This window comes from Paraburkholderia nodosa DSM 21604, from assembly GCF_000519185.1.
Classification (GTDB): domain Bacteria; phylum Pseudomonadota; class Gammaproteobacteria; order Burkholderiales; family Burkholderiaceae; genus Paraburkholderia; species Paraburkholderia nodosa.
This window is the reverse complement of the sequence record NZ_JAFA01000001.1, coordinates 453,379-511,049: the sequence shown is the minus strand read 5'-3', so window position 1 is coordinate 511,049 and position 57,671 is coordinate 453,379. Positions and strand designations below refer to the sequence as shown.

41 protein-coding genes (2 of these 41 only partly in view) are annotated in these 57,671 nt (G+C 60.9%); 23 read left to right on the top strand and 18 right to left on the bottom strand.

What is annotated here, in order from left to right; translation table 11 throughout:
• The 4 genes from A3CW_RS0102275 to A3CW_RS0102260 form a co-directional block, all read left to right on the top strand.
• A protein-coding gene (locus tag A3CW_RS0102275; RefSeq protein ID WP_028202119.1) for an FAD-binding oxidoreductase crosses the window boundary here: on the top strand, positions 1-782 show its 3' portion. 538 nt of this gene lie to the left of the window's left edge; 782 of the gene's 1,320 nt are visible here — the last part of the coding sequence; the start codon falls outside the window, past its left edge; its stop codon occupies positions 780-782.
• On the top strand, positions 782-1,525 hold the full coding sequence (locus A3CW_RS0102270; RefSeq protein ID WP_035512147.1) for an SDR family oxidoreductase: 744 nt from the start codon (positions 782-784) through the stop codon (positions 1,523-1,525). Before A3CW_RS0102275 ends, A3CW_RS0102270 begins: the two co-directional genes overlap by 1 nt.
• On the top strand, positions 1,522-1,947 hold the full coding sequence (locus A3CW_RS0102265; RefSeq protein ID WP_211254025.1) for a GtrA family protein: 426 nt from the start codon (positions 1,522-1,524) through the stop codon (positions 1,945-1,947). The genes A3CW_RS0102270 and A3CW_RS0102265 overlap by 4 nt, the downstream gene beginning before the upstream one ends.
• 150 nt (positions 1,948-2,097) lie before the next feature.
• Positions 2,098-3,528, top strand: a complete 1,431-nt coding sequence (locus A3CW_RS0102260) for a UbiA family prenyltransferase (RefSeq protein ID WP_028202116.1) — start codon at positions 2,098-2,100, stop codon at positions 3,526-3,528.
• 683 nt (positions 3,529-4,211) lie between these two features.
• Here A3CW_RS0102260 and A3CW_RS44930 read toward each other — a convergent pair.
• A complete protein-coding gene (locus tag A3CW_RS44930; RefSeq protein WP_035512146.1) occupies positions 4,212-5,897 on the bottom strand; it encodes a hypothetical protein in 1,686 nt (561 codons plus the stop codon).
• A 482-nt stretch (positions 5,898-6,379) separates the two neighbouring features.
• On the opposite strand from A3CW_RS44930, the gene A3CW_RS52180 reads away from it, so the two are divergent.
• Positions 6,380-7,633 carry a hypothetical protein gene (locus A3CW_RS52180; RefSeq protein ID WP_154677830.1) on the top strand — a complete coding sequence of 418 codons (1,254 nt, stop codon included), beginning with the start codon at positions 6,380-6,382 and terminating at the stop codon, positions 7,631-7,633.
• 551 nt (positions 7,634-8,184) lie between these two features.
• Here A3CW_RS52180 and A3CW_RS44925 read toward each other — a convergent pair.
• A complete protein-coding gene (locus A3CW_RS44925) occupies positions 8,185-10,056 on the bottom strand; it encodes an HAD-IIIC family phosphatase (protein WP_051481142.1) in 1,872 nt (623 codons plus the stop codon).
• A gap of 305 nt (positions 10,057-10,361) precedes the next feature.
• On the bottom strand, positions 10,362-11,300 hold the full coding sequence (locus A3CW_RS0102230) for a glycosyltransferase family 2 protein (protein WP_028202111.1): 939 nt from the start codon (positions 11,298-11,300) through the stop codon (positions 10,362-10,364).
• Between the two features lie 668 nt (positions 11,301-11,968).
• Between A3CW_RS0102230 and A3CW_RS0102225 the strand changes: the two genes are divergently transcribed.
• The 9 genes from A3CW_RS0102225 (at position 11,969) to A3CW_RS0102185 (ending at position 32,410) form a co-directional block, all read left to right on the top strand.
• Positions 11,969-12,649: a 4'-phosphopantetheinyl transferase family protein gene (locus A3CW_RS0102225; protein WP_245623514.1), complete on the top strand. Its 681-nt coding sequence runs from the start codon at positions 11,969-11,971 to the stop codon at positions 12,647-12,649.
• Positions 12,650-13,071: 422 nt separating this feature from the next.
• The gene (locus tag A3CW_RS44920) at positions 13,072-23,004 is read left to right on the top strand and encodes a hybrid non-ribosomal peptide synthetase/type I polyketide synthase (RefSeq protein WP_028202109.1); all 9,933 of its coding nucleotides are present in this window, start codon (positions 13,072-13,074) and stop codon (positions 23,002-23,004) included.
• Between the two features lie 3 nt (positions 23,005-23,007).
• Positions 23,008-25,311, top strand: a complete 2,304-nt coding sequence (locus tag A3CW_RS44915) for a condensation domain-containing protein (RefSeq protein WP_051481140.1) — start codon at positions 23,008-23,010, stop codon at positions 25,309-25,311.
• A gap of 31 nt (positions 25,312-25,342) precedes the next feature.
• Positions 25,343-26,488, top strand: a complete 1,146-nt coding sequence (locus tag A3CW_RS0102210; RefSeq protein ID WP_028202108.1) for an SGNH/GDSL hydrolase family protein — start codon at positions 25,343-25,345, stop codon at positions 26,486-26,488.
• Between the two features lie 114 nt (positions 26,489-26,602).
• Positions 26,603-27,589, top strand: a complete 987-nt coding sequence (locus tag A3CW_RS0102205) for a cupin-like domain-containing protein (RefSeq protein WP_028202107.1) — start codon at positions 26,603-26,605, stop codon at positions 27,587-27,589.
• A gap of 59 nt (positions 27,590-27,648) precedes the next feature.
• On the top strand, positions 27,649-28,731 hold the full coding sequence (locus A3CW_RS0102200; protein ID WP_028202106.1) for a glycosyltransferase family 2 protein: 1,083 nt from the start codon (positions 27,649-27,651) through the stop codon (positions 28,729-28,731).
• Complete coding sequence (locus A3CW_RS44910; RefSeq protein WP_051481138.1) at positions 28,724-29,182, top strand: GtrA family protein; 459 nt, start codon at positions 28,724-28,726, stop codon at positions 29,180-29,182. The genes A3CW_RS0102200 and A3CW_RS44910 overlap by 8 nt, the downstream gene beginning before the upstream one ends.
• Positions 29,183-29,607: 425 nt before the next feature.
• Positions 29,608-31,374, top strand: a complete 1,767-nt coding sequence (locus A3CW_RS0102190; RefSeq protein WP_028202105.1) for a hypothetical protein — start codon at positions 29,608-29,610, stop codon at positions 31,372-31,374.
• A gap of 121 nt (positions 31,375-31,495) precedes the next feature.
• The gene (locus A3CW_RS0102185; protein ID WP_028202104.1) at positions 31,496-32,410 is read left to right on the top strand and encodes a transcriptional regulator; all 915 of its coding nucleotides are present in this window, start codon (positions 31,496-31,498) and stop codon (positions 32,408-32,410) included.
• A gap of 124 nt (positions 32,411-32,534) precedes the next feature.
• Here the strand turns inward: A3CW_RS0102185 and A3CW_RS50545 are convergent, their stop codons facing one another.
• The 11 genes from A3CW_RS50545 to A3CW_RS0102130 all read right to left on the bottom strand — a co-directional run bounded on the left by A3CW_RS50545 (position 32,535) and on the right by A3CW_RS0102130 (position 47,499).
• Positions 32,535-33,611 (bottom strand): glycosyltransferase, encoded by a 1,077-nt coding sequence (locus tag A3CW_RS50545; RefSeq protein ID WP_035512145.1) that lies wholly within the window; start codon positions 33,609-33,611, stop codon positions 32,535-32,537.
• Between the two features lie 34 nt (positions 33,612-33,645).
• Positions 33,646-34,752, bottom strand: coding sequence for a glycosyltransferase family 4 protein (locus A3CW_RS0102175; RefSeq protein WP_028202103.1), 1,107 nt, complete (start codon positions 34,750-34,752; stop codon positions 33,646-33,648).
• Between the two features lie 255 nt (positions 34,753-35,007).
• Complete coding sequence (locus tag A3CW_RS44900; protein ID WP_063750789.1) at positions 35,008-36,102, bottom strand: acyltransferase family protein; 1,095 nt, start codon at positions 36,100-36,102, stop codon at positions 35,008-35,010.
• Between the two features lie 171 nt (positions 36,103-36,273).
• A complete protein-coding gene (locus A3CW_RS0102165; RefSeq protein WP_211254024.1) occupies positions 36,274-37,215 on the bottom strand; it encodes a glycosyltransferase family 2 protein in 942 nt (313 codons plus the stop codon).
• 110 nt (positions 37,216-37,325) lie between these two features.
• Positions 37,326-38,624 (bottom strand): oligosaccharide flippase family protein, encoded by a 1,299-nt coding sequence (locus A3CW_RS44895; protein WP_035512142.1) that lies wholly within the window; start codon positions 38,622-38,624, stop codon positions 37,326-37,328.
• A complete protein-coding gene (locus tag A3CW_RS44890; protein ID WP_035512141.1) occupies positions 38,617-40,017 on the bottom strand; it encodes a hypothetical protein in 1,401 nt (466 codons plus the stop codon). The genes A3CW_RS44895 and A3CW_RS44890 overlap by 8 nt, the downstream gene beginning before the upstream one ends.
• Positions 40,018-40,080: 63 nt before the next feature.
• Entirely contained in the window at positions 40,081-41,298 is a 1,218-nt protein-coding gene (locus A3CW_RS0102150; protein WP_028202101.1) for a glycosyltransferase family 4 protein, read from the bottom strand.
• Positions 41,286-42,413: a glycosyltransferase family 4 protein gene (locus tag A3CW_RS0102145; RefSeq protein WP_245623513.1), complete on the bottom strand. Its 1,128-nt coding sequence runs from the start codon at positions 42,411-42,413 to the stop codon at positions 41,286-41,288. The genes A3CW_RS0102150 and A3CW_RS0102145 overlap by 13 nt, the downstream gene beginning before the upstream one ends.
• A 330-nt stretch (positions 42,414-42,743) precedes the next feature.
• Complete coding sequence (locus A3CW_RS0102140) at positions 42,744-44,987, bottom strand: GNVR domain-containing protein (RefSeq protein WP_028202099.1); 2,244 nt, start codon at positions 44,985-44,987, stop codon at positions 42,744-42,746.
• A 67-nt stretch (positions 44,988-45,054) separates the two neighbouring features.
• Positions 45,055-46,296, bottom strand: coding sequence for a polysaccharide biosynthesis/export family protein (locus A3CW_RS0102135; protein ID WP_081771485.1), 1,242 nt, complete (start codon positions 46,294-46,296; stop codon positions 45,055-45,057).
• 96 nt (positions 46,297-46,392) lie between these two features.
• Positions 46,393-47,499 carry a sugar transferase gene (locus A3CW_RS0102130; RefSeq protein ID WP_051481129.1) on the bottom strand — a complete coding sequence of 369 codons (1,107 nt, stop codon included), beginning with the start codon at positions 47,497-47,499 and terminating at the stop codon, positions 46,393-46,395.
• Positions 47,500-48,081: 582 nt separating this feature from the next.
• Here A3CW_RS0102130 and A3CW_RS0102125 point away from each other — a divergent pair.
• From A3CW_RS0102125 to A3CW_RS0102115, 3 genes are all read left to right on the top strand, one after another.
• Positions 48,082-49,461 carry a glycoside hydrolase 5 family protein gene (locus A3CW_RS0102125; RefSeq protein ID WP_245623512.1) on the top strand — a complete coding sequence of 460 codons (1,380 nt, stop codon included), beginning with the start codon at positions 48,082-48,084 and terminating at the stop codon, positions 49,459-49,461.
• Between the two features lie 89 nt (positions 49,462-49,550).
• On the top strand, positions 49,551-50,654 hold the full coding sequence (locus tag A3CW_RS0102120) for an MraY family glycosyltransferase (RefSeq protein ID WP_028202095.1): 1,104 nt from the start codon (positions 49,551-49,553) through the stop codon (positions 50,652-50,654).
• Positions 50,655-50,813: 159 nt separating this feature from the next.
• A complete protein-coding gene (locus A3CW_RS0102115) occupies positions 50,814-50,948 on the top strand; it encodes an entericidin A/B family lipoprotein (RefSeq protein WP_028202094.1) in 135 nt (44 codons plus the stop codon).
• Positions 50,949-50,983: 35 nt separating this feature from the next.
• On the opposite strand, the gene A3CW_RS44885 is transcribed toward A3CW_RS0102115, so the two are convergent.
• Positions 50,984-51,676, bottom strand: coding sequence for a pyridoxamine 5'-phosphate oxidase family protein (locus A3CW_RS44885; RefSeq protein WP_051481127.1), 693 nt, complete (start codon positions 51,674-51,676; stop codon positions 50,984-50,986).
• Positions 51,677-51,982: 306 nt separating this feature from the next.
• Between A3CW_RS44885 and A3CW_RS0102105 the strand changes: the two genes are divergently transcribed.
• Entirely contained in the window at positions 51,983-52,438 is a 456-nt protein-coding gene (locus tag A3CW_RS0102105) for a host attachment protein (protein ID WP_028202093.1), read from the top strand.
• A gap of 67 nt (positions 52,439-52,505) precedes the next feature.
• On the opposite strand, the gene A3CW_RS44880 is transcribed toward A3CW_RS0102105, so the two are convergent.
• Positions 52,506-52,682 carry a DUF1427 family protein gene (locus A3CW_RS44880; protein ID WP_035512139.1) on the bottom strand — a complete coding sequence of 59 codons (177 nt, stop codon included), beginning with the start codon at positions 52,680-52,682 and terminating at the stop codon, positions 52,506-52,508.
• A gap of 28 nt (positions 52,683-52,710) precedes the next feature.
• Positions 52,711-53,685, bottom strand: coding sequence for a quinone oxidoreductase family protein (locus tag A3CW_RS0102095; RefSeq protein ID WP_028202092.1), 975 nt, complete (start codon positions 53,683-53,685; stop codon positions 52,711-52,713).
• 271 nt (positions 53,686-53,956) lie between these two features.
• On the opposite strand from A3CW_RS0102095, the gene A3CW_RS0102090 reads away from it, so the two are divergent.
• Positions 53,957-55,060: an acyltransferase family protein gene (locus A3CW_RS0102090; protein WP_028202091.1), complete on the top strand. Its 1,104-nt coding sequence runs from the start codon at positions 53,957-53,959 to the stop codon at positions 55,058-55,060.
• Between the two features lie 84 nt (positions 55,061-55,144).
• On the opposite strand, the gene A3CW_RS0102085 is transcribed toward A3CW_RS0102090, so the two are convergent.
• Entirely contained in the window at positions 55,145-56,044 is a 900-nt protein-coding gene (locus tag A3CW_RS0102085) for an MBL fold metallo-hydrolase (RefSeq protein WP_051481124.1), read from the bottom strand.
• 116 nt (positions 56,045-56,160) lie between these two features.
• On the opposite strand from A3CW_RS0102085, the gene A3CW_RS0102080 reads away from it, so the two are divergent.
• The 4 genes in view from A3CW_RS0102080 to A3CW_RS0102065 are tightly spaced (at most 39 nt apart) and all read left to right on the top strand, a layout consistent with a single transcriptional unit that may run on beyond the window.
• The gene (locus A3CW_RS0102080; protein ID WP_028202089.1) at positions 56,161-56,496 is read left to right on the top strand and encodes an ArsR/SmtB family transcription factor; all 336 of its coding nucleotides are present in this window, start codon (positions 56,161-56,163) and stop codon (positions 56,494-56,496) included.
• Positions 56,493-56,939 (top strand): YeeE/YedE family protein, encoded by a 447-nt coding sequence (locus A3CW_RS0102075; RefSeq protein WP_028202088.1) that lies wholly within the window; start codon positions 56,493-56,495, stop codon positions 56,937-56,939. Before A3CW_RS0102080 ends, A3CW_RS0102075 begins: the two co-directional genes overlap by 4 nt.
• 1 nt (position 56,940) lies before the next feature.
• A complete protein-coding gene (locus A3CW_RS0102070) occupies positions 56,941-57,393 on the top strand; it encodes a YeeE/YedE family protein (protein ID WP_028202087.1) in 453 nt (150 codons plus the stop codon).
• A 39-nt stretch (positions 57,394-57,432) separates the two neighbouring features.
• Positions 57,433-57,671, top strand: the 5' end (the start) of a protein-coding gene (locus A3CW_RS0102065; RefSeq protein WP_028202086.1) for a bifunctional protein tyrosine phosphatase family protein/NAD(P)/FAD-dependent oxidoreductase. It continues 1,378 nt past the right edge of the window; the window shows 239 of its 1,617 coding nt (coding positions 1-239); its start codon is at positions 57,433-57,435; its stop codon lies beyond the right edge, outside the window.

The following is a 57,671-nucleotide window of genomic DNA, read 5'->3' as shown; positions in this document are numbered from 1 at the left end:
AACTGATGCCAGTCGAATCGAGCCGCCTGGCCACTCAGACGATTCCGTTCGGCAATCTCGATGAATTTCTCGCACTATCGCAGGAATACGACGCGCAGCATGAGTACGGTGTGGCATGGATCGACTGTTTGGGGCGCGGCACCTCACTTGGCCGCGGCATCTATGTCAGCGCCGACCATGCAACCGATCAACGCTTCGACATGCCGCAACGCACCGTACGCAGTGTGCCGTTCGCCCCGCCCTGGTCACCCGTGAATCGCTTCACGTTGAAGCTCTTCAACGAGTTCTACTACCGCCGGGCCGCGAGCAAGGCTGGTCCCGGCGTGGTCAATTGCGCGAGCTACTTTTACCCATTAGACAGCATAAGGGACTGGAATCGCCTGTACGGGCGGCGCGGCTTCCAGCAGTATCAATTCGTCGTGCCTGACGGCACGGCACGAGACGCGTTGCACGCGTTCCTCGACACAATCGCCTCGACCCATGCGGGCTCATTCCTCGCAGTCCTCAAACGCTGTGGCCCGCTCATCTCTCCTGGGCTGCTCTCGTTCCCGATGCAGGGAATTTCGCTCGCACTCGATTTTCCCCAGCACGACACGCGCAACGCAACGCTCTTCGCCCGACTCGACGCGATCGTGCGCGAAGCGGGCGGCCGCCAGTATCCGGCCAAGGATGCCCACATGAGCGGTCCGGATTTTCGCGCCGCCTATCCAGCGTGGCAGGCGCTCGAACAACTGCGCGACCCGGCCTTGATGTCGCGCTTCTGGCAACGGACAACCCACTGATGGACAAGAATATTCTGATCGTAGGTGGCTCCTCCGCCATCGCCGTGGCCTGTGCTCGGGAATGGATCAAGGGCGGCGCGAACTTCATGCTTGCCGGCCGCCACGCAACGCGTCTCGAAGCCGTCGCGCAGGATCTTCGCGTACGCGGTGCGGGGCGTGTCGGCACGTTCGTCCTCGACGTGAACGATTTTGAACAGCACGCCCCGATGCTCGACGCCGCCATAGCCGAGATTGGACGCATAGACATCGTTCTACTCGCGCACGGGACGCTATCCGACCAGTCGGAGTGCGAACGTGACCCCCAGGCCGCAGTGCGTGAAATCACCGTCAACGCACTCTCGACAATAGCGCTGCTCACACTGCTCGCCGGTGTGTTCGAAGCACAAAAGAGCGGTTCGATCGCGGTCATCTCGTCGGTTGCGGGCGACCGCGGGCGCCCCTCGAACTATGTCTATGGCACTGCCAAGGCGGCAGTGACGACGTTCTGTGAGGGGCTGCGCGCAAGGCTCTTCAAATCGAATGTGAAAGTCCTGACGATCAAGCCGGGCTTCGTGAATACGCCGATGACAGCCGGCCTCGCGCTTCCCGGCCCACTCGTCGCCTCGCCCGAGCGCGTGGCGTCGGATATCGTGCGCGCCGTGGAGCGCGGCAAGGATTCTATCTATACGCCATGGTTCTGGGCGGAAATCATGCTCGTGATCCGATCGCTACCTAACTTCGTATTCAAGAGGATTTCGCTATGAGCAGCCCGGCCACGGGCCTCGCGCTGAGTCGCTCTCGCCTCGTCTTCTGGTACGCGGTGTTCGCCGCCATTTCGATCGGTGCGAATCTGGGCAGCCAGAGCCTGGCGTTCCACTTGTACCAGGGTGTTTATGCGGTGCCAATTTCGGTCTGCATTGGAACCGCTGTGGGGCTGATCGTTAAATATCTGCTCGACAAGGCCTGGATATTCCGCTACGAGCACCGCAGCGTCGCACACGGCCTGCGCACGTTCACGCTGTACGTCGCCATGGGGCTCGGCACGACAGTCGTTTTCTGGGCAGTTGAATTCGCCGCGGATGCGCTCTTTCACGATGAAATCGCGCGCCTCGCGGGTGGCGCACTCGGTCTGGTGATCGGCTATGTCACGAAATACCACCTCGACAAGCGCTTCGTGTTTGCTTGAGCGCGTGTGCGCTGCAGCACAGAGCCTGCACGCGGCCGTAGTTACGATGCTCTGCCGGGTCCCGGACCGCGCTCGTGCCGCTTGCGCTGCGCTACGGCCAACACGCCAACAGCCGGTCCACCTCTTCCTGTCCCGGCACGGAGAATGAACATGGGCACGCCCGCTGTACACCCTGTCCCGCTGTGCGTGGACCTGGACGGAACACTCACGCGCACCGACCTGCTGTTTGAAGCTTTCTTCGTGCTCGTCAAGCAGAGTCCGCTGTCGATCTTCCTGTGCTTCGCCTGGGCGCTACGCGGGCGCGCCTATCTGAAGGAGCAGATCGCACAGCGCGTGAACATCGATGTTGGCGTGCTGCCTTACAACACGGAACTGCTCTCGTGGCTGCGCGACGAACGGGCGAGCGGGCGCGATCTGTATCTTTGCACGGCTACAAACCAGCGCCTGGCCTCTCAAATCGCCGCACACATTGGACTCTTTACCGGTGTGCTCGCGAGCACGGTCGGCAACAACCTGCTCGGCAAAAACAAGGCGCGGGCGCTCGTCGAGCAGTTCGGCGACCACGGCTTCGACTATTGCGGTGATGCTCGAGCGGATTTGCCGGTATGGCGCCAGGCCCGCCAGGCGATCGTGGTGGGTGACAAGCACATTGCTGCCGCAGCCCGCAAAACAAATGCTGCGATCATCTTTTTCGAGCAGAAGCGTCGGCTGATTCCGCTCGTGCTCAAGGAAATGCGCGTGCATCAATGGGTGAAGAACGTGCTGATCTTCGTGCCGCTTCTCACCGCACACCAATTCACGGACCGTTCCGCACTCGCTGCCGCCTGTATCGCTTTTTTGTCGTTCAGCCTGGCCGCTTCGTCGGTGTACCTGCTTAACGACATGCTCGACCTTGACGCCGACAGGCGGCACGCGCGCAAGCGCAGCCGACCATTCGCGTCGGGCAAGCTGTCGTTGAAATTCGGCATCGTGCTCACTGCAGGACTGCTCGCCGCCGGCGGCGGCCTCGCGATACTGCTGCCGCGCGAGTTCGGCGTAGTAATGGCCGTCTATTTTGTGACCACCGTTGCCTACTCGTTCGCACTCAAGCGTATGACACTCGTCGATGTGTTCACGCTTGCGTGCCTGTACACCGTGCGTGTGATCGCCGGTGGCGCGGCAACCGGCATCCCGCTGTCGTACTGGCTAATCTTGTTCTGTGTGCCGATTTTCCTCTCGCTTGCAATGGTCAAGCGTTATGTCGAACTTGACATGATCGTGCGCGAAGGCAAGACCGAAGCCGCCGGCCGCGGTTACATCACGCAGGACATCTCAATCTTGCGCTCGTTCGGCACGGCTTCCGCGTACCTCGCAGTGCTCGTGCTCGCACTTTATCTGAACACGCCGGAAATGAAGGTGCTGTATCACCACCCGAAGGCATTGTGGGCCACATTTGCACTCACGCTCTTCTGGGTGAGCCGGATCTGGATGTGCGCGTTTCGCGGCATGATGCACGACGACCCGATCGTATTTGCATTCAAGGATCGTGCGAGCCTCGCCGTGATCGCACTATCCGGCCTGAGCATGCTGCTCGCTATCTGATACTGCGCGAGCGACGAGTTATCCGACCGGCGTCGCGTTTCCGCTCGCGATAGCAGACTCCGGATGCCACTGTTTCCCGCCAAAGTCCTCGGCCTGACCGAAGGCACTCATACGGCAGCGCCATCAGGAACCGTTGCCTGCCTTGGCGGGTATGTGGACAAGCCCGAAGAAGTCGCCTTGATCGGCGCTGGCCTTCCGCGTGGAAGACGAGGGTGATAGATCGAGTGAACAAAGCCCCAGAGCGACAAGGCAATTAGCCTCAGCTTCCCCCGCACAGCGCTTCAGCACATGCAAGTCCACGACCACGCCGGATCGGCAGACACGCGACGTGCGGCGCTCGCTCGAATTGCCTTCTGCTCACGGTGCGCGTCACGATCCGTGTTGCAGATCAATTCGCGACTCCGCGACCAGCCTGCACATGCCCTGCCGACGTCTCTCTGGCCTTCTCGCGAAGCCCTTGCGTAGCGAGGAGCGCCGCACCGCAGGCAAGTGCTGCGAAGTCCAACGGCCTGCGTTCGGCCGATACGAGGTTCGCAGTCGTTCATGCGGCTTCGCCCCCACTTGATCAAGTTGCCAGAATGCATCAAGGGACGCTTCAGCCTGATCTGCTGCTGCTGCTGCCGCCGGCCGAAGACATCGCCCCTCGCATACACGGCTCTGTTGCGTCTTCACGGGCGAACGCACTATCTCCCTGGCTGCTTCGGAGCAACTCCCGAGAATTTCGCGATGCCACCGTACCGACTTCTGAGCGACACGAACTGGTCATTGACACTTCGAGGGCAATCGACTCTTTCCTTGAAATCGAGAAGATATCGTTTCTGGAAAGCATGCTCCTCATTGAAGTAGCTCTGATCCAGGGCTATGCCATCCTTCTTAAAGCAAAGAAGATAATCGCCGAATTTTGATGATAGCGGTTGAACCGGCTCGACGACCCCAATTATATTATCGCTATCTATAAAATTTCCCCTGTCCGCCACAAGATAGTTGACGTTCAGACGATTTATGAAATCGAGCCCCTTGTCCCGACTCATGGCCTGGTAGTATGAATAAGGCCCCACCAGGCCCTCAGTATGAATGAATCGATATTCATTCCCGAGGAAGAAGCCAAACGAGCCCGCCCTGTCACCCATCGCAAAAAACGATCCAGGGGAAATATTTTGAGCATGCAGGTAAGAGATAAGCTCGATATTCCTCCGCCCAAAAGTGAGATGCTTGTGCGGCTCAACAATGGATTCTCTCAGCGACTGAATCGTACGATACGAAAACCCGAGTGCCGGCTTTGCCAGAAATAAAATTACACCGATCATGGCAAAAAGATAATATAGCGGAATCATCTTGCCAGGCGCATGCTGCGATTTTATTATTGTTACAACCTCAAGCATAATATAATAAACAAACAGAAGCACTGGCCAATAGTACCAGCCCCAAACCTTCCACCCGGAATTAATAGCATAGTATGTCGCGCAAATGATCAGCGATATCAATGAGATGGCCAATTCATCGCGATACACGAGATGCATCGATTTTCTTATAAGTACAAGGTACACCAATAGGCCGAGCAGTACCGGCAGGATGCATTTCCTCACCTCAACAAAATAGGCGATTCCGGTTGAAATATTTTCCCCTCTCACGTTACCAATCGATTTTGCCAAACCCGACACAGGCAACGCAGTCCCAAAGTAATGATGATTTATCGCAAAATATAGCCCGATTACCGGCAATATGATGAGATATTTTTTGAACTCGACATCCTTCCTTTGAATAACTCCGAGCACGTCACTTGCGACGACTACAGACAATGAATCAAGCCGACTCAGAAACAGTAGGGAGCCGATTGCCCCTTTCGCTGGCCAGCTACGGGCACTCGTGTAGAGGATGAAGAAAAACGGAATCATCGACGTTTCCATCCCCGCAGTCGTGACATAGGAAAAATAGTATGTCGCGGCGACTGCAGGAAAGGCCATTCCGTATCGCACCTTAGATGCCAGACAAAAAAGCAGCAAAAATAAAAATGACAGGGCATATATTTGACCGACCAGTGACTTTTCCGCCGTTCCAAATATCGAGGCCGAACCGGAAAGTAACGCCACCCAAAGAGGCTGATACCCATTTGTCGAAAATGGAGGCAGGAATGCGCTTACGCCGTGATCGATTAGATTCCTTACGATGCCCAGATAATAATATGCATCATCGGTGACTACGTCGACCCAGACAATAGGCGGCCATTTCTTGATTATTACGAGTCCCGTGAAGAGAACTGCAACGACACCGATGACCGCGCAGATATCAATGAGGGCAATCGACCTATCAATATACCTGGTTGATGCCCGAACAGCATTAACGCCCCGAACTTGCTTGAGTGTGTTCATTTAACAGCTCCCGCCGGGATACAGTATTGGCTAACTTCTTCAGGCACCGGGTTGCGCACAGACCGCATTCATCGGATCAGAAGGATCGGTATCCGATAGCTACGTGAATCGCGTCGCGTGCTCGATTGCATGCGGTGACCATGCCGTCCGCGGTGGCCCCACAGAACCAGCCTCGTGCAATATTAGTTGACGGCTATCCGGGTCGATTGTTCGCCAGCGAACACCCGCGGTTCCAGAGGCGCCTATAACACCGTCATTCCCAATGCGTGAATTCATTTCCGCATCTTAGTGGTGCATCGACTACCTGCTGTCCCAGCAGGCCCGGCTCGTACGCTGGCGTACAGACCAGCGTGCAGCCACAGCCTATGTTAACCACCAATTCCGCCATGGCATGTGACCACCTCGTGAAGATGCCGAGCCCTGTGTTCGGGCTAACGCCCTATTAGGTAAGTCGCAACTCGATGCTCGCGTCTCGCGAACGGATGGACGATGAACCGGTCGTTTTTGTGTTTAAGCGTCGCCATGGTACTTGCGCAGCATTGATCGAAATGGGGGCTTGCTTGAAGCTAGACACGATTGGAGTCAAAAATGACGAGGCGTGGGCTCCGTGGAGTTTAACTGCGGCCACATGCCTTTTACTAGTGCTCGTGTTCAGCGGAAAAACGGCCTCATATTTCTGGGACTATCGTGTCTACGAGAAAGGTTTGAGTTGCTTTTCAAACGGGCCGAATCCCTACGCATGTGCATCGGGTGAATTTCCGTTCGTCTACCCACCTTTCTTTCTCAAGGTATTCTCAATTGCGAATTTTTCAGCGACGTTTTCCGCACTTGTCTTGTCCTCAGCAGCAGGAATTATTTGTGTTTGCATCGATCTAAGGCACTTAATTCCCTTTCGTCGCCTGCTGCCCTGCCTGATTCTTGGCTTCTTGATCGGAGGATCAGGCTTTGCTTCGATCCAAACGGGAAATATTAGCGTCTTCGCACACCTGCTCCTCGTTTCGCTATCCTACGTTCTCTACACGAAACGGTCGATCTACACGTTGGTGCCGCACGCGATCGCGATCATATTATTTTCAGCCATAAAGCCATACTTCCTCGCCTATGCCTTGCTCTATCTTTTTCTGCCACGCCGCAGTTTGGTTCCACTCGTCGCGGTACTGCTATCGGTTGCCGGCATCTATATCGCGCAACCTGCTCTTTATCCGCAACTGTGGGCGGGTTTCCAGGGCGCCATCTATAGTCAGATCATCCAGCATGGGGACGCGGGGCTGACAATTTTCGGCGTGTTTTCAAAGTTCGGGATGGGGAAGTTCGGCTTTATTCTCCATGTTCTCCTCATGCTTCTCGTTGCACTGACATCGGCAGTTCTTCGGTACCGGCACGGACAACGCTCTGCGCAGATCAGCTCTGCGAGCGAGCTGTTTTATTTCCTCGCCATCGTCATTCTGCTCAACCCGAGGTTGATGTCGTATGATTTCAGTGTTTTTTCGGTTTGCCTGTATTTTTCCATGATCCTCTCGTCACGAGGTGATGGATGGGTGGGCCCATTTTTAAAGATTTTCCCTTTCCTGACCATCCAGCCTCTATGCCTCGAAGGACTGTTTGATATTCGAGTGCATTCTCTAACCTACTACTTCCTCGCAACCTACATCCTGCTGGCTGCGGCAATCTCCTGCCATTGGCCCTTGCGTGTCACAGGGACAAAAGCATCGGACAGCGTTGCGCACGAGAAGTAATTGCGTACAAGCCGGAATTGATCCGCGGCCGGCCCAGTCCTCCGATCCAGCTGCAGGCCCATGTCCCGCACGGATTCGGACATACGGCCCGCTTCGAACTTGTGCCAAAGCGAGCGTCACGCAACGACGTTCAAAGCGACTCCTCCAACGCTCCGCGCTTCGTAAATATTAGCTTGCGCAGCCATTTGCTAACACTTTCGGTGTGTTGCATGGCGGGTTTCTCGATCAATCGAAAGGTCGCGTAACTGATAAGAATCAAGACAGGGGTATTCAGCAGGATCGTGAACCAATGCTCCAGAGGGGTGAACATTCTCGCGCTTTGCTTTCCAACGACGAGGTTGAAAAGCGCAAACAGAATGAACCCGTGCAGGAGATAGATGCTGTAAGCGACTAGTCGGGCTTATCATTCTTTTTGACCTCTCTGTAGAACCAGCGCTGCGCGAGCGCCCGTCAGCATACTGGGCCTTCCCACCCGGTCGTCTTCATTGGGCGCCGAGGATGGCTATAGAGACGCTTGCGTAGTTTTGCGAACGCATCAATCAAGCACTGCACTAAATCCGCACAGGTGGAAACTCGGCCGCGCCCAGATTCTCGATCTCGATGTAGGACGGGAACTCGTTCGCGGTTCGCGAGTACAAACCCACGGCCGTTTGGGAGAACCCGAGCCGTTTGAAATAGTCGTGGCAGGTCGCATTCCTTCCGGTATCGACCAGATCAGCGCGGACTTCAGATCCGGATTTCAGCGCCAACCGCGTAGCAATCGCCCCGACGACCAACTCTGCGCCGAGCCCAAACACGCGGCACGACAGGACGACCTGGACAATCTTCTCGCCATTGATCAGGCAAACAGAGATGATGCCGTTGTCGATCAATTTGTCTCGCAGCGAAGAGACCACGCAATACCCGCCCTGGGTTATGAACGCCTCGAACTCCGACCGCTCCCATCTTTTCCCAGTCGTATTGAATTGATTCGTCTTGTTGACAAGCTCGAACGCGCGATCGAAGTGTCTGGATTGCGGCGTCTTGATCAAGAAGAATGACTGGCGAAGCTGTAACGAAGCGAGCCACTCTTCCCGCGAAACACCATTGTTCGCGTCGGCACTGGCTTCGCGCTGCGAGATCGCGCGCACGAGTTCGGTGCGGCGCGCTGACTCTTCGGTGACGATGGGGACCTGCGTTTCGGCCGATCGCAGAATGATTCGCCGCCAGTCGTAATGATTGCCACCGAGGCAACGAATGGCTGGAATCGCCGCCTTCACCTCCGACAACTCGCGGTTGTTGTCGTCGATGAATACACAATTGCCTGGAAGCAGATTCACCTCCTTGAGGATTTCAAGGATGTTCTGCGACTTGGGCTTCCAGTTGATGCGCACGCACGCGAAGTCGTCCATGATGATGGCGCCGCGCCAGATGGCGTTGAACCGTTCAATGGTTGGCGCTTCTTCATTCTTGCTGCAGATCGCGAGCAATCCGCCACGCTTCTTGAAGAACAGCAAGGCTTCAGCGAGGCCGATAGGCCAGCCTTCGATGCGCTGTTCCTGGCTCACGCTCTCGCCTTCCGCTGCCACACCGCGCCACATGGTGTCGTCGAGGTCGACGATAATCAGCTTCACAGGGTCTCGCTGCTCGATGACCTTGACTATCGCTTCGATCCGGGAAAGGAACGCGAGGGTAAACTCACGGGACGCGACCTCATAAGTCATGATATTCCCGATTGCTTTAGGCGCAATCAACCGATTCGCGTCAAGCTTGAAGTCCCAATCGTTGATGAACGACGCATGCGAACTGCTCAACAGGACATCGTCCTGCAGGTGCCGGCGGCCGACGAAATTCAATATTTCGTTGGCGTCGAGAAAGTAGCAATTATTCGTCTTACGCACGGCGTCCGACAAAAGCCGGTTGATCTCGCGCACCAGATTGCCAGGCGATGTCGCACCGAATGGATCGATGAGATCGCCTTCGTAATTGAAGCTCGGCTCGAAAAACGATATGAAGACAATCGGAGCCGTCGTGATCTGCGCGGCGACCTGCGCCACTTTCTCAGCGAGATATTCTCCTGTTCTCTCCAGCAATGAGCGCGCTTCCTCGTCCGAACGCAGGCGGGAAAAAACCATGTCCACCGCAGGTTCGGACGTTTGCGTCACTTCGCCCAGAATGTGACGGAGCGTGAGATTCACGACGACGACGTCATCGGTTGGCGCGGCGTCCGGGATCGGTGCGTGGCGTCTCGAGCCCATCAGTATGTGCCGGATGTTGTGCCCGGAGTTTGCGCTTCGCTTGACGAGCATCTCCACAGAACACGTGCCGAGCAGCAATATATTGAGCTTGCGCGAATGGATCGCGAGCGACGTCGGCGGCAGCGGTAAATTGACCTGTTTATCGGCGACCGACGAGTAAAACAAATCGCGGACAAATTGACGCATTTAGGACCTCGAAGTCGAAACGTTCTCCACCCGCAGGCGGCATCGGCCTTGAGATTAGAGCAGAGCGCAGATGCACCATCTGTGCGCCGACATACACAACCCCGACCGGATGATCCCTGCGACGGCACGCATGACGTTTATAAACGTCCTCGACAGAACGGGACCGACCGGGGAGATAAAAAAAGGGAGGAACCAGCCCTTGACGAGCGCTTCGAACTTCAAGGGGGCAAACTGGAGGGAGGAAACTGGGTATGCAAGCTTGCCGGGCCGCCGGCTATGACTTTTATTTTCGAGGCCGATGCAACTCAAGTCGAATAATCCTGAGCCTGGAATATCCGTCTCAACTGTTTGATTATATTCACACCTCCCCATCCGATAATCAGCCTCGCAAACAGCGACGCCCAATCCTTGCTGGGCATCTCTATCTCCCTCAACAAAACTCGCTCGACAATGGCAAGCCTCAAGGCGATATTCATTTTCTTGTAAATCAGGACATTAAATATAAATGATGAGACATGCCCTTTTGACATCAGCTTGTTATATTTTTCAAAGAACACGAGACTGGGTTCGCAACTGACCGCCTTCGATATTCTGGCGGGACTTTCGCTCAGGGAATACTCCACCAGTGCATCGTGCAAATAAACGAATACGCAGCCTGCCATTTCAGCTCGAATGGCGAAATCCCAATCCTGATGACGGCGCAACGATCCATCGAAGCTGATCAGCGGGTACTGATGACGCCACATCATGATCGACGAGGTCTGAATATAGCCTCCCTCCAGCAGGATGAAGTCGAGCATCGACTGGCCATCGTAGGGCGCGCGGTTACCCGGGATGCGCCGGCCGGCGTCCGTTAGCACAACGTTACTGAAGAGCACCTTTGCTTCGTTCCCGGCAGGCTTTGAGCCGAACGCGGCGATGCAACGTTCGAGCTTGTTCGGGAGCCATCGGTCGTCAGCGTCCAGGAACGCGATCAGATCACCGGTGGCCTCCTCAATGCCCCGGTTTCGGCACCACGCCGCACCATGGTTCTCGCTTTCGCGAATCAGGCGCAAGACAATGTCGTCTCCACAACGACTCGGCAATTCGAACTGCAGCCCCGATGCGTCATCGACGACGATGATTTCCTGCGGAACAACGGTTTGACTGGAGATCGATTCTATTGCCACCCAAAGCAAATCAAGGCTGTTGTAGTGTGGAATGATCACACTTACGTTGTAGACATTGTCAAAATCACGCCCCATCCCACACCTCGAATCTGAATTTCGACAACTTCCTCGTGCAAAGAGTAAAACTATCGGTCTTGATCTGGTAGCACGTCAATCACACATATTCTTACCGTTCCTTACCGGAAACCGATCTCCTCGTTGAAAATCCGCCATATTTCTTACATTTAAATTAAACATACTTTCTAATTCCATACATAGGCGATTGGCAAATCTTCCCCAACGGGTTTCGGACCAGTCTTTTCAAAGACCATAGAGCCGACGCAATTCAATAACGAACGCAACCGATAGGCGTTCTGGAAGCCAAAGCAATAGATGATTCGTCCGGCGCCGCATCGAGTCGCAAAGGACCATGCAGCCCAGCTACTTTCGGAGAGCCTCGCCGGTTTTGTGTCGACGCCTTGTTTCGGCAATTGCCCCGTCGACTCGTCGATCCCCGTACGGATGCGCGCACGCAGTGCAGCGTAATTGCATCACGCTTTGATGAATCGTAGGCCGTGTCGCAAGTGCCGTTCCGTGGGTTGCCCAACAAATCCGCGTGAGTTGTATCTGTACATTCTCCGGTGCGTGTGCCGCTCGTTGCGCACTCAACCGGGTGGCGCGCGAAGCCCCGTGCCGCACCGGAACTTCCCACCGCAAGTCGAACCAGGTCCTCAATGTCCTCGTCTCCGCTCACGCCGCCAACCATGCAGGAAGTCCTTGTCTGGCAATGGGATCTCGACGCCTGCCGGAGTGATGTTGATCGGTACTGGGAGGTGCTATCCGCACAGGAGCACGAGCGGGCCGGCAACTTTCGCTTCGAGTTGCATCGCTGCCGCTATGTGGCCGGAAGGGGAAAACTCAGACAGATCCTTGGCCGCTATGCCGGGCTCCCTGCGCGGGCGGTCGCACTCGAGTATGGTCCGGAGGGCAAACCGTTTTGCACGAGCCAACCCGCTGGATGGAGGATCTGCTTCAACCTGAGCCACAGCGAAAATACGGCGGCGCTCGCCATTTCGAGCGGGTTCGAGGTGGGCATCGACGTAGAACATAATCGCCCGATCGAGGAGAGCATGCCGCTCGAAGTCTTCTCCGCTCGCGAGCGCGAGCAATTCGATGCGCTCCCGGCAGCGGAACGGCAAACGGTTTTCTTTGAAACCTGGGCGCGCAAGGAGGCCTGCCTGAAAGCGCTCGGCACGGGCTTCATCCTGCCGCCGGAGCATTTCGAGTTCGATCTTTCCGTTCACGGCGACACCACACCCCGCTTCGTCGGCGGCGAGGCGGCAGAAGCCTCGCATTGGTGCATTCGCGCCCTGTCACGCAGTCCGACCTGCGCGGGAGCAGTGGCTGCACGCCACAGTGACTGGTCGATCGTCGACATGAACTGACCTGGCAAGGCCTCGGGCGCGCCGTCATGGTCGCGATCCGTTTGCTGCCTCGCACAACGCCACGCTCGAATCGCCAGTCTTCGCCTCGAATCAACGCACACAGGACCCACGCCGCGATTCCCGCCAAACCCGCCCGCATGGCGGAAAGCGAGCCGCGCCCTGCGCGCAGATATGCCCGCGCAGTCCCAATGTGATGTGTTGCTGCAGCACATCGTGTGTGCGACGGCGAACGGATAGGCATCCCGCGGAAGATTAACTTCCTCCTACAGCAAATTTCAAACTTGGGACACGAGCCAGGTGCGCAAAGGCTCCTGCCGCTTGTGCTTCCAGTGACCGGCTGCCGTTCTGCGCAAGTGCCGCGAGCCCATCGCCACGCCTTGCTCAGCACCGGACCTTCGTCAAAATTGTTGGGGGAGTAGCAAATGTCACACAGAGATGGACTTTCAGGCGTTTTGCCGGGCGGGACCGATCACGTGCCTGGCGTGGCAGCGCGCTTCGATGCCATATGTGCCGGGTTCGGCAATCATCTTGCTGTGATTGACGCCACGGGCGAGGAAGACTACGCCGCCCTCGGCGAACGTTCGGCGCGGCTCGCCACCGTCCTGCACGAAATGGGACTGGATCCGGGCGAGCGCTGCGCGATCATGGTTTCGCGCAGCCGCGACACGCTGGCTCTGATGCTGGCGATCCTGCGTCTTGGCGCCGTCTACGTGCCGCTGGACCGCGCCTATCCGAAGGCGCAGCTCGATTTCATCGTTGCCGATTGCGCACCCAAGCTCATCATCGCCGAAGCGGCGGCGCTCGCCAGCGTTGGCGAGCTGAACGGCGTCTCGGTCGATCTCGAGCATGTCGTGGCGGCGGCAGAAGCGGCCGAGCCCGCCCCGCTCCACGCGTGCAGTCGTGACGACGCGGCCTACGTCATGTACACCTCCGGCTCGACCGGCAAGCCCAAGGGCGTGGTCGTGCCGCAGCGCGCGATTCTGCGCCTCGTGCAGGGCCAGACCTTCACCGAGCTTTCGCCCCACACGCGCTTCCTCAACCTTGCGCCGCTCGCCTTCGATGCGAGCACGCTTGAGATCTGGGGACCGCTCCTGAACGGCGGCTGTGCCGCCATCGTCAACGAGGTCCAGCCCTCTCTCGACACGATCGCGTCCGAGATAGCGCGACTTGGCGTTACCAGCGCCTGGTTCACGGCTGGCCTCTTCAATGCGCTCGCCGACTACCGGCTGGAAGCCTTTCTTCCGCTCAAGGAGGCGTTGACGGGCGGGGACGTGCTGTCCCCCGTCCATGTACGCAAGGTCATGGAGGCTCACCCGGGTCTGCAGATCATCAACGGCTACGGCCCGACCGAGAACACGACCTTCACCTGCTGCTACCGCATTGCGCGCGACGGCGCGTCGCTCGATGCCATTCCCATCGGCTACGCCATCGCGGGCACGAGCGCCTACATCGTGGACGACAAGCTCGCGCCCGTTGCCGATGGAGAAGTCGGCGAACTGGTCACGGGCGGTGACGGTGTCGCGCTCGGCTATCTCAACCGACCAGAACTGACGGCCGAGAAGTTCGTCGACGACGTTTTCGCTCCCGGCGGCAAGCTCTACCGCACCGGCGACCTCGTGCGCCGCCGCCCGGACGGGGCGATCGAATTTCTGGGCCGCAACGACCGGCAGATCAAGATTGCGGGCAAACGCATCGAACTCGACGAAATCGAACATGCGCTGCGCGTGGCCCCCGGCGTGGCCGATGCGGCCGTGGCGGCATTCGATGGCCGCATGGGCAAGGCCATTGCAGGCTTCGTGAAGGCCGATGCGGCGGATGCAGCAGCTCTCCTGAACGAAATCCGCGCTTATCTCAAGTTCGCCCTGCCCGACTACATGATGCCGTCGGAATTGCGTGTCCTGCCGGACTTTCCGCTCACGCCCAATGGCAAGATCAACCGCAAAGCGCTGCTTGCGTCAATCGATACGCAATCCGAAGCATCAGCAGCGACCTCGCCTGTGGACGATGGTGTTGCCGACAGGCTCGCGAGCGTATTCGAGGGGCTCCTCGGCAAACCCGTCGATCGCCGCGCGAACTTCTTTGACCTGGGCTTGCGCTCGCTCGATCTGATGCGCGCCCACGCCATCATCGCGCGCGACGTGGCGGCGAAGGTCGCGCTGGTGGATCTGTTTCGTCATCCCAATGTCGAGGCGCTGGCTTCGCATCTGCGCACGACCATCCCGGCAGCGAACAAAGAGGCAATTCGACAACGCCGGGACGTGCATAGCGGGGCAATCGCAGTCGTCGGCATGTCGGGAAGGTTTCCCGGCGCCCGCAATGTCCCGGAATTCTGGGCCAACATCCTCGCGGGGCGCGACTGCATCACGCATTTCGACCTGGCGGAACTCGAAGACAGTTTCGACGACAAGTCGCGTCGCGACGCGAGTTATGTCAAGGCGCGGCCGATACTGGCGGATGTCGATCACTTCGACGCCGGCTTTTTTGGCATGCTCGCGCGCGAGTCCGCGCTCACCGACCCGCAGCAGCGGCTGTTCCTCCAGATCGCCTGGGAAGCGTTCGAAGATGCCGGATACGACCCGGCAACGATCGCCGGCGCCGTCGGGGTGTTCGCCGGCACGTCGATGAACACCTACTTCCTCAAGCACATCCTGTCCGATCGCGCGGTCATCGACGAGTTTACGAGCCAGTTCCAGATCGGCGAATATCAAAAGCTCGTGGGCGCCGGCGATTTCGTCGCCACCCGCACCGCTTACAAGCTCGGACTCACGGGGCCGGCCATTTCCGTGCAGACGGCATGCTCCACCTCGCTCACCGCGATCAGCCTCGCCGTCGAGAACCTTCGGGCGGGACGTTGCGATATGGCGCTGGCTGGCGGCGTCTCGATCACCTTCCCCCAGAAGCGCGGCTACTTCTACGAAGAAGGCGGCATGGGCGCGCCCGACGGCGTGTGCCGTCCGTTCGATGCCGATGCCAAGGGCACGGTGTTTGGCAGCGGTGCCGGCGTCGTCTTGCTCAAACGTCTTGAAGACGCCATCGCCGACGAAGACCCGATCTATGCCGTGATCCGCGGTGTGGGCATCAACAACGACGGCTCCGACAAGGTCGGCTTCACCGCCCCGAGCGTCGACGCCCAGGCCCGCGCCATTGCCATCGCGCACGCCGAGGCTGGCATCGATCCGGCGTCGATTGGCTATGTCGAGGCCCATGGCACGGCTACGCCGCTTGGCGATCCGATTGAATTCGCGGGCCTCGTGCAGGCGTTTCGCCTGGGCGGCGCCGAGGGCGGCCAGTTCTGCGCGCTCGGCTCGGCGAAGGCCAATGTGGGGCACCTCGACGCCGCCGCAGGTGTGACGGGTTTCATCGCCGCGTCGCTCGCATTGCGCCACCGCACCTTGCCGCCGCTCACGCATTTCCGTTCGCCCAATCCTGGCATCGACCTGACCAGCAGTCCGTTTTTCTTCAACACGGCCGTACGTCCCTGGGCTGATGGCGCCACGCCGCGTCGCGCCGGTGTGAGTTCCCTCGGCGTCGGCGGGACGAACGTCCATGTGGTGCTGGAGGAGGCACCTTGCCGTACCGCCTCGGGCGAACAAAGCGAAGGACTCCAGATCCTGCCGCTGTCAGCCCGCAGCACGGCGGCGCTCGAACGCGCGAAGGCGAATCTCTCCACCCATCTCGCCAGCCATCCGGAGATCGCGCTAGCCGATGTGGCTGCGACGCTGCAAACGGGACGCCGCGATTTCGCGCACCGCGCCGTTGTCGTCGCCGAGAGCGTGGAGCAGGCCCAGGTCAAGCTCCAGAAAGGCGCGATCGAAGCACAAGCGCCACAGGCAGCACCGGCGGTCGTCTTCATGTTCCCCGGCCAGGGCGCCCAGTATCCGCGCATGGGAGCCGCGCTCTATCGCACCGAGCCGGTCTATCGCGAGTGGATCGACAAGGGCGCAGAGGCGCTGGCTCCGCATCTCGGGCTGGACATCCGCACGCTGCTGTTGAGCGAAGCCCCGGAAGGCGACGACACTCCGCACCCCATCCGCTCGACGATCTACGCTCAGCCTGCGCTCTTCCTCGTTGAATATGCCCTGGCGCAGTTGTGGATTTCGCGTGGCATCAAGCCGGCAGCCATGATTGGCCATAGCGTCGGTGAACTGGTCGCGGCCTGCGTGGCGGAGGCGATCGCCTTCGAGGATGCGCTGCGCCTGATCGCGCAACGCGGTGCGCTCATGCAGTCGGCCGAACCGGGCGCGATGCTGGTCGTGCGCCTGTCGGAGGCCGAACTCAGCCCCATGCTGCCCGCCGACGTCGATCTCGCCGCGATCAATGCGCCGACGCTCAGCGTCGTGGCAGGCCCCTTCGCGGCCATCGAGGCATTCGAGGCCACGCTCAAGGCGCGCGATATCGAGCATCGACGTCTGCACACGTCGCATGCATTCCACTCGCGCATGATGGCTGGGGTCGTCGACGATCTTGCCAAGGTCGCGAACAGCCTGTCTTTCGCGAGACCGAAGATTCCGTACGTGTCCTCCGTGACCGGGCAGTGGGCGGCGATGGATCAGCCGGTGTCGGGAGCGTACTGGGCCAGCCATTGCCGCAATGTCGTGCGCTTTAGCGACGCGCTGGCCACGGTCACCGCAGAAGGCAAACCTCTCCTGCTCGAAATCGGCCCCGGCCGCACGCTCTCGACCTTTGTCCTGCAAGGCTTGCCCAAGGACCGGCATCAAGGCGCGATTGCCTCCCTGCCCGATTTTGCGACGCGCGAGCGCGAGCTTGCCGTTCTCGCCGAGGCAACCGGGCGCCTGTGGCTGAACGGCGTCAAGCCGAACTGGAAAACGCGCCGAGCCGAAACTGGCCGCCGCGTTTCGCTACCGACCTATCCCTTCGAGCCGGAACGGCACTGGATTGACGCCCCGGCAACCGCCTCGTCAAGTCAGCCAACGACCGTTGCCCCAGCGATTGCCGCGCAAGCCTCGTCCGAAGCCCTAAACGATATTCCTCAGACCGCCATGACCCAAACCGTCCAAATCGACCGCAAACCGCGTCTCATTGCCGAACTGGCGTCACTGCTCGCCGAAATGTCCGGCGAAGCACCGGATACGTCCAATCCGGACGTGACCTTCTGGGATCTCGGTTACGACTCGCTGTTCATGGGACAAGTGTCCCGGCAGCTGCGCCGCCGCTACGACGTCACGATCAGCTTCCGGCAGATCATGAGCGACTATCCGACGCTGCCCGCCCTCGCGCAGTTCCTCGACAGCGCGATGCCGCCTGATCCGGAAGTGCCTGCTGAGGCTGCACCGGTTGCAGCACCCGCCGCTGCACCGGTCGCTGTTCAAGCCGCGGCCGCGCCTGTCGCCGTTGCGGCGGTGCAGGCCGGCGCGCCTGTGGCAGTGCAAGCGGCCGTAGCGCCGGCCACGGGCGACCTCCAGTCGGTGATCCGCGACCAGCTCGCCGCGATGCAGTCGGTGATGGCGCGTCAGCTCGAGGTGCTGCAAGGCGCGCCGCTGGCCGTGCAGCAGCCCGCCGCGGCGATCCAGATCCCTGCGCCTGCTGTCGCTGCGCCGGCACCTGTAGCCGTCGCAGCCCACGCAGCTGCCGCCGCGCCCGCGCGCTCCGCCGGCCCCGAGATCAAGTTCGAGGAGAACCGCCCGTCGCGCTTCACCGCGTACAAGCCGGGCGCCGCGCACTCGGCCCAGATGACCGACGCCCAGAAGTCGTTCATCACCGACCTCGCCGCGCGCTACTCGGCGAAAACCGCCATCTCGAAGACTCGTACGCAATCCTACCGGGCGGTGCTTGCCGATCCGCGCACCGCCAGCGGCTTCCGCGAGGAATGGAAGGAGCTCGTCTATCCGATCGTCGCCCAGCGCTCGAAGGGCTCGAAGATCTGGGACGTGGACGGCAATGAGTACATCGACGTGGTCAACGGCTACGGCCAGACCGCGTTCGGCCACACGCCCGATTTCGTGGTCGAGGCGGTCAACGCGCAATTGGCGGAAGGCTTCGCGATTGGACCGCAGTCGCCGCTCGCGGGCGAAGTCGCCCAGATGTTCTCCGAGATGACGGGCCACCAGCGCGTCACGTTCTGCAATACCGGCTCGGAAGCCGTGATGGCGGCGATGCGCCTCGCGCGCACGGTGACCGGCAAGGACAAGGTGGTCTGCTTCGACGGCGACTATCACGGCCAGTTCGACGAAGTGCTCGTGAAGCCGGGCAGCGAAGCGGGCGTGCCGCGCGCGTTCCCGCTCGCCCCCGGAATTCCGCAGACCTCCGTGGGCAACATGGTCGTGCTGCCGTATGCCCGTCCTGAAAGCCTCGAGTGGATCAAGGCCAACATCGACGACATCGCAGCGGTGCTGATCGAGCCGGTGCAGTCGCGCCATCCGAACTTGCGTCCGAAGGAGTTCGTGCAGCAGTTGCGCGACGTCACGGCGGCCAATGAGTCGGCGCTGATTTTCGACGAGGTCGTGACGGGCTTTCGCGTCCATCCGGCCGGCATGCAAGGCCTGTGGGGCATCCAGGGCGACATGGCGACCTACGGCAAGGTCGTCGGCGGCGGCCTGCCCATTGGCGTGCTTGCGGGCACCACGCAGTACATGGATGCGCTCGACGGCGGTCAGTGGCAATTCGGCGATGCTTCGGTACCCGAAGTTCCGCCGACGTTCTTCGCGGGCACGTTCGTGCGCCATCCCGTGGTGCTGGCCGCAATGAAAGCCGTCCTTCTGCACCTCAAGGAAGCTGGCCCGGCGCTGCAGGAAGGGCTCGGTGCGCGCATGGCCGGCCTCGTGCAGCGTGTCAACGCGCATCTGGAGAAGGTCGGCATCGCCGCACGCGCGGAGTCCTTCTCGAGCTGGTTCTATGTGAATCTCGCGGGCGAAGATCGCCTCGGCAGCCTCTTCTATCCGTATATGCGCTACCTCGGCGTTCATATCATGGAAGGCTTCCCTTGCTTCCTGACGACGAGCCATTCGGACGAGGACATCCGCAAGATCGGCGACGCCTTCATCGCGAGCATCGACGCGCTCCAGCGCGTTGGCATTCTCGGCGGCACGCAGGACGCCGTTTCGCATGCGCAGGCCGAACCGCAACTCACGCAATCCGCCCTCACCGAGCCGCAGAAGGAAATCTGGATGTCGGCCCAGCAGGGCCACGAGGCCTCGCTCGCGTTCAATGAGTCGTTTACGCTCGAACTCAATGGCAAGCTGAACGAGGCCGCTTTCGAACGCGCCTTCGCCGCGACTGTCGCCCGTCACGATGCGCTGCGCGTGCACTTCTCACGCGTGGGCGACACGATGTTCGCGGAACCGACGACGACCGTTCCGCTGGTCCCGATCGACCTTTCCGCTCACGCCGATCCGACGGGCGAACTGAAGGCCATCATCGACGCGGAAGCCCGCGAGGTCTTCGACCTGACCAGTGCACCGCTCGCGCGCGCCGCACTGGTTCGCCTGGAAGCGCAAAAGTGGGCGTTCGTGTTCACGGCGCATCACATCGTCTGTGACGGATGGTCGATCAACATCATCCTGCGCGATCTGTCTGCGCTCTACGCGGCAGAAGTCTGGGGTACGCAGCCCGAACTCGACGAAGTGCAGAGCTTCCTCGCCTTCGCCAAGGCACAGGACGAAATCGGCGTCGAGAAAGACACGCGCAAGTTCTGGATGAACGTCCATCGCGACCCGGCGCCGCAACCCGACTTGCCCGGCGATCGCCCGCGCCCTGAGCGCAAGAGCTTCAACGGCGCTTCGACGACCCGCCATCTGGGCGCCGACCTTCTCAAGCAGGTCAAGACGGCTTCCTCGAAACAGGGCTGCTCGCTGTTCGCCACGCTGTTCGGCGCGGCTCAGGTGCTGTTCGGCCGTCTGTCCGGCAATGATGATGTCGTGATCGCCGCACCGATGGCTGGCCAGTCGCAAGCGGGTGAAGCGCTGCTGGTCGGGCACTGCGTCAACTTCCTGCCGTTGCGCGTGAAGTTCGACCGCGAGAAGCCTTTCGCCACGCACATGAAAGCGGTGCGCGATCACCTGTACGACGCAGGCGACCGGCAGAACTACACCTACGGCGCACTGGTCCGCGATCTCGGCATCAAGCGCGATCTCAACCGGCTGCCGCTGACGGACCTGCAGTTCAACCTGGAAAAGGTCGACGGCGAACTCGACATGGCAGGCGTCACCACGCACTTCGCGCCGAATGCAAAGGCCTACAGCAACTTCGATCTGTTCCTGAACGTGATCGAATCGGCACAGGGTCTGCGTCTCGATTGCGACTTCAACACCGACGTCTATGACGAAACGACGATCCAGCGCTGGCTCGGCTACTACGAAACCTTGCTGACGGCGATCGCGCGCGACGCCGAAACGCCGGTCGCGGCACTGCCACTGCTCGATGAAGTGGCGATCCATCACCTTCGTGACGAGCTGAACGCCTCCCAGCGTGACTTCGATCTCTCGCAGACGACCCCGGCGCTGATCGCCGCGCAGACCTGGCAAGCCCCGGATACGACAGCCGTATCTGACGACTCGACGAGCCTGACCTATGGCGAACTCGACGCACGCGCCAGCCAGATCGCCCGCCGGCTGATGGCGGCTGGGATCGCGTCGGGCGGACGCGTCGCCCTCGCGATGGAACGCAGCGCCATGATCGTGGCCGCCATGATCGGCGTGTGGCGCGCGGGCTGCGCCTACGTGCCGCTCGACATGACGATGCCGCCTGCCCGACTGCGCCAGATTCTCGATGGCGCCGGCATCGCCGCCGTCCTCAGCGATGAGGCAAGCCTCACGGTACTGGAACCGGGCGCCCATCGCGTGCTGGACGTGGAGGCGCTCCTCGCGCAGGACGACGACGAAACTGTGGCGCTGCCCGCCGTAACCGACGCGGATTCGGCCTATGTGATCTTCACGTCGGGCTCGACGGGTCAGCCCAAGGGCGTGGAGATCGGCCATCGCGCGCTGAGCAACTTCCTGCTCTCGATGGCGCACGCGCCGGGCTTTACGGTCAGGGACAGCATCGTCGCGGTGACGACGTTCTCCTTCGATATCTCGGGTCTCGAGCTGTTCCTGCCGCTCATCGCCGGCGGGCGGACCTTCATCGCCGGCCACGCGGAAGTGCGCACCGGTTTCGAGCTTGTGACCCGCCTGAAGGAAGAGGCCGCCACCGTTCTTCAGGCGACGCCTTCGCTGTGGCGCATGCTGCTCGAGGCCGGCTTCAAGGCGCCGAAGGGCTTCAAGATCCTGTGCGGCGGTGAGCCGTTGCCGCGCGATCTCGCCGACGACCTGCTCGCGACCGGCGCGGAGGTGTGGAACCTCTACGGCCCGACCGAGACGACGATCTGGTCCTCCGCCTCGCGTGTCGTTGAGAACGCGCCGGTGGTGATCGGCGCGCCCCTCGCCAATACCGACCTGCACGTACTGACCGACGACCTGCATCTGGCGCCGGAAGGCGTGAGTGGCGAACTGTGGATTGGCGGTGAAGGCCTCGCGAAGGGCTATTTCAACCGCCCTGACCTGACCGATGCCGCCTTCAGGTCGGTTGCCATCGAAGGCGCCGCACCGCGCCGGCTCTACCGTACCGGCGATCTTGCGAAGCGGCTCGCCGACGGCTCGCTCCAGCACCTGGGCCGTCGCGATCAGCAGATCAAGCTGCGCGGCTTCCGCATCGAGATCGAGGACATCGAGGCCACCCTGCGCAAGGCGCCCGGCGTTGGCGCAGCCGCCGTCGCCCTGCATACCGTGGGCGACAGCCCGCGGCTCGTGGGCTACGTAGTCGGCGCCGGCTCCGGCAAGCCCGACCAAAGCGCGGTCGCGGCGCACGTCGCCGGACAACTGCCGTCCTACATGGTGCCGACGCTGTGGATGACGCTCGAAGCCCTGCCGCAGACCAGCAACGCCAAGCTCGACCGCAAGGCGCTGCCCGTACCGACGGCGGACATGGTGGCCGTGCCGGTGCGCCAGCCGCATGCTGCGCTCAAGGTCGTGCCGCAAGCGCCGGTGCCGGTCGAATCGGCGGCCATCGAGCCGCAGGCGAGCCAACCGGCGGAGATCATCGCCGTGGCCGAACCCGTGGCCATGACGCCGACGCAGTCCACCATCGCCGCAATCTGGGGCGAGGTGCTCGGCCTCCAGCAGGTTGGTATCGACCAGAAGTTCTTCAGCCTCGGCGCGGATAGCCTGCAGCTCTTCCGCATCGTCGCGCGGATGAACGAACGCGGCCTGGGCGTGGATGCGCGTCAGCTCATGAAGAACGTCACGATCGAGCAGCTGGCCGCGAGCCTTGACGGCACACAGACGGACGAGCCGGTCGAGGCGCCCGCCGTGGCGCGGCCGTCGATCCTCAACTTCAAGCGCAGGATTGCCGAGGGAGCCTGAGCGATGAACTCGATAGCCTTGAATATCGCACCTGTGCAGGAGGTCGAAGCGGGCCACGCCCTGTTCCCGGCGACCGCCTGCCAGGTACGCTACTGGCACGAGCAGAAGGCGTCGCTGAAGGCCTCCGCGCTCAACATCGCCTTCCGGCTGCAACTGTCGGGGCCGCTCACTGCCGCGAGCATCGAACAGGTGCTCGGCGAACTGGTCGCGCGGCACGAGATTTTGCGCACCGGCTTCCTGATGACGGGCGCGGGGCTGCGCCAGCAGGTCTGGAGCCGCGCGCCCTTCCGGCTCGAGGTGGTCGACCTGACGGGATTCGACGACAAGGCTGCCGTTGGCGAGGCCGAGCGTGTCGGGCGCGAGCAGGCCCGCACGCCGTTCGAGTTGTCCTCCCCGTCGTTCTTCCGCGCCGTGTGGTTGCCGAAGTCGGCCACGCAAGGCGAATTGCAGCTGACGTTCCATTCGCTCGTGATGGATGGCTGGTCCTTCGCGATCCTCGTGCGCGAACTCGTGGAAGGACTCGCGGCGTTGCACGCCGGCCACGATCCCGATTACGCCGACGTCGACCTGCACCATGGCGACTACGCGCTGTGGAAGGGCGAGTTCCTGGCCAGCGGCGCAATCGATCGCGCTCGCGTCCATTGGCGCCAGGAGCTCAAAGGGTTCAGCCGCTTCGACGTAAAGGGCGACCGCCTCCGGCCACCGGAGCGGCGCTTCCAGGGCGTCATTCGCTCCATCCTGTTGCCGGCGGAGATGAGCGAGAGCCTGATCGCGGCAGCGAAGACGCAAGGCGTGACACTCTTCAGCGTGGCGGCCGCGGGCCTCGCGATGTCGCTGCAAAAGACGACTGGGCAGCCCAAAGTCGCCATGGGCACGCAGATGTCGGTGCGCGATCAGCAGGAACTCGAAGGCGTCGTTGGCCCGCTCATCAATACGGTGATCCTGCGCCTCGACGTGACCCAGGGCAGCACGCTTGCCGATGTCACCGCGCTGTGCGGCGCCAAGCTCAGCGACGCCATCGAGCATCTACACGTGCCGTTCGAAGAGATGATGGAAATGGCAGGCGAGGTGTCGGATATGAACCGGCCGCCGCTATGCTCGGTCAACTTCGCCCTGCAGCAAAGCTTCGTCGGCATGGGCGACGAGGTCCGCCGCCAGGAGTTCGCCGCGACGACTTCGCCCTCTTTCAACGCGGGCGCGCTCTACGACCTCAACTTCTTCATGGTGCGGCGCCCGGAGGGCTGGCGCATCTCCTGTGAGGGTGACACGGACCTCTACGACATCGAGACGATCGACTGGCATCTCGCTAACTGGCGCGAGGTGCTGGAAACCGCCGAAATCACGCCGCAGCGAGCGCTCGCGCCCGCGGGCGGGAAAGACACCGCGCAAGTCGCGGGCGGGGTGGGCGTCAGCGGTTTTATGAGCCGGGCCGAGCTGGAAGCGAAAGCGCACAATATCGTGCGCTTCAACGAGGAGGGTTCGCAAACGCCCATCATCGTGCTCAACAACATCGCGGTCCTCTATGAGCTGGCCAAACAGGTCGGCGACGAGCGCCCCATCGTCGATGTTCCGATGGTGCCGAAGACGCCTCAGCCCAACTTCCCGCTGCGCGCTTTCGAGGACCTCGCCGCGGACGCCGTACGACTCATTCGACTGATCCAGCCAAACGGCCCCTATATCCTCATGGGGTACTGCGTGCTGGGCGCGATGGCGCTCGAGGCCGCCCACCAGCTCCGCCGCGAGGGCGAAACGGTCGAACTCGTCATCCTCACCGATTCCTGGTGCCCGGGTTATCGGGAGACGATGCCCAGATATGACCGCCTGTTGCGCAAGCTGCAGGTGCGCATGGACGACATCCCGCGCGACTTCCGCCTCGCGAGACGCGGCGAGATGTCCATGATCGCGTTCCTCCAGCAGTTTCGGACCGTTCGCTGGCTTCGTCTCACCCAGCTCGCCGTAAAGTTCGGACTGTTGAAGAACGATAGTGCGAACAACATGATTGACGACAACCTCTGGTATGGCCGCAACATCGGTTATCTGCGCGAGCAGCAGGTGCGGTATCGTCCGAAGCCCTATGACGGCAATGTCCAGATCTTCCGCAGCGGTCAGGTGCTCAAGGGGCGCCTCTTCGCACACGACATGGGTTGGGGTGAAGTGGTCACCGGCAAACTGGTCGTCACCGAGGTTCCGGGCATGCACAACCAGATGTTCCGCGCGGCCGGCGCGGCGGTCATGGGCAGGCAACTGCTCGACCGCTTCGCCGAAACCGGGCACGACGAACAGGAAAACGCCCTTGAAGGGTCATGATCTCGATGCGCCACGATAGGGTAAGAGGCCTATGTCCCGTTCGCGTAAGGTTTTGCTGGTCGTGCTTTTCGGCGCACTGTCCGTCACCGGCCTTTTCGTCAGGCTAGCCGTTCCCGGCCTGTTTCGCCGTGTGCCGGTCGCCGTCGCCAATGCGTCGGAGCCGCCCTCTGGAAGGGTGCGCCTCGCAGTGCTTGGCGACTCCAATAGCCAGTCCTACCACGACACACTGATGTTGGGAGATCCGCACGCGCGAGGAGGCCAGTGGCGCGCGACCACCTGGCAGTGGACCGAGGTGCTCGCCCAGTTGCGGGGAGACCAGATCGACCAGGGCAAATGGGGCGTTTGGGGAACCGGGAAGTATCGGGCCATTGCCAGCGAAGCTTTGGGTGCGCTGGCCCGCACGCCCCCAAAACAGGACTACCGCTATAACTTCGCGGTTAGCGGCGCGACCTGCAGCCAGTTGATGGGGCAATCGCAGCGCCAGGCGATCCGTCTCGTCGATTTGATGGACACAGAACCACAAGCCTGGCGAGGCGGCATCGTGTTCATCCGGATCGGTGACAACGATCTCAGCAGCCACGAGCTATTTGATGAGTTGTCGCGCGATCCGACTGCGTCGCACCCCGCGGCCGTGATCGACGCTTGCATCACGTCAATTGGCGACGCCGTCGCGCTGATCCGAAAATATCACCCGGATACCTATGTCGTACTCTCGACCGCGGCTAGCGGGGCGGACTGGCCGGGCGAGTTCGAAAGCTGGCAATCCGCCAGAGAGATAGCCAATATCGATGCCGGGATAGATCGCTTCAACAATGGCTTGCGCGCGCTCGCCGCAGCAGATCGCCATGTCTATGTACTCGAAGATGAAGCGTGGTTCAGAAGCATGTGGGGCCAGCGCGACGATCAAGGGCGTCCAAATTACAAGACGGTTCATCTGGCGCCTGGCTGGGCCATCACCAATACCTCCGGCGACGATCCGCACAATGTCTTCCTTTCAGACAGCCATGCCGGCGTAGTCTGGAACACGCTCTGGACCCAGTACTTTGTCACTTCGCTTAACGCCGCTTTCGGGCTGCATATCAAACCGATCACGGACGCCGATGTCGTCGATTTTCTCCGGCCAAGCTTCAGAGCCGCCGACACGACTTCTGTGACCAGGCAGGAAGCTGTCAACTAGACCGCTCATCCCGGGTAAACGCCAAAACCGGTTTGGATGTTCGTCAACGCACATCTGGCCCACAGACGCGATAGTAGCCTGCAAGCAATACCCTCTAACCTGCAAAGGTGTGCCATGTCTGTGACTAGCAATGGTGCCGCGTTGGCCGATGCATCACCCCAACTCACCTCAGACGGAAAAATCCTGCACGCCTGCAACAAGGAATTCAAAAGCAACTTCAATCTGCATCCGTTCAAATTCAACCATCTGTTGCATGAAAGCGGCTTGTTCGAGATTCCCAGGATCGCCGAAGTCGCCCAGCGGATGCTAGAGAAGAATGGCAACGTCCGCGCGATCAACTTCAAGAATAGTTCGCTGGAATCCAGATTCAGCGACATGCCGCATAGCACTCGGCTGAAAGAAGCGTTTGCGAGCGTTCACGAAAACGACTCATGGATCAAGCTGACTCAGGCACACCTTTACGACGCGGACTACGCCCATGTCCTTGACTCGATTACAGCCGAGCTCGAGGAGTTGGCCGATTACCCGCTGCGCAGCGACATCACCCTGGTGACGATGACCTTGCTGGTCTCGTCACCAAAGATCTCGACGCCCTTCCACATCGATCACGAAACCAACTTCCTCTTCCAGCTGCAGGGCTCGAAGGACGTATGCCTCTTCCCGGCTACCGATCGCGAGCTGGTGCCGGACCAGGAAGTGGAGCGCTACTACGCCGGTAACTTCGAGGCCGCGCGCTATCGCCGTCAACTGCAGAGTCGCGGCACGATCTTCCGGCTCAACCCGGGCGAAGTGGTGCATCACCCTCCATTGGCGCCGCATTGGGTCAGGAACGACGACAACATTTCAGTGAGTATCAGCATCAACTACTGCATGAAGTCGCTCGAGCGACGCGCACGGGTTTACCAGGCTAACTACGTTCTGCGGATGATGGGACTGAAGCCGATGCCGCCCGGAGTTTCGCCATTGCGCGACAGCTTGAAAAGAAAGGTCATTTCGACGCTCGAACACCGCCATCCCAAAACGTTCGCGGAAGTCGTTCACTCGCCGGTGACCCGATTGAAGTCACCGCTGAACGCGGTTCGGCGTCTGGTCAAACGCTGAATGCTCGCGATTCAATCGTTACGCCAGTCGGACAACTGCGGCATCTGCGCGAGGTAATCATGGACTATATCGGCCGCCCTCACTTTCTGGCTCCTGAGCCTCTCTTGAGGGAAGCGTCAGCCTCGCCGGCAGGCGCGCGCGAGACGACTGCGCGGTCCAATCCTGCGCTTGCGGCGGTTCCCTCGGTTAGTGAGCCCTGCCTGTTGTCGCTCGTCGTGCCGTTCTATAACGAGGAGGAGATGATTGCCGCGTTCTTCAGTACGGTCATTCCTGTACTCGAATCGATCGACGGAACCGAGTGCGAAATCGTCTGTGTGAACGACGGCAGCCGCGATGACACGTTGCGCATGCTGATCGGGATGTCGAAGGAAGACAGCCGTATCCGTGTCATCGACCTGACGCGGAACTTCGGCAAGGAGGCCGCGCTTTCGGCAGGGCTCGACGAAGCGCGCGGCGCCATTGTGATTCCCTTCGACGCGGATTTGCAGGACCCGCCGAATATCATTCCGCTATTGGTCGAGAAATGGCGCGAAGGCCACGATGTCGTCGTCGCCAAACGCGTGAGCCGGCTCACGGATACCTTCTTGAAGCGCCAGACCGCGGCGATCTTTTATCGCATACACAACGCAATGTGCGACACGAAGATCCCGGAGAACGTGGGTGACTTCCGTTTGATCACGAGGGAGGTCGTGGACGCCCTTAAACAGCTCCCCGAGACGCGGCGTTTCATGAAGGGGCTGTTTGCCTGGGTCGGCTACCGGACCGCAGTCGTCGAGTATGTGCGCGAGCCTCGCCTCGCAGGAAGGTCGAAGTTTTCGGGCTGGAAACTGTGGAACTTCGCGCTGGAGGGCTTCACGAGTTTCAGCACGCTGCCGCTTCGCGTGTGGACTTACGTCGGCAGTTTCGTGGCATGCATCGCGATTCTGTATGCATCGTTTCTCATTGTGCGAACCTTGATTCAAGGGATCGCCGTACCCGGTTACGCGTCTTTGATCTCGGCCGTGCTCCTGCTCGGCGGGGTTCAGTTGATCGGTATAGGCGTACTTGGCGAATACATCGGCCGCATCTACTACGAATCGAAGAACCGGCCGGTTTACCTGATCCGCCGCCGCTATCAATCTGCAGGCAGCCACGATGACTGATCGGCGTGCGGTACGAAGGTTCGTCGTCTATGCGGGAGTCGGTGCAATCGGCACCGGCGCGCAGTATGCGATTCTCATTGCGATGGTCCACTCCGGCTTGGCCTCTGCGGCCGTCAGTTCCATGGCCGGGGCAACCGTCGGCGCGATCGTCAACTACAGCCTCAACCGCCAGATCACGTTCCGAAGCAAGAGCAATCCACTGTCGACCGCACCGAAGTTCGCCATCATCGCCTTGCTCGGCGTATTGATGAACGGCGCGTGCATGAAGTTCTTCGTCACAGGTCTTGGTTTGAACTATCTGATTGCGCAGCTGGTCACGACTGCCCTCGTTCTCGGCTTGACCTATCTGCTCAACTCGGCGTGGACGTTCAATGAGAAGGGGCACCTCTCCGGAGCGGCCTCCAATGCGTCTGAACAGGTCCCGACGGCAGGCGACGCACCGTCGTCCTGAACGCGGTTCCCCTTTCGGCAAACCAGGGAATCGTGTCTGCGCGCACGCATACGCCGATGAATCCGCCTCGCTCGATCGAAAGCCGCGTTGCCCAACGCACAGAGAGTTCCAACTCCACCGGCTAAATTCATCGCGTGACTTGCCTACACAAACGTAAGCGAGACGCCCTGCTGTCATATGACGGCCGGGACGACATCGAGCGATGAACGCGGCGCGCAGAAACACGCCGTCGATTCCGAGGGTTCGCCACATGGCGCTGGATCGCTCCAGACCTTGGCGGCACTTGCGTGCCGTCAAAGCAGGCATCGGCCTACGCTCAACCCTCGACTGATATTGGGCGTTAACAGCTCATTTTGCTGATTGGACCACTGGGCAGTTAACTCCCTTATCTATTGATCTTCTGGCTGCAAGCGTGGAGGTGCTACATGACAATAAAGTGGTCACGGGGGAATGTGCATTTGATCCTGTCCTGGATCGTCGTCGGCATACTCGGTATCGTCGAGGGCCTCTACGGTCGGACGCAATATTACGGCGACTGGATCTCCTATCTCAATGTCAGCTGGGCCGTCACGCACCTCGACTGGCGCGAAATTTTCAACCCCTTCTGGAATCCTGGATATCCCGCATTGGTGGCCGGTGCCCGAGCGCTGGCCGCCCCCACGCCGGACGGCGAGTGGTATGCCATAACGGCAATCAACTGGGTAATCTATCTGGTGGCTTATGCAGCCTGGCGCGGACTGATCCGGAGTGCGCTCGCGCTGTATTGGCCTGGTTCGCTTTCGCTGAGCAAGCACCCGTTTACGATCTGGATTGGGGTTTGCATTTTTCTTGGCGCGTGTCTCGCGCTTGACTCCGTTTCAGCCGCATGTCCAGACTTGCTTGTGACCACGGGCTTCCTCCTGGCTTCCGGCCTGCTTCTCTCCCTGATTCGCCGTCGGGACCTGCTGACTGCGACTTTGCTTGGTCTGGTCCTAGGTCTCGGCGTTTGGGTAAAAGGGGTGTTCACTCCATTTGCCTGCCTGTTCATGTTGACGCTTTTCATCTATTGCTGCGTGAGGGGCGGTTTGTGGAAATCGCTCGGTGCGGTAGTGGGAACGTTCGGTGTTTTCTTTGCCGTCTACATCGCCGGGATTTCCTGGTCCTATGGGGAATTTACGCTTGGCGCCTCCGGTGCCTTGAATGTCCCCTGGCACGTCAACGAGTTGCCTCACCTCACCAATTGGCAAGGCGGACCGGCGCAGTTCGGCCGGCCAATTCATCCGACCAGTCAACTTGTAGCGGGCTTGCCGGTTTTCGGCTTTGGAACACCTTTCCGCACGACTTACCCTCCCTATAACGACGTCGCATATTGGTACAAGGGCTTTAAGTCATTCTTCAGTCTGAAGATGCAATTGATCGCAATGGGCCGCTCGCTGTGGAGCCTGCAGCAGATACTCAAGCAACACCCAACCGTGCTTGCGGTCGCCGCGGCTTTCTTGTTTATCGTTGCGAGGCGGTCATGGCGAACATCGCTCTTCAAGACAATGATCCGCGTTTGGCCATTGCTGTTGCCAACCGTCGGAGGCTTTGCCACCTATTTTATTGTTCACGTTGAAGATCGCTATCTCAGTGCGTTCGTTATGGTCATTGCGCTTCTGTCATGGGCGCCATTACTCGACGCAACGTTGCAATCGCGCCGCCTGCTCGCCACAGCGCTCGTCATCATCTATGGCGCAGGAGCCCTCGGTGAGCTTGCGATGACCGATGGGCCTTCCTTCGTCGCGGGGGCTACTCGAGCGGACTTTCATGACGACCCGAAATGGCGGATTGCTGACGCTCTCACTGCCTCCGGGTTGCAGCCCGGGGACCCGGTCGCCGTGATCCGGGATAGCTATCCAACGGTCAGGGTCAGTTGGGCCTATGTGTCGCGCTTGCGCATCGTCGCCGAGTTCGGCGGTCTTCCGTACCGTATCGAGCCTCAGGACCGTAACCGCCTTGATCGCAAAGACGAAGTCCTCTGGCCGAATTTCAGTGAAACATTCTGGACGAAGCTGACGGAGCAACAGCGTGAGGAGATCATGCAGGCGTTTCATCAAACCGGAGCGCGAGCGGTCGTGTCGCTAGCGATGCCGAATATTCAGCCCGGTCCTGGCTGGGTAGCCCTGAAGGGAACGCCCGCGTGGCTTTACAAGTTCGCCGATGCGGCCAAATAGACCCAGGGTCGCAACTATTGTCAGGTAATGAGTTTTACGAATTTTTCACGTTCCACGCAATTGGGTTCACAGGTGCCAACGGGTATTCCTTATCCCCCGTCAGACTAAAAGGAGCGATCACATGGAGACTACCGCCGTTCCCTCCGTTCTCGAAGCGGCATTGCCGGACAAATGGATCGACGCGGATTCCTCGGTGTTTCGGGAGAATTTCGAGCGGAAGAGCTTCGACGTTTCCCACCACCTGGCGTCCCATCCGCTCTTTCAGCTTCCTCAATTGATGGAATTGGCGGAGCGTACCCTGAGAACGCGTCCAGATGACCTCTACTTCGACATGGGTGATGTCGCGCCTGGTCAAAAATGGAAAGATACGAATCGTGCGTTCTCGCCGCTGAATGCATTAAAGCAGCTGGAGGACTCCGGCGCCTGGTTCGTTTTCAGAGGCCCGCAACAAGATCCGGCCTACGCCGAGCTGTACAGGCATGCGATGGCGGAGATCAAGGGTATGGTTGGCGGCGACATCGAATCGCAGATCAAGCGCGAAGACCTCATCATCTTCGTGACGTCACCGAAGCGTGTGACGGCGTATCACATCGATCGGGAATGCAATTTCATTCTTCAAATCCATGGACGAAAGGATTTGTACGTCTTTGATCGGGAAGACCGGCAGGTTCTTCCAGAAGAGGAACTCGAGCGATTCTGGACGATCGACCACAACGCGCCGAACTATAGACCCGCGTTGCAGGACAGGGCGAAGACGTACAGACTGGCCCCCGGAACCGGCGTTCACGTTCCTGTCAATTGCCCCCATTGGTTGAAGAACGGCGACAATATTTCCGTGACGTTGAGCGTAAATTTTCAGTTTCTCAACACGCTGCGCGCGGATGTCTATCGGGCCAACTATTACCTCCGAAAGCTCGGAATCAACCCTACGCCGCCCGGACGAAGCGCGGTGCGCGATCGCGCCAAGGCCGCGGTGTTCTCGGCGGTGAATACCGCCCGCCGCGTCGCGAAGTCCGCCCTGCAAGGAAGCGACTAGCCTTACGTGTTGCCCTGGCCCGCCCCGGCCCACCGTGGCGAGCCTTGTTGTTGTGCGCACAAGCAATGGGGATCACCAGCTGCTCTGTTGGCATCACCAATTGTGACCCGCTCGAGTCAGCGAATCACCCGACCTTTTCAACCAGCGCTCTCCAGCTGGCGAGTATCGGTTCGCGCGCAAACATCTGGAGATGCGCGCGCGCCTCGGAAATTCGCCGAACACGCTCCTCGTCCGGCATTTCGGCCAGCGAACGCATACCATACGCGATGGATTCGCGAGCCAGCGGATCGGCGCACAGCATCGCGCCGCCGCCAACTTCCGTCAGGATGCTCCCGCGGGAAACGAGACATGGCAAATCGTGCTCTATCGCCTCGATCACCGGCATTCCGAATCCTTCCAGCAGACTCATCAGCACGAAACCGGATGCGTTGCGATAAAGCCAGCGAAGCTCGTCATCTTTCGTATAGCCCGGCATCACGACACCCGGAGATTGCCGGGCGAGTTCAATAGCGGCGTCGGCACCAGACTCGCGCCCTCCGACAACAACATACTGCCATCCTTTCTCCACAAGCCCGCTCGCCGAGAACGCCTCGATACAACGGGCCTGGTTCTTGCGGTCGCCGATATTCCCCACCGTCAGCAGAAAACGGCGCGAAACGCCTTCCACCGGACGCCCCTCTCCTTTCTTGACTCCCAAACGGGTTGGAATATAGATGACATTCGACGAGGCAAAGTCATTGCCGAACAGCGCGTGAAATTCCCGCTGCGACGTCTTGCTGACGAAAACCATATGGGGCTTCATCCGCCGGATCTCGTCATAAGCCCGAACATACAATTCATTGACACCCGGCGCGAAATACTGAGGATGTGTGATCGGACCAACATCGTGGCAGAGCACGATGTCTCGTGCTTCCAGGCGATGGCGCACGACGCTGAGCGGGTCGAGATGCAGCGTAGGGCGTGGATCGCGCATTACCGGCAAAAGAGAAACCAGCCGCGACCTGTTGACCCGCGCAATGGTTTCCTTGTGGGTCAAGCGGCCTGCGATCCGGCGCATCAGATCGTTATGGGGAAATTCGCGAAATCGTCCATAGTGGACCCTCGTCACCCTGGCGCCGAGCGTTGAAATGATGTCCTTCCCCAAAAAGAGCTTGCCGGTTCGATCATTGAGCGCCAATGAGAAGTCGACATCAATAGACATTACGTGCCCCCAATATCGCTTTTCTATAAGGAATTCAGCCGCTCACGGCCTTCACGGTGTCGAACATGCTGCGCGCCGCCTGTCTCCAGGTGAAGCGGCCAGCCTGCCGGAGCCCGGCGGATATCAGGGACTGCCGCACAGGTTCCTCGTTGAGTACGGTCAATATACTCATCCGCCAGGCGTCCGGGTCGAACGGATCGGCATAGAGCACTGCCTTGCCGCAAACTTCCGGAAGCGCACCAAACGGCGCAGCGACGACCGGGCAACCCAGCGCCATCGCCTCCAGCGGCGGCAGACCAAACCCTTCCGTAAGCGAAGGGAAGGCAAGTGCGCCGGCATGGCTCATCAGCCCAACGAGCTCGGCGTCGCTAATGCGGCCGGTAAATCGCACGTTGGCAGGCACGACATGCCCAACACTTTCGAAGTCGGCCTGCGTCGCATTGCCGAACAGCACGAGTTCGACGTCGCTCAGCTGTGCGCCGGCGAAGGCCTTGAGCAAAATGCCGATGTTCTTGTGTTTCTGGGTGTTCGCGAGTGCGAGCACGTAGCGCCGCGGCTTCAGGCTCAATACAGCGAGCTGCCGCGCGTCGGGCTGGACCTGCAGAACATGGTCGCAGCCGTTATGCACAACGACAATTTTGTCGGCGCTGGCAACGCCATAGCGCACAAGCTCGCCTTTAGAAAACTCGGATACGGTAAAGATGATCTTGTGCCGTTTGCCGATGAAAAAGTAGAGCGATTTGTACCAAAGCCGGAAAGCAAGTGAATAGGATTCCGGGGCCGAATACACCTGTGCGTCGTGGATCATCGTCGCCGAATCCCGATGAATCAGTGGCCCGAGATTGCACAGATTAAGAATAAAGTCCCTTCTGCGAGCCAGTGGAAAATAGCATTGCTCCCACGCGATCCGGTGAATCTTGCGAACCCAGCGACTCTCGCGAACGCACGAAATATTGCGGTAAAGCGGAATCTCGACGCGGTCTCTGACGACGAGGGTGCAATCGACACTGCTGCCGGCTTGCCCGGCAATCAGCGCATCGGTCGCAGCAACGAGTTGCTCGGCAACCTTGTGCACGCCCGTCGGCGCTGCCCCGAAGAACTTGCCATTGAACGCTATCGTCTTCGACGCGATCGTTTTCATAACCCCCTCCACGTTCAAGCGCCAATGCTCTTCAGTCAATAGCCCGGCAACCGGTCAGATGGCCGCTCAAGCGGCAGCAACGATAGCTCCAGAGGTTTCGGGCAGGGTTCGCGCAACGCGATGTCCGTCCTCACTCAGGACAGTGCGGCTTTCTCCGACGGGTATGCTATCGACCCAGCCAGCGCAGCACTGCTGGATACCGCACGCAAACGCGTGCGTGTTCAGCCTGCACGCGGGCGAGCGCTACGCAAGGCCTCAAACGGGTGTATCGGCCGCCGTGGCGTCGAGAACCGCTTTAGGCGTCGATCGGCCAAATCGGGAAACGAGCCACGCACGGATGGGCGTATCGACGAAACGCATGATGAGATAACTGGTCAGCAGGATCACAGGCAAGAACACGGCGGCCTCCAGAATCGGATCCTTTCTGTGCATCAACTGCTGGTAGACGCCGTTGAGCCAGACAAACGTGGGGTAATGCAGTGCGTACACGGGATACGACAATTCGCCAAGAACGAGTGCGACCGTCCGCACAGGCCCGGTGAGTGCAATCGAAGATCCGCCGAGGATCAGCAACGGCATCACGGCGGCAGCCCACAACCACTGCACGTAGAACGGGATCTGGCCGTTCCACCCCATAATGACCAGGGTTGCGATGCATGCCGGAAGAAATAGCGACTTCCAGATCTTCAACGAGAGCAGCCCGAATTTCACATGACCGTGATAAAGCAGGACGCCCAGATAATAAGCGCCAAATACACGCGGAAAGCCGGAAAGGAAAGTCTGTGGCGTATCGCCTCCCATGCCAGCTACCGCCGTAAGCGCATAGCCCGAGATCGCCACGACGAGCGCGAACTTCATTCCGTCGAATCGGCGCGTGAGCATCCAGAAGAGGTTGACGACCAGCTCGAGGAAAAGCGTGTATTCGGGGCCATTGAGCGGAAACACCTGCGGCCCTCCAATTGCATGCGGAGCGCCGAAGGTCGGAATGCACGATAGACCAAGGAGCGTGGCGGCCGCGAGCCAGCCTGGAGAGATGTCCGAATCGTGAAGCAGAACATATCTCGCCCCCAGATACGATGCACTCAACAGAGTTCCGATCACGATCATCGGCATCAGCCGTATGAGTCTGATACGCGCGAAAAGCGCGCCGCTCATCCCTCTTTCGAAGCGACCACGATATGCCACGCACAGGACGTAACCCGACAGGCCAAAGAAGAAGTCGACAGCAATACCGGCGTTGGGGGCCAACCCTGGGATCCCCAGCCAATGATTGAGGTGAAAGAGCAGGACCGATATGGCTGCGAGGCCGCGCAGGCAATCTGGCACCGCCAAATGGGAGTCTTTTTTCATCGCGTGCGACTAACACCAGCTCTTTAGACAACGTTCTTCGCTACCAGGTTGTTTCCGAACCGGAAGTACCTTCAGGCGCTTGTGCATAGGGTACGGCGCAACCATGAGCGCCCCTAGCGCTTGTTCGTCGATTGCGTACGGTCAGGCACAATGCCGGCGGCTCTCGACGCGCTAAAAGCTCTCGGGTCGTTCAGGCGTCAGCTTTCCACGAAAAAAGTCCCACAATCCGATCAGATTCCCCATCAGACGCCCTCGCCGGTCGATCCATGGCTCCGGAGCAAAGCTTCGCACGACGTTGCTCGCGATATTGCGTATGACATGATCGACCGCCGGGCGCAACGGCATCGTCTTCTTTTTCACCAGATAGAACGGATTGATCACCTGCGAATAACCCAGTTTGCATCCGGACACCCTGCCGCGTTTGACTCCCAGGTGCACGCCGAGCGCCGTGTTGATACGCACGACGAGATAGCCCCGATTCCAGATCTGGCCTCCGAAATCGCGATCCTCCTGCCAGCCATACAGAACGAGGCGCTCATCGAAGCGCAGGCCCGCGATACTGCTGGCGCGGAACGCCATGTTGCACCCGTAGGGACCACCGGTCGGCGCGACGATCAACCTTTCCGGAAGATCGCCGATCTTCCCAACCATGGCGCGCCCTTCTTCGACGGAATAACCTGGCCCATGAATGCCATCCGCGATGACGGTTCCGGTGACACAGGCAATAGACGGATCGCTATCCAGCGCCTTGAGGACTTCCGCAGTCCACTCGCTATGCATCAGAAAGTCATCGTCCAGGAAAACCACGACGTCGACATCGTCCGGCACATGGTTCAATGCATGATTGCGTTGCGTCGTGAGCCCGGGTCGCCCCTTCAGCACGATCATGCCGGGTCGGACTGACAAGTCGCCAACGTCCTCGTCCGAGACGCAGGAGACGATGATCAGATCAGGTTTAACCGTTTGCACGTCGACGAAGGCAACGACATCCTTGAGAATGTCTGCGCGACCACGAGTGGCAAAGATCAGGCAGATTTTCGGATCTCTGCCAGGTGAAGGCTGACTCATTGACTCGGCCATCGTGACCCGCGAACTGAAGCTCGATTCCATCATTGACCTCATCGACCATTGCCCGCACGAATGCGGAGGACGCGGCATCGGCACGCACCCGCAGATCTCACGCGTACACCACAACGCATGCGCAAAGCGATTCGCGGCGTTCGTTATTCGAGCCATCTGCCAAATCTCGCCGGCAAGGAGACACCTTCGTTGATTCCGAGAATCTCCCGAAACAAGCCGGCTTTCCAGATCCCGAAAGTCAACATGACCAGCAACGATCCTTCCGCGAGTATTCGCGCGTAGACCATACCTGCTGCCCCCCAGTGGCTGGCAAGGGGAATGGCTGTCACCAGGTTCACTGCAGCGCTGATCACCCCGCTCCAGGCAAGCAGCTTCTCAAGTTTTCGGGGAATCAGGAAATAGATACCGAGTACCCGCGTGCAAACGGTAAGCGGCAGAATAAACACCAAAATGTTAAGAACCGGGACGGCATGACGGAGCTCCGGTCCAAATACCAGCGGTATGAGCCATTCAGAGAGCAATCTCGTGAGGATCACGCCGGCTACCGCTCCGACAAAGAAGATGGCAAATGTTCGCCGGGCAAGCAGATTTGCTCTTGCCGGGTTACGGGTGACCAGATACATCACCTTCGGCGCCAGAATCTGCGCGGCGGGCGCCATGATACTCAATGCCGCACCCACCAGGCGCTCAGACAGACCAAAGGCACTCACTTCCTGGGCCGCGGCCAGCAGCGACAGAATGTAGGTCGATGCATCGAGCACCAATATCGCTGTTCCGCTGTAGATGAAGATCGTTGCCGACCGCTTGATCAGACCCACGGCTGCACTTACGGGTGAAATGAAGCCGCTGTATTCTTTTCGAACAAGCCAATAAGCTACCAGCGTCTGAATCATGCTGGAGGCAAAAAGCACGGGGAACGCCCGGTCGACATCAGCCGGCTTCCGAATGAAGGTAAATATCAGTGCGAGCGAAAGCACGAGCCCCAGTACTTCGATCAGGACATTTGTCCGCGGACGTCCCGTGCTGGTGAAATACCAACCGATGTTGAAGGCGCACAGCAGCCCTCCGGCGACGACGAAAAAACCCGCAAGAGGCACATTAGCAATAATTTCCGACCTGCTAACCGCAATGCCGCCGACAATCGCAGCGGGAATGGACAATAGCAGCCGGGCCGTAAACTGATCCCGAAAAATCGTATCGCGTTCGCTCGCGATTTCGGTATGGACGATATCCCGTCCTCCGACGGTAGAGAACCCGAAGTTGACAACCAGCCAGAGCGCACTGGAAAGTGACAGTCCGGCCAACACCACGCCGTAACCACTCGAACCCAGCACTCTTCCGTAATAGGGAATCAGGATGAGGGGGTACAGGTAACGTACCGCATATGAAAAATAAACAGCCAGCAGTTCCAGCTTTGAAAGCGACGCGTGTACCTTATTCATGAGCCCCCCTGGCAACCCATCCGCCACGCGCGGGCACACGTCGCAGCACACGCGGCGAGAGTGCGCCCGCTGCGGCCGCAAATATATAGAAACAAGTACCCAGTTCGAAGACGCTAAGTGAAGCTGAGGCCACGATCAACGTCGCGATCATGGCGTGTCGCGCCGCATAGGAAATGGCCCGCTCCGTGAACGGGTAATGGGCGGGTACCGGCACCAGCAAGGTCTTGCCAAGGAACATCCCGTAACACACCACCCCCACGACACCAAGGCTTGCCACCAGCACCACCAGAAAGCTCGACGCGCGAATGCTTCCCAGTCCAACGCCTATTCCATACGTATCGAAGAAGTTGGTGATACCCTGAGAATTCCAGCCCATTCGCTCGACACCGGAGTCACTGCCCGCCTTGCTCAGGATCGCGGCGTCGACGAAATCCCCGAGCACTTTCACCACCCCCGGCAGAAAGAGGATCACATAGAGCACGCCCAACAGGCCCGCGCACAACGAGATAACCGACAGTCGTTGCTTGCGTACCGTAGCGAAACGCGAGATCACACCGGGCCGGCTGACGAGCAGGACGAACTGGTACGCCCCTAACCCGACATACGCGGTTCCCGAGGTCGACAACAGCAGGAGGCATCCCGTTACAGTCGCAAGCGGACCGGCCAGCTTCGGTCGATAGCCGACGAGCCAGAGATTCAGGCAAAAGACAAAGAGCGGCAGCGTAAAAGCGGCGAAACCGGAGGTCTCACTGAACGTGCCGCTGATGCGAACCATTCCGGCCATTTCCTGGCCGGTCAAATCGGCAAACTGTGCCGTCTTGATGGCCGAGAGAATGTCGAGGCCCGCCGCGTGTGCGACGATATCGATCAGGCCGGCAAATGCGTCAAGCGAGGCGAGCAGGAAGATGGCGTTTGCGAGCGTACGGTACACACCACGATATTTCAGGAACGCAAACATGGAGCAATACACCGCGACGTCGGCAATACAATAGATCGTCTGGGACAGGTTGCCGGAGACAGGCCCTAGCGGCTGCAATACGATGAACTGGCTGCTGCGGTCGACAGGGAACACCAGCGTCGCGCCGCTCAGCACGCGCGGCAGCAAGATGGCGCCAGCGACGGCCCACAGGCAGTTGCAGAGCAGCCAGAAGCCGGGCTTGTCCTGCGCGACCGCGCCAGCGAGCCCCTTCCCGCCCACGAGATTGAACGCCCTGAGTGCGAAAAACGCGAGAAAGACTTGCGCCGGCAAGATGCCGATGCCGCCCAGTCCGAGCGCGAGCGTACATCCGAACAGGGAAAACGCCGCCATGCCGTAAATCGCGCCGCGATACGACACGTAGAGCGCCGCCAGCCCGGCGACGAACACGATGACTCCGAATATCGTCAGTTCCACTTGCCGAAACCCCCATCCGTTCACCCAACTTTCTTGCGTGAACGTTGCCGTTATCGCGCCAACTCAGGCTGAATGCCAACGCCGCACCACCGGCGGCGCATCAGCAATCGCCTTGTCGGCATCCATTGCTCGTTCCACGACGCTTAAAAATTCCTGCTTGAATCGCTCTTGCGTAAAACGCATCGCATTGCGACGGCAAACTTCCGCTTTGAGCGCTGGCAACCGCTCGAAACGCTCCACGGCATCGACGATCGATGCCACGCTCTGCTCACTGAAGAAGAGCCCCGTGCCGCGCTCGGGATCCGGCGAATCCACCACGATCTCCCGCGACCCTCCACGACCCAAAGCGATGACCGGCGTGCCGCAGGCCTGTGCCTCGACAACCGAAATGCCAAAGTCTTCTTCCGCGGCAACGACGAACGCCCGCGCACGCTGCATGTAGTCGACCAAAACCTCGTCGGGCTGATAGCCAAGCAAGGCCACATTGGACGTAGCACACCCCTTGACGCGTGCAAAATCGGCGCCGTCGCCGATCACCACGAGACGCCGCGACGGCATCGCGGCAAATGCCTCGACGATGAGAGGGATCCGCTTGTATGGCACCATCCGCGAGGCGATCAAATAGAAGTCTTCGTGGTGCTTACCCAATTCGAATCGCTCCACATCGACTGGCGGATAGACCACGGCAGCTTCGCTGCCGTAGGCCTTGCGAATGCGCCGCCCCACAAACGCGGAATTGGCAACGAAGGCATCCACACCATGCGCCGTGCGCTGATCCCAGATACGCATGTAATGAAGCAATGCGCGCACGATCCAGCTTTTCATGCCGCGCTGCAGTCCGGCCTCGCACAGATACTGATGCTGCAGATCCCACGCGTAGCGAATCGGCGAATGGACATAACTGACGTGCACCTGGTTGGGCCCCGTCAAGATGCCTTTTGCTACGGCATGGTTCGAAGAAATCACGAGATCGTACGAAGAGAGATCGAACTGCTCGATGGCCAGCGGCATGAGCGGGAGGTAAGTCCGAAACGATTTGCGTGCCCGCGGCAGATGCTGAATAAACGAGGTCGTTGCATGCCTGCCACCCAGCACCCCACGCAGCGACTCCGGGAAGAAGTCGACGACGCTGTAAAGATCCGCCTGTGGAAACAGCTGAAGAATCTGCTCGACTACCTTTTCGGATCCCGCGTAGGTGACGAGCCACTCATGCACGAGCGCGACACGGCCGAACCGGCGTGTATCGTTGGCAAGATTGGATGCAAGCGTTACGTTAGCCACGGCGAGATCTCCTCGATCAACCTGGTGGCAGTCGCTTGCCAGGTTAGTTCTGCGGTCCGGGCGCGGCCTCGCTCGCGCAGACGCTCACGCAACGCGGCATCGCTCGTGATTCGTTCAAGCAAGCTCGCGAGTTCCGCCGGATCGTCAGGCGACGTGTAGAGAACGGCGTCGCTGCACGCCTCCTGGACAGCCGGCAGCCGCGAAGCGATGACGGGGCAGCCAAGCGCCAGCGCCTCGACTGGTGGCAGTCCGAAGCCCTCGTAGCGCGACGGATAAACGAAGCACGCTGCGCGGCAATAGAGCGCCGCGAGTTCGCCGTCACTCACGTACCCGAGATGCTTCACGAACTCGGGCAACGCCTCCTGGCCCGTTCCGTAGACTCGTGCATCGCCCCCGCCCACGACAATGATGTCGAACTGAGCGTCACGGATGAGTCGTGCAGCATCGGCCACAAGCTGAAAATTCTTGTGACGGTTGAGGCTGCCCACCGCAAGCACGAATGGACGCTCGCCAAACGCGTTTGCCGCCTTGCCTCCATCCTGTTGCACTCGCAACATGTGCTCGCCGCTCTCCGGTACAACGCCGATCTTGTCTACAGGAATCCGGTAAGCGTCAGACAGCTCGCGCCGGGAAAATTCGGACACGGTAATCACACGCCGAGATATGCGGCCAAGACGCGGCGCCATCAGGCGATACCAGGCAACGAAAGACCGGCTGTAGCTGTCCGGCACGCGCGCAGGCGCCGCGTCGTGCAGCACCGTGATTTGACGGCGATACCATAGGGGTCCGGAGTTGCAGAGATTGAGCAGCAACCGGCCGCGTGCGGCTTGCGGCAGCGCCAGTTGTTCCCAACGCAGGCCACCGCCCTTTCCACTCGCGCGCAACGCGACGTGCCGAAATGGATTCGGCATCGCGGCCAGCGCGTCGGGTACGATGATTTCGGTCCGCAATCCGGCGACGCGCGGGTCGCGCAACTCGATCAATTGATCGAGCGCCCGGATGGTTTCGAACGCAAAGCGATCGACACCCGTCGCGCGGCGACCCAGGAAGCGGCCGTTAATCATCAAATTGGGGGCAAGCACGTGTTTCATCCCAAGGTGGAAGGCGTCGCTCATGGCCGCATTCGGCTGGCCACGCGATGCAATTCATATGTCTTGAAGTGTCGCCGGTCTTCGCACCGGCGAATGTTCGCCGTCGCTCATGTCACGCCAACTCACGCATCCAGTGCCGGTCCTGGAGAGTCGGTTGCGAATTGCGATGGAACGTAGCCGCTAATGCGATTGGCGGATCCGGTCAAATGACGGATGACTAAAAGCATCCAGACCGCCCGTGAAGTGGGCTGAAGCAGGGTGACTCCGCTTCAGCCCAGGAGGCGCCGCTTGACTGGCAATTCGATGGACCGCGGCGCGGCCACCGAAGCGCACACGACTGCCGGCAGAAACCCGCTATTCCGCCCTTGCACTCCCTGTATCCTTGGCAAAGCCGTAGCTCGAATAGCCGTACGCGGCATATTCGTTGCCATAGCGACCCGGACGCGATGTCATGTCGTTGAAGATCACGCCGCGAATTGGCACGCCGACCTGTTCGAAGCGACGCACGGACTCGCGCAGATCGGCCACGCTCGTCGCGCCCTGTCGCGCGATCACGAACACTGTGCCCGCCAGTTTCCCGATGATCCCGGCGTCGGCCACCGGCAAAATCGGCGGCGCGTCGATCAGCACGAGTTCGTACGTCGAATTGGCCCACGCCACGAAGTTCCTGAAAGCGTCTTTTTGCAGCAGTTCGCTGGCATTGGTCACATAGCCTCCGGTCGCGACGAAGTCGACACCCGGCATCACGTCGCGATTCACCACGTGGTCATAGCTTTGGCAGGACTCGAAGATGTTAGTGACGCCTGGCATACTCGGCACTGCCATATGCTGGTTCAGCGAGCCCCGCCGCAGATCCGCGTCGACCAGGAGTACACGTTTGCCCGACGCACCGAATACGGCCGCCAGATTGACGGAGACGAACGACTTGCCGACCATCGGTGTCGGCCCCGCCAGCAGCACGATACGATTGTCCGCGTCCTCCAACGAATGTTCGAGCGCGGTACGGAAGCTGCGCAGGCTCTCGACCGCCGGGTCGAACACGGCCTTGTGCGCGAGCACCGTATTCGCGCCCGGCGCGCCGTGCGGCAAACGACGCGCAAGCGAATGCTGAATGCGGCTGCGCGGTACGGCCGCGAAGACTGCCAGCCCGGTGCCCGCTTCGATCTCGTCCACGACGGAGACGCCGCGGTTGAGCCTCTGACGCAGCAGCACGAGCGCAGCGCCGGCAAACAATCCGGTAAACACGGCCGCGACCACGATAATTGCGCGCTTCGGCCGAATCGGTCCTTCAGGCGGCACTGCGGCGTCGATCATGCGCACGTTCGACACACGCCCTGCCTTGATCAGGCGCAGTTGCTCGCGGCTGTTCAAAAGATTGGTGTAGATGTTCGTATCGACAGTCACTTCCCGCTGTAGGCGCACGAGCTCCTGCTCCACCGGCGGCAGCGCGCGGGTCTGCCCCGCCAGGTGTTCCAGCGACTTCTGCGCTTCGGACAGTTGCCCGTTGATGGCGACGAGAGCCGGGTTGTCGTCGGTGAAACGGGCCATCGCCTGCGCGCGTTGCTGTTGCAGATCGGCGATACGCTGCTGCGCCAGCGCCGAACTCTGCAACAGTGCCGAAGCCTCGGCATCCAGATTGACAGCGCCGTGCGCCGATCGGAACGAGTTGTACTCGTTCTCGGCTTTCTCGAGCTGGGCCTTGAGCAGAGGCAACTGCCGGTCAAGGAAGGCGATCTGCTTTTCCGCCTCTTCCTGCGTGCGCTGGGCGTTCTGCCGGATGTATTCGTTGCCGATCGCATTGAGAATGGTGCTGGTGAGTACCGGGTCATCGCCATCCAGGGCAACACCAATGACGTCGGATTCCTTGCCCTTTTCCGTAATGGCGATTGCCGTCTGCAGCGACTGGATCGCGCTCAGTTCGGACAGGCGCATCACGTTGAAGACCGTGCCCGGTTGTCCATCGATCCGGCCGACGACGAGGTCGATCGAGCCGCCCACTGTCGGGGCGTGCAGCGTTTGTCCCACTCGCCCTTCGAGCGTGATGCCGCCACCTTCGAGCGTGTAGGTCCCGTTGCCCCGGTAGGTCAAGACGAACGGTCTGCCCTGCAGGCGCGTCGGCACGTCGAATTGCGTTACCTCGATCGCCTCGTCGCCCCATGCGTAACCGCCCCATCCCGACCAGTGGTCGAGGCTCAGATGGCGCGCAGCCCAGCGGCCCACCATGGGGAAATAGCGTGGCGTTGCCTTGATATAGAGCTTGGTCGCATCCACCGCCGACGACACGACCATGCGCGAACGCAATACCTCCATTTCCGCGGAGGCCTGGGTCTTGACCGCGAACTGGGAGGAAAGATCGGCCAGCGCCGATTTCGCCGCGTTCGGGCTCTCCTCCACCTGAATGAGCATGTCCGATTGATAGACGGGCGACGCCAGTACCGCATAGAGGGTGCCGATCAGCGTAAAGATCACCGTAACGATCAGGATCGTCTTGCGGCCCGCGTAAAGCGTATCCAGAAAATTGCCCATATGTCCACCGTCGGGGGCGATCGGCATGATCGTCTCCGCAGGTCCTTCGAGCAGATAGTCGCGATGATTCATCTTGTTCCCCCGAAAGCGAACAGGTCGACTGACGCGGTTCGTTTGGTTTGTATTGTTCATGTGCACATCAGTATCCAATCGCACGGCTCGTCGCCGCGGCCTGGGTCGTCGGCAAAATCAGGCTGATGACACGACTCCACTTCACGAGAGCAGACGTATCGACGAACACGACATCGTTGGGCTTCAGCTCGAACGAGTCGGCTGTGGCCATTGCAGAAGCGCTGCTCGCGTCGAGATGGAACACGACCGGCTGGCTGGTATCGCGTCCACGCACGACATACACCTGCGAAGCATCGCCCGACGACTGGTTGATCCCTCCCGCGTTGCCAAGTGCCTCGTTGAGCGACATACGTCCGTTATTGAACATCACGCCGCCAGGACGCTCGACCTCGCCGACCACGAAGACCTTGCTGTCCGTCTGTGCAAAGATCCGCACGAGGTCACCATCGTGCAGAATGATCCGGTCGGGATTGAACCCCTTGCGGATCATCGCCGGCATATCGATATCCACGGTGGCGTCTCCACGTGTCACAGACACATGCGAGCGGTCGGCATTGCTCGTGAAACCGCCGGCCCGGTTGATCGCCTCGGGCAACGTCATCGGTCGGTCGTTGAGCACCTGCACGCCCGGTGTCTTGACTTCGCCGTCGAGATACACGCGCTTGCTGCGATAGGTCTCGATGCGTACGGTGATCTGCGGCTGACGTACGTATTTCGCGAGCTTCTCCGCGAGGATGTCGCGCACGCCCATCTCCGAAAGACCGGCGACTTTCAGCGGACCAATATAGGCATACTGAATAAAGCCGTTGGTATCGACGGTGTAGCCGGACGCAACCGAACTGGCGCCAGAAGGACCGTCGCCGCCGCCGCCGCCCGCGGGCAGGTTGAGTTCGGGGTGATCCCAGACGACGATGGTGAGAATATCGCCGGGGCCGATTTCATAAGGAGTGGCTTTGGCAAACATCTTCTCCACGTCCGTGGGAATGCCCTTGGGTCGCGCCGCAGCTTCCTTGTCCACCAGGTCCCTCGTGATCTCGACGAGCGTACCGGATGGCGCACCGGCGATGCCCTTGGCCACCACACTATCGGGCACTGCCGGACCGGTTGCCGCACCGGCGCCCGGGTTCGCGCCGGCGCCGGCCGCGCCGGATGTGTAGGTCATGCCCGGCGCCAGGGCACAGCCGCTCAGCGCCGTGAGCGCCAGGCAAACGGCACACGCGGCCCCGCGGCGCAGCGCGCCCGCCAGTCCAAAATCCCGCACGACACGCGCGTGCGCAGTCCCGATCCAGTTCATCGCGTTCAGTCCCATCGCAAATACCCCCAATCGCTTTACACGCGTTCCAGGCCATGCCGTGTGGCCCGGATACCCGAAATGCCAGTCGCTCTCGCCCGTTCCCTTTTCTACTCAATACGCGCCAGTTCCGCGAATCACGACGAAAAACGTCTTGAACAGAATCCCGATGTCCTTCCGGAAGGTCCAGTTCTCCACATAGGAAACGTCGAGCAAAACGCGCGTGGCGTAGTCGATGTCGTTGCGCCCGCTCACCTGCCACAGGCCGGTGATACCCGGCGTGGCCATCAGGTAGTACTTTCTCGCCTCGCCATAGCGCTCCAGTTCCTGGTCGATGATTGGCCGCGGACCGACAAAACTCATCTGGCCGCGCAGGACGTTCCAGAGCTGCGGCAGTTCATCGAGGCTCGAGCGGCGCAGAAAGTGGCCGATCCGCGTGACGCGCACATCGTTCTTCAGCTTGAATTCACGCTCCCATTCGGCGCGGGCCTCGGGGTCGCGCTCGAGCAGATCCTTGAGCACCTGCTCCGAGTTCACCACCATCGACCGGAACTTGAGACAGCGGAATTTCTTGCCATGACGGCCTACGCGCGTATGGCCGTATAACGCCGGACCGCCGTCGCGCTTGACCAGCAGCCCGAGCACGACGAGCAGCGGCGAGAGCAGCACGATCGCACTCACCGCCGCCACGATGTCAAAGACGCGCTTCAAGGCGTGCCCAATGACGGCGTTGCGAACCGCGTCGCGCGCACCGACCTCGTAAGCTTCCCGGCGCCACCATTCACGGGTCAGTCGCAGCACGCTGAATTCCGAAAAGAACAGCGTGTGCGACAGCAGCAGGGAAATACCCGTCGTCAACGTCCAGTACATGAACCACGGCAACGCCAGCAGATGATCGTGATGAATCGCGTAAAGGAGCACGAGTCCGCAAAGCTGCACCGCGAGCCAGGCGAACGCCGTGCGGCCTGCGACGCTGAAAAGCGACCGGCTGCCACGCGTGCCATAGGTCCCGCAGGCGGGAAAGACCGAGAGGGCGAGCGCTGCGCAAAATGCCACCAGCGTGGGATCGGGGTGATGCACCGCGGCGACCTGTCCGGAATTCAGATTCAGGTGTACGGCGCATATGGCGCCCAGCACGATCAGCACGACATCGACCGTACGTTGCAGCACGATATCGACCGTACGTTGCGCAAAATCTGACCGTTGCGTTAACTCTGACATTTCCCTACCCCAGTGCGTGTCGTGTTCGTCAGACGTTCATGGGCCGGCGGTCGTCCGCCACCGGCGAACGCACGGAAATCCCCGTCTCAGGCGATCCATACGTGCATGCCGCCCGCCCCGATAACCCACGACAACACATTACGGCGCGAGCGACGCAGGAACCGTGCGCAATCCCACCAACAGTTTCTGATCGTCGCTGCTTCATGATCCGAACCACGTGGGGGGGCGCTCTGGAAGTCACAATGCGAGCGCTGCGTTATGTGCGCCAACGCACATAACGCAGCGTCTCTCGCGACGGCCGGTTCGGCTGATTGATATGAAGGATTACTTAATGTTTACTCTGGAAATCGCGAAAATCGGCTCTATTTTCATTATTCGATCGCGACATCTGTGGTAGACGAATCTAATCTCCTGTGGAATGTCTATCCGTTCGCCGTCGCACACATGATGTATCCAATGACGCGGCAAAATGCTTTCTGGCTGCGCACCAGTATGGGTAAGCCAATTGAAAATGCCGGCGTGGAGCGAGCAAGCGCGCGAAATCGGTAGCCGGCAACCGTTCCACGCGAGGTATACGCCGTGATGCATTCCGTAGCAACCACCCATCGTCTGCTCACCGATACCGCCAGTTCGCGACACGCAAGCCACGCGAAACGGACCTGGCCGTTCGGCATGCGCATCATTGAAGGCCTCGCGGCAGGTATCTGCGCGCTCGCATGCGCATCGGCGGTGCACGCCAGCGATGCTGTGCACGCCATGCCAGCCGAGGATTTCCTCCAGACGCTCGCTGTCGTCACGCACGTCAGCTACACCGACGGCGCGTACGTCAATGTGCACAACGTCGCCGACGATATGGCGTGGCTCGGTATTCACCACGTTCGCGACTACGCGCCGGGCTCCTCCATTCCGTTCTCGAGCTACGTCTATCTCGCGCAGCGCGGGGTGAAATTCAACTTCCTGATGGGCGCGGACTTCGAGAAGCACATCGGGCAGGTTGCGCAGTTGAATACCGAGGTGCCCGGTAGCGTTGCGGCCATCGAAGGCCCCAACGAACTCAACAACTTTCCCGTCGCTTACCAGGGGCTTACCGGCGCGGCAGCCGGGCTCGCTGTGCAGCGCGACCTCTACGCACGCGTACACGGCATGCCGGAGCTCAAGGCGGTACCCGTATACGACGCGACCGGCTTCGACCCCAAGTCAGTCGAGACGCGCGCAGCGTCGGCCGACTTTGCGAACCAGCATGTCTACCCGCAAAACGGCGAGCAGCCCCTCTGGAACGCGAACGGCGACAGGTGGATGCTTGCCGCTATTCACCTGGGCCAGAGATTTCAGTTGCCGCTCGTCATCACCGAGTTCGGCTACTTTTCATTGCCGCAGGCGGGTTGGTACATGCTCGGCGTCGACGAGGACACACAGGCCAAGGGCGTCCTCAACGGTTATATGGATGCGGCGTCGGCGGGCGTGAGGCGGCTCTATGTTTATGAACTGCTCGACGAAAAGCCCGATCCGGCGCACAAGAACGATGAAATGCATTACGGGCTCTTTCGCATCGACAACAGTCCCAAGCCGGTGGCCTACGCCATTCGCAATCTCACGTCGATCCTGAACGCCAACACCACGCGGCGCGCAAGCGCAGCGGCGAGCAACACGCTCGCCTATACGCTTTCGGATATGCCGCAATCGGCGAATAGTCTGCTGCTGCAGAAAAAGGATGGCCGCTTCGTGCTGGTGCTCTGGAACGAAACGCTCATCTGGGACCGTGCGACAGGAAAGCCGCTCACCAGCCCGCCCGCACGCGTCGGGCTCGACTTTGGCGAAACGGCAAAACGCGTCGAGCTTTATGATCCGCTCGCTTCGGCGCAACCGCACAAAATCCATCGCGACGTGCGCCAACTCACTGTGGAAGTACCCGACCACGTCATCCTGCTGGAAGTCACACCCGCAAACGTGCCGGGAACCTGAGCGCGGCGCGACCGCAGGAGGTTCGGGGCGGGCAGCCTGTCCGCCTTTGTATAATCGCGCATTCCTCCTTCCGGTCGCGGTTTCCTTTCATGCTCAGTTTTGCCCTCGGCTTTCTCGTTTCATTGCTGGTCACGCTGCTGATCGTGCGTTACGCGCATCTGCATGAAAGGTTCTCCGTCGACTCCGATCTCGTGGGCGTGCAGAAATTTCACGTGCGGCCGGTGCCGCGCATCGGCGGAACGGGCATCCTCGCTGGGCTCATCGTGGCCGCCGCGCAGTTGCACGGGGCGTATCCGGCCGTCTCGGGCGGCATACTCGGCATCGTCGCGTGCGGGCTGCCCGCGTTCGCCTCGGGGCTCATCGAAGATCTGACCAAGCGCATCTCGCCGCTTGCGCGCCTGCTCTGCACGATGGCCGCCGCCGCGCTCGCGTTCTGGTTCCTCGGCATCGCGGTCACGCGCATCAGCGTGCCGCCGCTCGACTTCCTGCTTTCCTACGCGGCGATTTCCTTCGTCATCACCGTGCTCGCAGTCGCGGCGCTCGCCAACGCGATCAACATCATCGACGGCTTCAACGGCCTCGCCTCGATGGTCGCGTTCATGATGTTCGCCTCGCTCGCCTACGTGGCCTTCCAGGTGCACGACCCCGTGGTGCTCTCCGCGTCGTTCATCATGATGGGCGCGGTGCTGGGCTTTTTCATGTGGAATTTCCCGGCGGGCCTGATCTTCCTCGGCGATGGCGGCGCGTATTTCATCGGCTTCATGCTCGCCGAACTGTCGATCCTGCTCGTCATGCGCAACCGCGACGTGTCGGCCTGGTATCCGGTGCTGCTCTTCATGTATCCGATCTTCGAGACGTGTTTCTCGATCTACCGGAAGAAGTTCGTGCGCGGCATGTCGCCCGGCATTCCTGACGGCGTACACCTGCACATGCTCGTGTACAAGCGCCTCATGCGCTGGGTCGTGGGCGCACGCAACGCACGCGAACTCACGCGGCGCAATTCGCTCACGTCGCCCTACCTGTGGCTGCTCTGCCTGATCGCCGTGATTCCGGCCACGCTGTTCTGGCGCCACACGGTGCATCTGTTCTGTTTCGTCGTGCTGTTCGCGCTCACCTACGTGTGGCTCTATGTGAGCATCGTGCGCTTTCGCTCGCCCAAGTGGCTCGTCGTGCACAGGACGCGCAAGCGCTGAAAACGGCTTGATCTCACGCATGCGCCGCCGCGCAACCTCGGCGCATGTGTCCCCGCTTCGCGCGTAGAATCGGAAGGAACGGCGGCGCGCATGCCTCATGCCCGCCGCCACTTTCATTTGACGCTTATTTAACGTCCATTCGATTCAGGGAGAGCCGCTATGAGCCGTTATCTCGCGTTTGCGCTTGCACTGTTCGCCGTGACGCTCGCCGCGTGCAACACCATTGCCGGGGCAGGCCAGGACATTTCGAAGGGCGGCCAGGCCATCACCAACACGGCGGACAAGGCCAAGTAAGCCGCTTGCGGGTGAGTCGCGGTGCGAGCGCCCGCTTACGCCGCGGCGCCCTCGCGCAGCCGCGCGACCTCCGTCTCCAGCTCGCGCACGCGCGCTTCGCGTTGCGCGGCGACCTGTTCCAGTTCGCGAATGCGCGCGTCGCGCTCGTCTAGTGCCGACTTCACGTCCGCCGCCTCGAAGCGCTGCGGAATGTGCTGCGGACAGTTCATGTCCCACGCGTGCACCGTGAAGACGATCACCCGTTCGGCACGCGCCTTGTACCCCTCGGGCATCAGCTCCTCGACCAGGGCCGGGTCTTCGACCACGCGCGCGCGGCCCCAGATTTTCACGCGCCGCCGGCGCGCATAATCGATCACGAACAAATGCGCCTTCGGGTTGTCGGCGAGGTTGCCGAGCGTGATGTATTGCTGGTTGCCGACGAAATCGGCGAACGCGATCGTGTGCTCGTCCACCACGTGCAGAAAGCCAGCCGGGCCGCCGCGATGCTGGATGTACGGCTGCCCTTCGGTATTCGCGGTGCCGAGGAATACGCTTGTCTGCGCGGCGATGAATTCCTGGATTTTGGGCGTGAGCGCCACGCCCCACGCGTGATCGCGCTCCACGCTCGCATAGAGTTCGCGCGAACCCAGGCGCTCCTGCATCGCCTTGACCGTCGGCGTGAAGGCGACGTCGCTCGGATAACGGAAGATGCGATCGGGGGTCGAGGCGGTCGAGTCGTTCGGGCTCATGTCGGACTCCAGTGCAGCGCGCTGCGGAGTCTAAAGGCTAGGCGCTTCCGCAGAAAAAGATAATCCACCGCCGACAAGAATCATCTTCCCGAATTCTGGAAGGGCAAGCCGCCAGCGGGCACGCGGCTCGCTGTTCCGACACTTTCGCGCCTCGCGCGAGCGCCAGCGGCGCGCCGACGAGCGCGGCGGCACTTCCCGCGCCGTGCGGCCCGAAGCGCGCTACCCTTAATGTTTACGCCGCGAGGCCCGAGTCCACTCAACCGCCCGGCAGCCGCATGCGCCGGGCGCCATGACAGGGAGTCGAACATGTCGAAAACGATCTGGATTGTCGTCGCCAACCGTGTGACCGCGCGCATTTTCGCCGCCGAAAGCCCGCTGGGCGCCATCGACGAAGTCGAGACGCTGCTCCATCTGCAAGGCCGCATGTCGGACGAGAACCTCGTGACCGACAAACCGGGGCGCACCACCGACCGCGTCGGCTTCGGCCGCAGCGCAACCGATCCCGACACCAGCCAGCACGACCACGAAGCCACCGTGTTCGCTGCCGAGATCGCGACGACGCTTGCGAAGGCCCGCAACGACGCGCGCTACGGCACGCTCGTGCTCGCGGCGCCGCCCGCGTTCCTCGGCGCGCTGCGCAAGGCGATCGACGCGCAAACGCGCAGCCTCGTCACGCTCGAACTCGACAAGGATCTTGCGGCGCTCGACGCACGCGAACTACGTACGCGTTTGCCTGAGCGGCTCGTACGGGCCGGGGCGTGAGCCAGCCCGTCAGTCGGTAAAATCCGCGCCGGGCGATATCCGGCGCGGTGAGTGAGGCTTGCCCCGCTTACCCCGCGAGATGCGCAACGCATGCTCGCACGACGCCGATGACGTTCTCGCCCGCCAGCATGCCGAGCAGCCCGACGAGGGCGATGGTCGGCGGCGCGGGCGATTTCACCTGCAGCACGTTGTAGAGCAGCCCCGCGAGCGCGCCGACCGCGAACGACACCAGATAGCCCTTCATCCTCATCTCCCGTCCGTTCGAGCGGCGCTCACGCCATGTCGATCACGACGCGCCCAGCCGTGCCCGCGGCGACCGCCTCGTAGGCTTCGCGCGCGCGGGCGAGCGGAAAGTGCGCGGCCACGACGGGCGGCTCGAACTGGCCCGCGTCGAACGCTTCGGCGATCGCGCGCATGAGCGGGGCGGATTCGGCCACGCCGAGCTTCGCGCTATCGGCGCCGAGCAGTTGCGTCTCGTTGTGATAGAAGTCGATGAGATCGAACTCCACGCGCCGCTTACCCGTCGCGCTGATTTCGACCACGCGGCCTCGCCGCTTCGCAAGCGAGAGCGCCAGTTCGAACGCCACGCCGCCCACGGCGTCGTAGACCACGTCCGCGCCGGCTCCCCCCGTCAGCTCGCGTACGCGTTCTGCCGTGTGCTCGTTCATGGGAACGAAGGCGTCGATGAGACGCGCGGCCGGTGAACCGGCAAGCGGCGCCTCGCGGCCCACGCCGATCACGCGCGCGCCGCGCGCCTTCGCGATCTGCGTAACCGCGCCGCCCACCCCGCCCGACACACCGATCACAGCGATCGTTTCGCCCTCGGCGAGACGCGCGTAATCGACGGTGCCAAGCCACGCCACGACGAAGTTCACGCCGATCGACGCGGCCTGCGCGTGCGAGAGCGCCGCGGGCTTGCGCGCGAGCGCGGCTACAGGCACCTCGATGAATTCGGCGTGCGTGCCGTCGCGCGTGAAGCCGATGTCTCCACCCGTGCCCCAGACTTCGGCGCCGAGCCACTCCGCGGGGCCTGCCACCACCACGCCGCTGAAGTCGCGCCCCGGCACCCGCGGCGGCACCGTGTGCCCGAAATGGCCGGCAACGTTCTTCACGTCACTCGGGTTGACCGAGGCGGCTCGCACCTGCACAAGTGCGCTGCCGGCATCGGGCGCGGGCGTGGGCGTGGGGAGATCGACGTACTCGAGCACCTCGGGCTTGCCGAAGGTCTTGAACTGGATGGCTTTCATGGCGGGACTCCGTGGGTTCAGGGTTCGCGCAACGGTTTGCGCGAACGCGGTATCGAACTGGGTCCCAATGTAATTTGCTGCAGCCCGGTTGTGTGGACAGATGCTTTCGAATTTCGGCCAAGGTAACTCTTTAACTAATTGCTGGCTTCTGTACGGTTGCACACAAAACTACGCATTTGCATATCTTTCCGCGATGTCAGAATAACCGCGATCAAACGCAGGACATCCCGCTCAGGCCGCCATTGGCGAACGCGCAGACCGCGCACCCAACATGCAAAAGTTAAAGTCTCTTACCGTGCTGCGCGCTGTTGCAGCGATAACGGTTATCTTCTTTCACATCATGTCGCCGACCGGACACACATTCGGTGAATTTGGCGTCGACATTTTCTTCGTGATAAGCGGATTCGTCATCGCCCTCGTGCTGGACAATCCCGAATTGACCACACAGCGCTTTCTCGCGGACCGCATTGCCCGTATCGTGCCGCTGTACTGGGTTCTGACGTTTGGCGTATTCGCTGGGGCACTGATTGCGCCTGAGTTGTTGAATTCGACGACCGCCGACCTCGGAAATCTGTTGAAGTCGCTGTTTTTCATTCCCTATCGCAAGGAAAGTGGCCAGATATTCCCGATGTTGTTCGTTGGCTGGACGCTGAACTACGAAATGCTGTTCTACGTGGTCACGGCCGTCTCGTTGATGCTGGTGCGCCGTCACCGCCTGCTGTTCACTTCTGCACTGATCCTTGCGATCTTTTGTGCGGCGAAGGCATGGGACTCGCACGGCGTGTTCACCGCGTTCTATTCGAATCCGCGGATATTCGAGTTCCCGCTCGGCTTCATGGCCTATCAGCTTTGGAAGTTCGGAGTCCGGATCACGCTGCCGCTTGCCGGATGCATGGCAGTTGCAGCCTATGCATGGATGGCCTACATCAACTGGCACGACCTTTCCGACGCACCGTTGCTCTATTACGGCCTTCCGGCTTTCGTGCTGATCGCCAGCACACTGAGCCTGGAGTCGGCGATGGGCTCGGGCTCGTTCACTCGCGCAGCAATATTCATCGGCAATGCGAGTTATGCCATCTATCTGAGCCATCCATACTGTGTGGAAGCTGCACGCAAGCTGCTCCCGGACGCTATCGACGGCTTTGACGCGACTGCTCCGCTCGGTGTGGCGCTCACGATGATCGTGGCTACGGCGATGGGCGCCGCGCTCTACCAGTTCGTCGACTGGCCGCTGCACAGGCACGCGCGTCGTCTGTTGCATGCTGTGCCGGCCATACGGTTGCGCAGATCGCGCACTCCCGGCGCGAACGATACAGGCACGGGCTCCCAGGAGGAACCGGCCGGCGACTTGCCAGTCAATGAGGACGCTAACTGAACAGCGAAGTGCGCGGGCAGCAAGGGATCAAAGACGTTTTCCCGCCCTCCCGGACGCACATTGCGGAACTCACGCCGCAAAGATTCAAAGCGCGTCGACCGGAATCTTCAGATAACGCACGCCGTTGGCTTCGGGCTCCGGCATGCGGCCCGCGCGGATGTTCACCTGGATCGACGGCAGGATCAGGTTCGGCATGGCGAGCGTGCGGTCGCGCGCGGTGCGCATCTGCACGAACGCCTCTTCGCTCACGGTCTCGTTCAGGTGGATATTGCCGCTGCGCTGCGCGCTGACCGTGGTCTCGAAACATGGCCCGCGGGAAGCCGGCGGATAGTCGTGGCACATGAAGAGCCGCGTGTCGCCGGGCAGGTCGAGCAGCTTGCGCGCCGAGCGGTAGAGCGTGTGCGCGTCGCCGCCCGGGAAGTCGCAGCGCGCCGAGCCCACGTCGGGCATGAAGAGCGTGTCGCCCACGAACACGGCGTTGCCGATCTGGTACGCGAGATCGGCGGGCGTGTGGCCGGGCACGTGCAGCGCGCGTGCCTCCAATGCGCCGACCTGGAACGTCTCGCCGTCCCGGAACAGCACGTCGAACTGGCTGCCGTCCGGGCTGAGCGTCTCGCCCAGATTGAACACCGCGCGGAACACGCCCTGCACGGCGCGAATGTGCTCGCCAATCGCAATGCGCCCGCCCAGCTGCGCCTTCAGATACGGCGCCGCCGAGAGATGATCGGCGTGCGCGTGCGTTTCCAGCAGCCACTCGACGCGAAGCCCGTAGTCGCGCACGAACGCGATCACGCGCTCGGCCGAATCCGTTGAGGTGCGGCCCGATTTGGGATCGTAGTCGAGCACGGGATCGACGATCGCGCAGGCGGTGCCACGCCCGGCGTGCACGACGTAGGTGACTGTGGCCGTGACGGGGTCGAAAAAGGGCTCGACGATGGGCTCGGGCGTTGGTAGCGGGGCTGGGTTGGACACTGGATTGGACATCGAGGACTCCACACAAATAACCCTCTATTGAAACACATATTATAAATTTATATAATGTTTTTAGACAAAGTATAATCTGGATCATTGACTTGCAACCTCGTCCAACGAGGCGACCCATGAACTCACCACTCACTCCCGAAGCGCTCGCGGCCCTGCGCGAATCCGCCGAAAAGTGCTGCGCGCTGCTCAAGGCGCTTGCCCACGAAGACCGTCTCCTGCTGCTTTGCCAGCTCACCGAAGGCGAGCGCAACGTCGGCGAGCTCGAGGAGCTGGTGGGCGTGCATCAGCCGAGCCTTTCGCAGCACCTCGGCAAGCTGCGCGACGAAGGCCTCGTCGATACACGCCGCGAAGGCAAATACATCTACTACCGCCTCGCGAGTCCCGAAGTCATCCAGGTCATGCAGACACTCTCGAGCCTCTATTGCGGGCGGCTCAAGGTCCATCCGGCATGAGCCTCGACCTCGCTAACTTCACGCCCTACGCCTCGTTCGCGGGCGGCCTGATGATCGGCGCGGCCGCCGCGCTCTTCGTGCTCGTGAACGGGCGCATCGCCGGGATCAGCGGCTTGCTGGGCGGCTTGTTGGGCAAAGCGCTGCCGGGCGCGGGCGGCGAGCGCGGCGTGAATGCCGCGTTCGTCATCGGCCTTGTTGCCGCCCCGTTGCTGTGGCGGCTGCGCGCAGCGCTTCCGGCCATGCAGATCGATGCGTCGATGCTCACGCTCGTCGTGGCGGGCCTGCTGGTCGGCGTCGGCACCCGTTACGGCTCGGGCTGCACGAGCGGCCACGGCGTGTGCGGCATCGCGCGCGGCTCGCGCCGCTCGTTCGTCGCCACGGGCGCTTTCATGGCGGCGGGCTTCGCCACCGTGTTCGCCGTGCGTCACCTGATCGGAGGCTGAGATGCGAAAACTCAGTGCGTTCGCGTGCGGTCTGCTGTTCGGCATCGGCTTGCTCGTCTCGGGCATGGCCAACCCGGCCAAGGTGCTCGGCTTTCTCGATCTCGCCGGCAACTGGGATCCCTCGCTCGCCTTCGTAATGGCGGGCGCCATCGCGCTCGCCGCGCCCGCCTTCTGGCTCGCGCGCAAGCGAGCGTCGAGTCTCGTCGGCGCGCCGATTCAGCTGCCCACGTCGCGGCGAATCGATGGCCGGCTGGTCGGCGGCGCCTTGCTGTTCGGCGCGGGCTGGGGGCTCGCGGGCTTCTGCCCCGGCCCCGCGCTCGTCGCCGCGGGCGGCGGCCAACCGCGCGCGTGGCTCTTCGTCGCGGCCATGCTCGCGGGTATGGCGATTTATGCCGTGCTGGAGCGGCGGCGCCGTTCGCAAGAAGCCACACCAATCAGCACTAAACCGCAATAAAGCAGCACTACGCCGCACCAGCTTCGGGACCAAAACGACATGCAAATCTCGCAACACGACGCGCGCTTCGCGAGCGCCGACCAGATCACGCCCGACGACCTCGCCGCCATCCAGGCGGCGGGCTATCGCTCGATCATCTGCAACCGGCCCGATGGCGAGGGCGGCGACGCGCAACCCACGTCGCACGCGCTGCGCGCCACGGCCTCGCAGCTCGGTCTGCAGTTCGCGTATCTGCCGGTGAAACCCGGCCAGATCACCGCCGAAGACGCTGCGCGCTT

What these genes read in the sequence shown, in the direction of transcription:
- A3CW_RS0102190 (WP_028202105.1), top strand. Translation starts at nt 29,608, where the DNA reads ATGACAATAAAGTGGTCACGGGGGAATGTGCATTTGATCCTGTCCTGG.
- A3CW_RS0102210 (WP_028202108.1), top strand. Translation starts at nt 25,343, where the DNA reads ATGTCCCGTTCGCGTAAGGTTTTGCTGGTCGTGCTTTTCGGCGCACTG.
- A3CW_RS44880 (WP_035512139.1), bottom strand. Translation starts at nt 52,682, where the DNA reads ATGAAGGGCTATCTGGTGTCGTTCGCGGTCGGCGCGCTCGCGGGGCTG.
- A3CW_RS0102205 (WP_028202107.1), top strand. Translation starts at nt 26,603, where the DNA reads ATGTCTGTGACTAGCAATGGTGCCGCGTTGGCCGATGCATCACCCCAA.
- A3CW_RS0102230 (WP_028202111.1), bottom strand. Translation starts at nt 11,300, where the DNA reads ATGGGGCGTGATTTTGACAATGTCTACAACGTAAGTGTGATCATTCCA.
- A3CW_RS0102270 (WP_035512147.1), top strand. Translation starts at nt 782, where the DNA reads ATGGACAAGAATATTCTGATCGTAGGTGGCTCCTCCGCCATCGCCGTG.
- A3CW_RS0102140 (WP_028202099.1), bottom strand. Translation starts at nt 44,987, where the DNA reads ATGAATCATCGCGACTATCTGCTCGAAGGACCTGCGGAGACGATCATG.
- A3CW_RS0102095 (WP_028202092.1), bottom strand. Translation starts at nt 53,685, where the DNA reads ATGAAAGCCATCCAGTTCAAGACCTTCGGCAAGCCCGAGGTGCTCGAG.
- A3CW_RS0102125 (WP_245623512.1), top strand. Translation starts at nt 48,082, where the DNA reads ATGCATTCCGTAGCAACCACCCATCGTCTGCTCACCGATACCGCCAGT.
- A3CW_RS0102105 (WP_028202093.1), top strand. Translation starts at nt 51,983, where the DNA reads ATGTCGAAAACGATCTGGATTGTCGTCGCCAACCGTGTGACCGCGCGC.
- A3CW_RS44900 (WP_063750789.1), bottom strand. Translation starts at nt 36,102, where the DNA reads ATGAAAAAAGACTCCCATTTGGCGGTGCCAGATTGCCTGCGCGGCCTC.
- A3CW_RS0102075 (WP_028202088.1), top strand. Translation starts at nt 56,493, where the DNA reads ATGAGCCTCGACCTCGCTAACTTCACGCCCTACGCCTCGTTCGCGGGC.
- A3CW_RS0102080 (WP_028202089.1), top strand. Translation starts at nt 56,161, where the DNA reads ATGAACTCACCACTCACTCCCGAAGCGCTCGCGGCCCTGCGCGAATCC.
- A3CW_RS44925 (WP_051481142.1), bottom strand. Translation starts at nt 10,056, where the DNA reads ATGCGTCAATTTGTCCGCGATTTGTTTTACTCGTCGGTCGCCGATAAA.
- A3CW_RS52180 (WP_154677830.1), top strand. Translation starts at nt 6,380, where the DNA reads ATGGACGATGAACCGGTCGTTTTTGTGTTTAAGCGTCGCCATGGTACT.
- A3CW_RS0102120 (WP_028202095.1), top strand. Translation starts at nt 49,551, where the DNA reads ATGCTCAGTTTTGCCCTCGGCTTTCTCGTTTCATTGCTGGTCACGCTG.
- A3CW_RS0102265 (WP_211254025.1), top strand. Translation starts at nt 1,522, where the DNA reads ATGAGCAGCCCGGCCACGGGCCTCGCGCTGAGTCGCTCTCGCCTCGTC.
- A3CW_RS44920 (WP_028202109.1), top strand. Translation starts at nt 13,072, where the DNA reads ATGTCACACAGAGATGGACTTTCAGGCGTTTTGCCGGGCGGGACCGAT.
- A3CW_RS0102175 (WP_028202103.1), bottom strand. Translation starts at nt 34,752, where the DNA reads ATGAAAACGATCGCGTCGAAGACGATAGCGTTCAATGGCAAGTTCTTC.
- A3CW_RS0102115 (WP_028202094.1), top strand. Translation starts at nt 50,814, where the DNA reads ATGAGCCGTTATCTCGCGTTTGCGCTTGCACTGTTCGCCGTGACGCTC.
- A3CW_RS44885 (WP_051481127.1), bottom strand. Translation starts at nt 51,676, where the DNA reads ATGAGCCCGAACGACTCGACCGCCTCGACCCCCGATCGCATCTTCCGT.
- A3CW_RS44930 (WP_035512146.1), bottom strand. Translation starts at nt 5,897, where the DNA reads ATGAACACACTCAAGCAAGTTCGGGGCGTTAATGCTGTTCGGGCATCA.
- A3CW_RS0102165 (WP_211254024.1), bottom strand. Translation starts at nt 37,215, where the DNA reads ATGATGGAATCGAGCTTCAGTTCGCGGGTCACGATGGCCGAGTCAATG.
- A3CW_RS44895 (WP_035512142.1), bottom strand. Translation starts at nt 38,624, where the DNA reads ATGAATAAGGTACACGCGTCGCTTTCAAAGCTGGAACTGCTGGCTGTT.
- A3CW_RS50545 (WP_035512145.1), bottom strand. Translation starts at nt 33,611, where the DNA reads ATGTCTATTGATGTCGACTTCTCATTGGCGCTCAATGATCGAACCGGC.
- A3CW_RS0102070 (WP_028202087.1), top strand. Translation starts at nt 56,941, where the DNA reads ATGCGAAAACTCAGTGCGTTCGCGTGCGGTCTGCTGTTCGGCATCGGC.
- A3CW_RS0102225 (WP_245623514.1), top strand. Translation starts at nt 11,969, where the DNA reads ATGCAGGAAGTCCTTGTCTGGCAATGGGATCTCGACGCCTGCCGGAGT.
- A3CW_RS0102260 (WP_028202116.1), top strand. Translation starts at nt 2,098, where the DNA reads ATGGGCACGCCCGCTGTACACCCTGTCCCGCTGTGCGTGGACCTGGAC.
- A3CW_RS0102145 (WP_245623513.1), bottom strand. Translation starts at nt 42,413, where the DNA reads ATGAGCGACGCCTTCCACCTTGGGATGAAACACGTGCTTGCCCCCAAT.
- A3CW_RS0102185 (WP_028202104.1), top strand. Translation starts at nt 31,496, where the DNA reads ATGGAGACTACCGCCGTTCCCTCCGTTCTCGAAGCGGCATTGCCGGAC.
- A3CW_RS44910 (WP_051481138.1), top strand. Translation starts at nt 28,724, where the DNA reads ATGACTGATCGGCGTGCGGTACGAAGGTTCGTCGTCTATGCGGGAGTC.
- A3CW_RS0102090 (WP_028202091.1), top strand. Translation starts at nt 53,957, where the DNA reads ATGCAAAAGTTAAAGTCTCTTACCGTGCTGCGCGCTGTTGCAGCGATA.
- A3CW_RS0102200 (WP_028202106.1), top strand. Translation starts at nt 27,649, where the DNA reads ATGGACTATATCGGCCGCCCTCACTTTCTGGCTCCTGAGCCTCTCTTG.
- A3CW_RS0102130 (WP_051481129.1), bottom strand. Translation starts at nt 47,499, where the DNA reads ATGTCAGAGTTAACGCAACGGTCAGATTTTGCGCAACGTACGGTCGAT.
- A3CW_RS44915 (WP_051481140.1), top strand. Translation starts at nt 23,008, where the DNA reads ATGAACTCGATAGCCTTGAATATCGCACCTGTGCAGGAGGTCGAAGCG.
- A3CW_RS0102135 (WP_081771485.1), bottom strand. Translation starts at nt 46,296, where the DNA reads ATGGGACTGAACGCGATGAACTGGATCGGGACTGCGCACGCGCGTGTC.
- A3CW_RS0102085 (WP_051481124.1), bottom strand. Translation starts at nt 56,044, where the DNA reads ATGTCCAATCCAGTGTCCAACCCAGCCCCGCTACCAACGCCCGAGCCC.